The sequence below is a fragment of the Aeromonas sp. QDB34 genome (assembly GCF_027705405.1).
Lineage (GTDB): Bacteria > Pseudomonadota > Gammaproteobacteria > Enterobacterales > Aeromonadaceae > Aeromonas > Aeromonas hydrophila.
Genome location: NZ_JAPDBT010000001.1, coordinates 113590 through 170651, shown reverse-complemented (window position 1 = coordinate 170651; position 57062 = coordinate 113590). Strand labels below are relative to the sequence as shown.

Here is a 57062-nt window from a genome sequence, read left to right as displayed (position 1 = left end):
CTGCGCCCAGGCGGGCGCAGTGACAAAGCAAAACAAGCTGGATACTATCAGGATAATGGCCTTCATCTATGAACCTCGTTACCTTATGTCTCGCTATCTTACCCAATTGGATGATGAGCTGTGCTGGTTTCCCGACCCCGAGCATGCCCTGGAGGAACCCAACGGCCTGCTGGCGATCGGCGGGGATCTCTCCGCTGCCCGTCTGCTGGCAGCTTACCACAAGGGGATCTTCCCGTGGAATGAACCCCACCAGCCGCTGCTGTGGTGGTCACCAGATCCCAGAGGCGTCATCCGGCCTGAACAGCTGCACATCGGTCGCACCCTCCGTAAATTTATCCGTGGTACCTCATTCGATATTTCCATCGATCGCGCCTTTAATGAGGTTATAGCAGCCTGCGCCGCGCCCCGTCGCAGTGCCAGTGGAACCTGGATTAGCACACCCATGATCGACGCCTATCGACAATTGCACCGCCTTGGCCATGCCCACTCCATCGAGATCTGGCAGGGGGGCCAGTTGCAAGCCGGCCTCTATGGCCTCTCCCTCGGCCGGGTGTTCTGCGGCGAGTCCATGTTCAGTCGTATCGACAACGGCGCCAAACTGGCCATGGTGGCCCTCTGCCGACACTTCGCCCGCCATGATGGCGCCTTGATCGATTGCCAGATGCAGAACGATTTTTTGGCCACCCTGGGAATAGAAGAGTGGCCAAGACGCCAATTTTTGACGACGCTGGCACAACTGAGCCGACAACCGCTGGCGGCCAATTGCTGGCAAACGGGGAGCATTCTGTTATGACCGAAGAAGTGATCCTCAAGGTAGGGCTGACCCCGAAGCACCAATGCAGCTATCTGGGTCATGAGCAGGAGCAATTGCTGGTGTTGATGGATCACAGCCTGCTCAATGCCAGCGGCTACGAACGCCTGCTGACGGCCGGCTTTCGGCGCAGCGGCAACGACATCTATCGTCCCCACTGCCCGGCCTGCAATGCCTGCCAGTCCCTGCGCATCCACAGCGAGCGCTTCGTGCCGAGCCGCAGCCAGAAGCGGATCCGCCAGCTCAATCAGGATATCGAACTGGTACTCAGCTACGACGACAAGCCAGAGTACTACCAGCTCTATGAACGCTACATTCGCGAACGCCATCATGACGGCAGCATGTATCCCCCCAGCCGTACCCAGTACAAGGGCTTCCTGCACTGCGACTGGATGCCGCCTCTCTATCTGGAAATGCGCAAGGATAACCGGCTGATCGGGGTCGCAACCACGGATCTGCTGCCCCATTCCCTCAGCGCCATGTACACCTTTTTCGACCCGGCCCATGCGGATCGTTCCCTCGGTACCTTCGCCATTCTGAGTCAGTTGGAACTGGCCAGAAGAACCGGTCGCAGCTGGCTATATCTGGGCTATCTGGTGGAGGAGTGCCGCAAGATGAATTACAAGCGCCAGTATCTGCCCCATGAACGATTGATACAGGGGGAATGGAAAAATATCGACAGCAAGCCCGAGTAAACTTTACACATAGCCTTAAATCCGGCATGATCCAGCGGATTTTTTGTTGTGGCTTATCAAGAGGATTCAATGGCTAAAGAAGACAGTATTGAGATGCAGGGCACTATTCTCGAAACCCTGCCCAATACCATGTTCCGTGTGGAACTGGAGAATGGTCACGTGGTTATCGCTCATATTTCCGGCAAGATGCGCAAAAACTACATCCGTATCCTGACTGGGGACAAAGTAACGGTAGCTCTGACTCCGTACGATCTCTCCAAGGGACGTATTGTTTTCCGCTCTCGCTAAGCCAGGAATTCAGCAAAAAACCCCAACCTTCCGGTTGGGGTTTTTTGTGGTTTTCCAACAGCGTTAAGCTTAGTGGGAAACTGCTTCAACATTGACCTGATAGTCAAAGCTGAGGCTGTCATTTATCAACTCAACCTTCACTACCCCCCCATCGACCAAGGATCCGAACAGGATCTCATTGGCAAGGGGTTTCTTGAGGTGTTCCTGGATGACCCGCCCCATGGGTCTCGCTCCCATGGCCCTGTCATATCCCTTCTCGGCCAACCAGTGGCGGACACCCTCGGACACTTCAAGAGACACGCCCTTGGCATCCAATTGTACCTGCAACTCGACGATGAACTTGTCGACCACCTGATGTATCACCGTCATATCCAGATGGTTGAACCAGATGGTATGATCGAGCCGGTTGCGAAACTCCGGGCTGAACGTCTTGTTGATCACCGCCATGGCATCATGGCTCATATCCTGCTGCTGGAAGCCGATGGATTTGCGCTGGGTCTCCTGCACGCCGGCGTTGGTGGTCATCACCAGGATCACGTTGCGAAAATCCGCCTTGCGCCCGTTGTTGTCGGTCAGGGTGCCGTTGTCCATCACCTGCAGCAGCAGGTTGAACACATCTGGGTGCGCTTTTTCGATCTCGTCCAGCAGTACCACTGAATGCGGATGCTTGAGCACCGAGTCGGTCAGGAGTCCCCCCTGCTCAAAGCCCACATAACCGGGAGGTGCCCCGATCAGGCGGGAGACGGTGTGGCGTTCCATGTACTCCGACATGTCAAAACGCAGCACCTCGACGCCGAGCGCCTTGCCCAACTGCTGAGTGACCTCGGTCTTGCCCACCCCGGTCGGGCCGGCAAACAGGAAGCAACCCACCGGGCGACGCTCATTACCCAAGCCCGAACGTGACAAACGAATGGAATCGGTCAGCACCTCAATGGCTTTGTCCTGACCAAATACCACCATCTTGAGATTGCGCTCCAGATTCTTCAGTACTTCCTTGTCGGAAGACGAGACTGATTTCTCCGGGATGCGGGCAATCTTGGCCACAATGGCTTCGATCTCCTGCACATTGATCACTTTCTTGCGCTTGCTCGCCGGCAGCAGCCGTTGCCCGGCACCGGCCTCGTCGATCACGTCGATCGCTTTGTCAGGCAGATGGCGATCATTGATGTACTTGGCAGAGAGCTCCACCGCGGCGCGGATGGCCTTGACGGTGTAGCGCACCCCATGGTGAGCCTCATAGCGGCTCTTGAGCCCCATCAGGATGCGGGTGGTATTATCCACGCTGGGCTCGACGATATCGATCTTCTGGAAACGACGCGCCAGAGCACGGTCCTTCTCAAAGATCTGGGAATATTCCTGATAGGTGGTGGAGCCGACACAACGCAGCAAACCATTGGAGAGCAGCGGCTTGATGAGGTTGGCCGCATCCAGCTGACCACCGGAGGCCGCCCCTGCCCCTATGATGGTGTGGATCTCGTCGATGAACAGGATCGCCCCTTCCTGGCGCTCGATCTGCTTGAGCAGCACCTTGAGGCGCTTCTCGAAATCACCGCGATACTTGGTCCCCGCCAGCAGCGAGCCCATGTCCAGAGAATAAATAGTGCTGCCCGCAATCACCTCGGGCACATCGCCCTTGACGATACGATAGGCCAGCCCTTCAGCGATGGCCGTCTTGCCAACCCCGGCTTCACCGACCAGCAAGGGGTTGTTCTTGCGACGACGGCAGAGCACCTGGATGGTGCGGTTGAGCTCCTGATCCCGTCCGATGAGCGGATCGATACGCCCTTCCAGCACCAGCTGATTGAGGTTGGTGGCAAAGCTTTCTATCTGGGCGGCAGACACATCGTCGTCGGACTCGGCATTGTTGTTGCTGTTGTCCGGCTTGCTGTCTTTGCGCACACCATGGGAGAGGAAGTTGACCACGTCCAGCCGGCTGATCTCGGCCTTTTTCAGGAAGTAAGCGGCCTGGGACTCCTGCTCGCTGAAAATGGCAACCAGCACGTTGGCACCACTGACTTCCGTGTTGCCCGATGATTGGACATGGAACACGGCGCGTTGCAGCACCCGCTGGAAGCCCAGTGTGGGCTGGGTTTCACGATCTTCATCGTCACGGGGAATTAGTGGGGTTGTTTGACTGATGAATGCGCTGATCTCTTTGCGCATCAGCTCCACGTCAGCACCACAAGAACTCAGCGCCTCATGGGCTGAGCTGTTATCCAGCAGGGCTAACAACAGGTGCTCGACAGTCATGAATTCGTGGCGCTCGTCACGGGCCAGTTTGAAAGCCTCGTTCAGCGTCTTTTCTAGATCTTTATTCAACATAGGCACCTCCCCTAGTACAGCAACAATGTGGTGTCGTCATCGCCATCAAGTCATCAGATTCAAGCCTTTTCCATGGTACACAGCAGTGGATGTTCGTTGTTACGTGCATAGGTGTTGACCTGGACCACTTTGGTTTCGGCAATCTCGGCGGTGAACGTGCCACAGACTCCCTTACCACTATAATGCACGCTCAGCATCACCTGAGTGGCCTTGTCCAAATCCATACCAAAGAACTTTTGCAGCACCTCCACCACGAACTCCATCGGTGTGTAGTCGTCGTTGTTCAGGACGACCTTGTACATGGGTGGCGGTTGCAGCTTGGTTTTCTCTGCTTCTGCAATCTCTTCATTAGCAAAGAGTTCTTTCTGCTTGCTCATAATCGCGCTTTGGTACCTCTAGATTACTACCGCCTAACACAAGATTGTCAATAGACTTGTTAACCAGATCACATCAGTTGTTAACAACTCCTTGACTCGCTCAAAAGTTAGACTAGATTGGTTACTTGCTAATCGGCGCCCGTCTGCTATGGGCTATGTTACTAGTTATAAAGGGCTGGCGCAGGTTACTCAACGACTTCAAGGTAATCAATAAAAGGATGTAGATGTATGGCAACCGGAACAGTCAAGTGGTTTAACAACGCAAAAGGATTTGGGTTTATCTGTCCGGAAGGAGGTGGTGAAGATATCTTCGCCCACTACTCCACGATACAAATGGAAGGCTACAAGACGTTGAAAGCAGGTCAAGCAGTCAACTTTGAACTGCAGCAGGGGCCGAAAGGCAATCACGCCTCTGTCATTGTGCCAAACGAAGCACAGAACATGTAAGAGTCGAACTGGATAAATAAAAAAACCGGCAAGCCGCAAGGTTGCCGGTTTTTTTATTGCTGCGATTGACAGGAGAAGTTCGTTCCCCCGAGCAGACTACAAGGAGATCATTGCGCGCTGTCGTGATAGTCCTGACAGGCGCTCAGGGTATTTTCCATCAGGCTGGCAACCGTCATGGGACCAACTCCACCCGGTACGGGCGTGATGAAGGAGGCATGATTGCGCGCGGTCTCAAACTCCACGTCACCGACCAGAGAGCCGTCTGCCAATCGATTGATGCCCACGTCGATCACCAGCGCCCCCGGTTTGACCCACTCACCCGGAATGAAGTTGGGTTTGCCAACCGCCACCACCAGCAGGTCGGCACGGCGAACCTGATCTTCCAGATCCTGAGTGAAACGATGACAGGTGGTGGTAGTACAACCTGCCAGCAGCAGCTCCAGCGTCATCGGCCGGCCGACGATGTTGGATGCCCCGACTACTACCGCATGCAGACCATGCGTTTTAACACCGGTCGCTTCAATCAGCGTCATGATGCCTTTGGGCGTACAGGGGCGCAGTGCCGGGATACGCTGTGCCAGCCGACCGACGTTGTAGGGATGGAAACCATCCACGTCCTTGTCGGGTCGAATACGCTCCAATACCTGAGTCGTATCGCAGTGAGCCGGCAAGGGGAGCTGTACCAGAATACCGTCAACGTCTGCGTCTTCATTCAGCTTATCGATCAGTGCCAGCAACTCTTCCTGGCTTGCCGTCGCATCCAGATCGTAAGAGCGGGAGATAAAGCCCACCTCTTCACAGGCGCGCCGCTTGCTGCCGACATAGACCTGCGAGGCAGGATCTACCCCGACCAGGATGACCGCCAAGCCCGGCGCCCGTTTTCCTTGTGCCAACCGCTGTTGGACTTGCGCTGCGACCCGATTGCGAATCGTTTGCGCAACCTGTTTTCCATCAATGATTTTGGCAGACATCGTTCTTCACTCACCATGTGTTCAACTGCCGCGCATTGTCGCATTTTTTTGCCACGGGTGTTAGCGGCTCTCGCATGGAGGGCAATAAGTAGGCATTTGAATTCATTGGTGGAAAAATTCGTTGACGCTGGCTTTCCCGCTTGGGTATGATGCCGGCCCGTTGCCCAGTACAGCCACTGTCGCTATGCTGGAGACGAGATTTTCGGTGATTAGCGCAGCCCGGTAGCGCATCTGGTTTGGGACCAGAGGGTCAAAGGTTCGAATCCTTTATCACCGACCAAGTTTTTCGACATGCCGCTAGGCTTGTCGAGGCAATGCGCCCTTAGCTCAGTCGGATAGAGCAACGGCCTTCTAAGCCGTGGGTCGCAGGTTCGAATCCTGCAGGGCGCGCCATTGATGATATGCATCTCCCCGATGCAAGCATTGATGGATATCTTCAGTGGTGGCTGTAGCTCAGTTGGTAGAGTCCCGGATTGTGATTCCGGTTGTCGTGGGTTCGAGCCCCATCAGCCACCCCATTATCCCTTTCAGAAAACATCCAATCTTATTATTTAAATCCAGCAGAAATACCTTCCTTTTTGCGTCCGAATCGTCGGTACGGGCGGTTTTTGTGGCGTGCATTTACTCCCCCACTTGTTATACCGCGCAAAAACCATAGTGAACAGGCGATTTAGCCCAATGGTGAGCATATTCACCTGTTCGAACACTTCCGCCGTAGTTTCAAGTGCGTCAGATAGGAAGGCACTGCATCGAGAAACTGGTAACAGTCGACACCTTCTTCATCAGCACACTCATGGGGGTTAGCAAGACCTACCTGCAATCTGTAATAGACAGCTACAACCAACACACCTGAGGACGACTCTACCGCAGCAAACCTCTGGGGACTTCGGTCCATGCACTAAATAAAAACGAACAACTGTTCTTTAAAACCCATCCGTTAGTGGAACAAAGGCTGACAAGTCTGAACAGCCATCTGAAACACTACAACAACCAATGGCCACATCAGGACAGGATGATGGAAGGACAGAAGCATATTCAAAAAGGTCTGAAATTGGTACCGAAGAAAGTGCGATCTAAAATAGAGTAAGCAAGACACCGGTTTGAGGCCGATGTCCGGTAATAACTAGATTTCTACATATTAAAGAAATACATTACTTGATAAAACTTTAGGTTTTTTAAAATATATCCAGTTTCAATTATTACCCACACCATAACCATTTTCTTTTAGATGCTCTGACTTCATCCACCCTTCAGTTGTCACACCATTTTTCCCAAAGTACATGATATAATAAAAGCCATTATATTCCATGTAAGCATCAACCTGATCTTTAAATATAATAAACTTATTTGTTTTACATTTATCATCTGGAGCTGAATAAAAATAGCTTCGCCCTTTTGTTGAAACTGTATATCCAGAATCAACATTGTTTATTCTTTCTGCTTCAACCCTACCAATATCATCTTTATTTGAACAATAATAATCCACTTTGCCATATGAAATTGAGCTATAAGAAAGCAGTAAGAAAAGAATAATTTTCTTCATTTCACCCATCCATTAGTCTTCATGATACTGATCAATTTATATGCATATTTGGGGTCTGTGGCATAACCTTTATCTTGGAGACCTTGAGCCCATAATACAGGATCGCTTGATTCAAAAAGTGAATGATATCGTTTGTTTTTTACAAAAAAATCGGCCCTACCACTTATACTATCCTCAAAAGAATCATACGCTCTAAATTTATCTAAAATTTTAACTTTAACGCCCCCCTCATATTCATGAGTGTATATCTCAACAAACTCGGGATGACCATGAGCTTTGATACCAAAAAGGTTATAACTATAAATGCCAGTATTAACATCAATTGGAACACTCTTACCATATCCAGTTTCCAAAATTGCTTGGGCAGCAGTAATCTCAGCAGGTACACGTGAGATCGCCTGACTCTCTTTAGCAGACTCATAGACAAAGGTAACAAATTCAGATCTTGTAAAATTCTTAGGTAATCTTGATGCTATCTTCTTTTCTCGGAATATTAATGGGAAAAAGTGCCATGACTCTGGATGTAACTTGAGTTTAGCAGCGCTCTGCATCCACTCCAGCTTATCGATACGCTGTTTCTCGTGATCCACCAAGATGTCAAAATCAGGCAAGCCAATCTTGGTCATCAGTTTATCTAGCCACAGATAACTGCTGGCTGATGACTTTTCATACCATTCGCTGGGATGCTTGACGATTAGTTTGTGAAGTTTTTCTGCATTGTTGCTGTTTTGCAAGGCCGCCTGTATTTCTTCACTGCTAAGCTCACCACTCTTATCAGTATCGAAACTCTTTACCAATTCGGTAAAGAAGGTGGGGGGTGCATCGGGATCCAGATAGCCATCGGAGCCTGAACCATCGACCTTTTTAAAACCAATCTTCAACCAGTCATGCTGGCTCAAAAGCTCCACTTGCTCTTTCTTGACATATTTTCCTGACGATACGCTGAGCCACTCCTGCTTGGCAGTGTCTTTTTCAAGCTTGGGTGATTCAACCAGTTCTTCCTGGCTTTTGTCAGCAGTCGCTACCCAGAGATCTTTACCATCCTGCTTTTTCTTTTCGTATAAGACGAGTTCCGCCGGGACCTTGGCATAGGTAGCACCGCCTTTTGTTCCCGCCTTGTTGGCCAGCACATCGTCAAGACGAGGATCCTGGGTGAAGACTTCAAGATGGACTTGATACTTGCTCTTTTTGCCTCCAATCAGAGAGCCTGGCGTTTCTACCAAGCCGAGATACCCAATGATCTCACCCGCCGCGATGGCCACGGGAGATGGCAACACGTAGAGTTCGCCGAGATGGGAGGGAGGAAGCGTTTTTGCTTTGATAAATTTGTCTTCCACACATACCCAGGCCATGCCACTACCACCTGCAGCCCCCTCAGTATCCGGTGTCACATAGTTGCATCTAGCCATCTTGAGTGTCTTGTCACCATCCCAATGGAATTCGAGTTGGTGTGCATCATACTGCAACTTGGTACCGGCAGGCAGAGAAACACTTTTGTCTCCCACCATCAGACGGCCTGTAGGTCCATCAACTCCAGGATCCGCACGGCCAACCATATTAGTCAGCAGTTCCGCCTCTATCTGATCGAATAGCCAGGTAGGCAAGTTGGGTTTAATCACCTCCACAGCGGTCGGACTATTGGCGATCCAGACCGAACTCCCTTGACTGACCACAACACCGGCCTTCTCAGCCTCTTTCATCTGGGTATTGGACAGCTGACTCTTTATCGTCACCTTGATGAAATCATACTCCTTGCCCCCAACGCTCCCCTTTTGAGGAGGCGTGTTACTGTCCATTTCCAGTTCGGTATCTTTAGGTAGCGTGAAGCGCGGTAAGGTGGTATCAACACGCTGCTGCTCGGCATCGGGAACGGAATTGCGCGCATTCCACCCCTTCTTCAGTACCAGCCTCTCGGTTCTTTGGTACTGATCCCAAGGCAGCAGATGCATATAGAGCGAGTAGAAGGTGAACTCGTTTTTTGCCTTGGTCTCTGCATTGATTTCACAATATTCGTGCTGTACTAGGCAGAAACAGTTGGAATAACGCAAGGACTCCCCCTGAAATTCAGAGGTCAAGTAATCCTTCATCATCCGGAATGCCACCACCTTGCCATCGGCCATGGCTCTGACAGGATACTTATCCTTGCACCAAGGAGCACTCTTGTCGCTGATATGAATGCCACCGTGCCATTTGCTATGGTTGCCAAGAAGATAGTGACCCGATTGCTCGCCATTGATCAGCGCCGTCAACGCCTTGACGTCCTTGAACTCTTCCCCTGTGGCAGTGAGGATGGGAAATGCAAACTTCATGCTGTTTCCTTATTCAGAAAAGAGGTAAAACGCGCCAGGCTTCTCTTCTTTCAAGAGCGCCTCCATCGCCTTCTCGGTGGAAATGGCCTTGATGAGTTCAACCAATTCGGGAGCCTTGACCACTTCTACCCCCTTGGGAACCACGGGGGCCTTGCCACCCCAGCCAGAGCCTGAACCTGCGCTGCCGCCAGCATTGAGTTTGATGGCGGGGCCCACCAGCTTGATGCCGCTAGGATCCACTTTCACAAAGCTGCCGCCTCCCTTGAGGGTGATCTCGGAACCCGCCTCCAGCACCAGCTTGTCGCCCACCTTGATATGCACTTCCTGCCCGGCTTCCACTAGCAGGGACTGCCCTAGCTTCTGATGCAAGCTGGCATCCACCGTCAGTGAGTAGTCAGCCTTGACCAGGTCGCGCTTCTCACCCTCCACCGTCAGGTGGTCGTTGGCCTTGATGCGGGTCACCCGCTCGTTGTCGATATCCCGATGCTCATCGTGCTTGATATGCCAGGCGGCATCGTTCTCGATAAGCACGTTCAGGTCTTTCTGACCGTGGATGTAAATCTCTTCCTGCCCCGCCTGGTCTTCAAAGCGCAGCTCGTTGAAACCTTCACCCTGGTGGGTCTCGGTGCGTAGCACGGTGCGGGTCTTGTTGGCCGGCAACTCGTACGGCGGCCGATTGGTGGCGTGGTAGGTGCGACCCGTCACGATGGGCTGGTCAGGGTCGCCTTCCAAAAAGGAGACGATGACCTCGTGGCCGATGCGCGGGATGGCCATCATGCCATACTGGCCGCCGGCCCAGCCTTGCGAGACTCGCACCCAGCAGGAGCTCTGGTCGTTGGCGCTGCCGTATCTATCCCACGGGAATTGCAGTTTGACCCGGCCGTGTTCGTCGCAGTAAATCTCCTCACCGTCGGGGCCCACCACCATGGCGATTTGCGGGCCATCCACCATCGGCTTGTGAGGGGCCTCGGGGCTGCCGATGCGTGCCCGCCAGGTGGTGCTGGCTTTCACCACCCCGAATTCGTTGTGATAGACGGTGGGGCCGCTGCCCCCCTCCTCTTCCAGTGCCTGCGGCTGCAAGCCGGTGTGCTGGATGCGCACGATTTGCCAGTCGGTATTGAGGCTGCCGTTGGGGTGTTCGGTGAGTGAGAAGGTCTGCCCCGGCTGCAAGGCCGCGCAGTTGGACTTAGCCTGGCCCGCCACCGCGTCGTTGCGAAGCGCATCCAGCCGGTGCTGGGCAAAGACCTTGCCGCTGCCGTCCTGCTTGTAGCGGCCCGGATAGTCGAAGTGCTGGTAGGTATCGCGCTGGTGTTCGAGCTCAGCGCCCTGCTTTTTGTGGGACAGACCATAAGCCGGGGTCTTGAAGCTGTAGTCCTTGAGCTCCACATCGCTCGGGCGCACCGCCTCGCGGTAGTGGAACTGGCGGACATAGGGACCTTGCTCCAGCGAGCGGTTGCCGAGGTTGAAGAAGAGCTCGGGGCCTTGAGTCAATGCTGCGGCATCGTCAGCAAACACGATGCGGTGCTTGCCCGTTTCAAACTCGTGGAAGTAGAACATCCCCTCTTCGGCGGCGAGGCGGTTCACAAAATCGAGGTCGGTTTCCCGATACTGAACGCAGTACTCCCGCTTGGCGTGCTCGTTTTTGAGCGCAAAGGCGTAGTCGGTGATGCCGTGCTCTTGCAACAGGATGGAGAGGATTTCATCGGGCTTTTGCGCCTGGAAGATGCGGGAGTTCTGGCGAAGCGACAGACGCCACAGGGCCGGCTGTACCAGCAGCTGATAGCGGGTGCGGCGAAAGCCGCTGTCACCCTGCGCGAAGTCACTGACCACCCCGCACACCCGGCGCTGCAGCTCGCCGTTGTACCACACCAGCAGCTCGCACGGCTGGTCCAGCACGGCGCCAAAGTCGATGTCGGGCTGGGCACTTGCCAGCTCCAGGCGCAGGTTGAACGGCCGGTTGAGCGCTTCCTCCAGCGCAAACTCGGCCACCACAAAGGTGCTCTCGGGCAGGGCCCCCACCTTGACGGTAAATTGTAATCCTGTGCTGTCTGCCATGAAGCGCTCCTTAACCTGCCTGTCCGCTGCCTGAGCCAATCACCACACCGCCGCAGCCGACGGCGGTACCGGTCACGGCGATGGGTTTGCCGTTGACCAGCACAGAGCCGACGCCGCCCGAGATGCTGCGCGGATGGGGTGGGTTGTTGGGTTTGTCGTGAGGGGCCAGCGGATCACCCTGGCGGGCCACCGGCTTGCCATCGAGGAACACATCCGGGCTGGCGGCAATCACGGGCGATGGGTGGAAACCATCGTGGTCGGTGCCGATGTCACCGAGCAATGCAATAGAAGGACACATCTGGATTCTCCGTGGGGCAACCATGGTGCAAGCGCAGCCTGGTGCAGAGACAGTTGGAACGGCGACCCAGCAGCCTCCATGCCATGGCAAAGTCGCCCACAATCACATTAAAAATCAGTCAATTACGATTCAGGCTCGCGGCATCAGACCAATCTGCTGCAATCCATTGCGCAAGACAGGGCAAGTTTCCCGGCAAACCTTGCCTTGCCAGTCAAACCCACCACACCTTGCGCAATTTTTTGCTCAGGGCGGCATTTTCAGCTACCAGAAACGCCCTGTTGCAGCTGATAGAGGCGGATATTGAGCGCTTTCAGATCATTTTCCAGGCTTTTGAGCTCGGCAGCCGTAATGGGCTCCTGGGAGGCTTTTCTCGCCTCCAGTTCACCGAGACGCAGACTGAACGGGATGTTCTGCATCAGGTTCTTCTGCACTTCGTAGAGCTGGGACTTGAGGTAAGAGATGGTCACCGTCTTGCGCTGGCGCTCCAGCTCCAGCAGCTGATCGAGCAGGGCATCCACCCCGGCGCGGGCATCCAGGTAGGTGGGCACGCTGATGACATCCCCCTGCTGGCCGCCAAGCTGCGTCTGCCACTGCTTGTCCAGCGCCTTGACCGCCAACGAGTCGGGATAGAGCATCGAGAGCGAGTTGCGCAGCCCCTCGCCGTAGCGATACCAGTAGAGCGGCGACGTCTGCTCAAGCCGGGTCAACTGGTTCTGGTAGCGGGCCACCAGATCGCTCTCCATGTTCTGCAGGGTCTGCTCCCCCAGCACGATGCGGGCCTGGCGAATGTCGTCATAGCTGAGTGCTCGGGGCAGCTCGGCGGCCGGTTGCACCAGACGCTGGGCCGCTACGGTTTTCTCCTGCTGATGTTGCTGCCAGCCCAGCCAGCCCATCACCGGCAGGGCGCAGCTGAGTAGGCCGCAGCCAAACCAGAACCAGGCCGGACGCTGCCGGCGGTGCTGCTCTATCTTGAGCACGGTAGGCTTGACCTGCCCCTTCTCGCGCCCCACCAGAATGCTGCCCTGGGGCAGGTGCGGGGTCGATGCCGAAACAGTGCCGCCGTGATCACTCTCCAGGTCAGACTTGAAGAACACCATGGGCGGGATCTGCAGATCCTCCTTGAGGCCCGGCTCGTCGGAGACGATGACGATCTCGGTCTCATCGAACAGGTGGGTATACCCCTCGATGAAGTGCACCAGATTCTCGACCCGGGGAATGCGGCTCAGATCCGCGTTGTGCAGCTTCTCGCTGATGAGCTGCAGCGCCCGCTCGCAGCGATAGATCAGCCGCTTGTCCTCGTGGCTGATCTGGTACTGGCGAATGACGTCGCTGATGCGGGCGATAAACCAGTCGAGCATCTCGATGCGGGCCCGCTCCTGATGGACCGGCGGCCAGAAACTCTCCCACTGGGTGACGATGAGGTTGGCGAGAAACTCGCACCCTTCGGTAAAACCGCTCAGCCCCTGCAGGCGCGAACGCGCGAGGGTGAAGTAGATGGCGGTCTGCAGATCCACCCCGTGTTTTTCGAAGATAAGGCTGGCGAGCTGATGGATCCGCTGCCAGTCCACTTCGGGGCGCGAAGCGTGGCTGAGCTTGTTGATCTCGGCCCGCAGCGCTTCGTACTCCGGCAACATTCTGGGGTCTCGCCCCACTTTCAGGGCCTGCTGACCTTGTTGATTCTGTGACATATGAACTTCCAACGCAGGAAGGGGGCACAACGTGCCCCCGACGCGATCAATAGAGGGATTCGGGCAGTCTGAACTGGCTGAACAGGCCGCCGGTGAAGGGGTTTTGCGCGCTGTCGGTGTAGACGCGATAGGTCATGGCCCCCTGATCCACCGGGAAGCGCACATCGAAGGTGGCGTCATTGACCTGGGTCAGCTCCCCCTTGTCCATCAGGCGGAACATGGCCCAGGGGCCGACGAAGCCTTCGCTGCGCGGTGAGCGCTCGCGGGCGGCCGGCACCAGGGTGATCTTGCTCTCGGCCCCGTCGCGCATGGTGTTGGGCCACACCAACGGGATCTTGGTACGACGGCCATGGGCGTATTCCAGCAGCTGGCCGTCCAGGTTCAGCACACTGCGCCGCTTGTTGGCGGTGAGCTCGATGGGCTCGAGGGCGAACTGCACCTCCAGGTTGCCCTGCTGACTGAAGAAGATCTGACGGATGCGGGCAGCACGGTCCAGTTGCTTGACCAGCTCGGCCTGGATGGGCGAGCTGAACTCCCCTTCCATCAGGCCGCTCTCCACCATGGGTTTGAGGTTCACCTGATAGAAGCTGTCCAGCGTCCCGTTAGGTGCGAAGAAGCGCTCCATCTCCGAGAGGGGCACATCCTTGTTCGAGCTCGGATCAAACGGATAACGACCGGCCAGCTGGCTGTTGAAGGGGGCCAGCACCTTGTCCTGCCACTCCTGATTGAGGGAGGACATGGCAAGGTCGATCACCAGTCGCGAGCTCTGCTCAGAGAGCTGACCCACCCAGCGATCGAGCGGGGCCGGCAGACTGCGGGCATATTGCTGCAGGGCAAACACCGGATCGGCGTACTTGTTGGTCATGCGCAGCTGCACCGCTTTCAAGGCAGACTGACCCGGCTCGGTAGCGTTGACGATGAGCTCCAGGTAGTGCTGCAGCTCCACCAGCTTCTGGTTGACCTCGGAGATGAGCGGCCCCTGCTCGCCGCGGCCGCTGAGTGCCGCATTGGTGGCCATGAAGGGACGACCGATGCGGGCGCTGATGGCCTGGGCCAGGTCCCCTTCCACGTCGGAGATCTTGCGAATGCGGGTGTTGTCATCCAGCGAGGCCAGTACCCGCTGGAACGGCTGATCGTTGCCGGTGATGGCGGCGAGCACGTCCAGCGCCTGCTCCGGGCTCTCCAGGGTCTGCACGTCCAGATTGGTCAGCAGTTTTTGCCACTGGTTGACGTAATCGGTGACGTAACGGTCGTTGACCTGACGGGTGATCTCCTTGCGATCCGCCTCGCTCAGCTGACTCAGCTTGCGCTGGCCCAGCACCCAGGCATCCATCGCGGTGAGATCGATGAGCGCCTTGTCTTGTTTCAGGAAGAAGTCGTTGAAACCGGGCCAGGTGAGCAGCCGCGGCACCTGGCCGGCGTTGTCGCTGCGCAGGGCAAACACGGTGTCGAAGGTGGGGCCCACCTCGTCGCGAACGTTGAGATCCGGCGGCAGCACGTCGCTCGCCTTCACCACCAGGTTTTGATAGACCCGCTGATACATGGGCAGCTTGCCGAGCTCGCGCTGGGCACCGTAGACCGGCTCCTTGAACGGCACGAAGGCGGTGATGGCGGCCTGATCCCGCCCAGCCCTGGCACCATACCAGTTGGTGTGATCGAGGGCATAGTCCAGATGCCCCATCAGCTGCTCCTGCACCGCGCCCTGCCCCGGGAAGGCCTTCTGCCAGCGGCTCGCCATGTACTGCGCCACCAGCTCCTTGTTGCGACCGGACGCATCATCCAGCATCCGCATCACCCGCAGGATGGCGAGCTTCTCCTCGCTGCCGGCAGGCGCCTGGTTGAGATCCGCCAGCAATCCCTGCATCTGGGCCGGCAGGAAGCGCAGGCTCAGCAGTTGCAGGTAGGAGCCTTCCACATAAGGACCGATCTCGTCCCCCTGGTAGAGGCCGAGGTCGGCCACCAACGGCATCCGCTCGCGGTAGTTGCCAAAGGAGAGGGTCGCCTCGCGAATGAGGTTCAGACGCGGCAGCTGACTCACGCCGAAGGCGTGGGCGTCGGCAACCTCGTTGGTCTCCATGAAGGCCTGAGCCTTGGTCAATACGTTGCGGCCCGCCTCCTCGTTGACCCGGTAGAAGTAGTGCCAGCCACCGATGAGGGCGGCCGAGAAGAGCGACAGACAGCTGAGGCCGATGGCCATGCGGCGCCGGCGATAGAGGGTATGCAGCCGGTTTTCGCCGGCCAGATGGGCCTCCGGGAAGATGATGGAGGAAAAGAGCTGGCGCACGAAGTAGGTGTTGGACTCCCCACGCAGGGCCGAGTGGATGGGCTCTGGCAAGTTGTAGCGACGGGAGGCCGCCTGGGCAAACGCATCGAACGGCACCCCTTGCTGATAGACGGAGCTGACATAAACCCCGCGCACCAGCAGCGGCTTGCTCTCCTCGATAGCCAGGGTCTCGGCCAACAGGCTAGTCACGTAATCCTTGAGGCCCGCCAGCTGGCGCACGAACGAGAACAGCGCGTTGCGCTGGGCGGCATCGAGCCGGCTCAGCATCAGCTCGGGCAAATTCTGGTTGAGGTTGTCCACCCACTGATCCCAGAACAGGGCCAGATCCTGCTGCCAGTCGGCGCCAAGCTTGAAGGTCACCCCCAGCACGGCCTCGCGGGCCTCCTTGTCGAGCTGCTGGTAGATCACCTCAAAGCCGCGCAGCAGATCGAGCTTGGTGAAGGTGACATAGAGTGGCAACCGGGTATTCATGGTGGCCGACACCTCCTTCAGGCGCGAGCGCATCAGCTGGGCATAGGCCTTGCGCTCGGCCACGCTGGCGTGGGAGAGCCAGGCCAGATCCACGGTCAGCACCAGGCCGTTGAGGGGCTGGCGACGGCGGTGTTCATTGAGCCAGCCAAGCAGGTGCAGCCAGAGCCGCTCATGCTTGCGGGCCTGCGGATCCAGCTCGGCTTCGCTCTGGGAGAGCAGCACCCCGGCGGGATCCAGCATCACCGCCTGTTCCCCCAACCAGCAATCCACCAGCTGATCCTGCGCCACGTCGCGCAGCTCGGTATCGAGTCTCGGGTTGAGCTTGTTGGCCGGGTTGGCGCGGTGAATGAGGCTGCTCTTGCCGCTGTCGGGCAGGCCCAGTACCAGATACCAGGGCATGGCGTAGAGCGCCCCCTTGCCCAGATGGGTATTCAACGCCTGCAGCCAGCGATCGAGGAACAGCGCCTGCCTGTCGATGAGCCCCTTGACCGGGTCCTGCTCCAGCACCACCTCGTGCTGACGCTCGGCCTTGAGCTGCTGCATCTTGCGCCACACCCGCCAGGAGACCACTCCCAACAGCAACCAGAGCCAGAGCAGGGTGAACACCACCCGCCCCCACAACGGCTCGAACGGCTTGGCACCGCGCACCTCAAGACGAGGCCCCAGCCACCACACCAGAATGAGAGCCAGCACCCAGAGCACAGCACCGAGCAGGGGCCAGGAGGGTTTCAATTTCGGCAGCTGTTGCCGCAGAAAAGTAAAAATGGTTTTGAACATAAAATGTGATCCAACTCCGACTCAATGACTCATTTCGGCATTCATTTCGACAACGGCGCCGCCAGGCTCTCCAGGCGGTTGACCAGCCCGGGCTCCCAGTGCGACAACCCAAGGCGACTGGCCTCTTGCCACAAGTGTTGATAGTGCTGGCGCGCAAGCGCCTCCATGCCTTCCTGCGCCAACAGCTCCGCCTGCACCAGCAAGGCGTGGAAGCGATCTCTTGGCTCTTTCAACTGCGCAATCCGCTCATCGAGCAGGGCGAGCGCCGCCGCGACCCCCTGCTCGCCGTGGCGCTGGGCGACCTCCTCGGCCAGCCCAGCTTCGCCACTGCCCGCACTGCCGCCCTTGGCCGGTTGCAGCCAGCGGCTGCACTCGGGGGAGAGAAACGGCGAACCGTCGCTAAAAGCGAGCTCCCGCAGGGCCGGCAGGCGCTGCAGAAAAGTCCCGAGCTCCTCGGCGATCGCCTGGGCCACCGCCCCGAAGCCGAGTTTCTGGGCCACCTCGGCCGAGAGCCTATGCCCCTCGAACCAGTAAGGCGCCAGGGTCAGGCTCTGCTCGATGCGCTGCCAGAGCCCCAGATCAGGGGCGTTCATGGCGGCGCGGTACTCGTCCACCATGTCCGCCGACATGGGCGCCAGCGGGGTTTTATTGCCCGCCCCGCTCATGGGGACCGCCGTGATCCCGGCCCAGACGGCATGACGGCGCAGTCGATAGCCAACCGCGGCATCGGGCTGACGCTCGATCAGGAGCTCCGCCACCTTCAGCTGGGTCTGGCGCCAGGCGCGATCGTTGGAACTGTCGACGTCGACGCCGGCACTGCCGCCACCGCCGCTGAGCACCATGGCGCCGGCACCGCTGGCAGTAGACGCCACCGAGACCGGGGAGCCCGCTGCCGCAGCGCCGCTGCTCTGGGGCTGCCCGGCGGCATTGGCCTCGGCCTGTGCCAGCTGCTGGCGCTGGGCCCGTTTCAGCCCCATCACCAGTGGGTCGAGCAGCTCCCCCTTGTCGGGACACTGCGCCAGCCAGACTCGCTCCAGCTGCTCGGCCTGGGCCAGCAACTGGGCCAGCTCGGCTGCCGAGGCGCTCTCGCAAATGCGCGGCAGCGCCCCGTCGAAGCGCTTGACGATCTGCACCATCAGTCGCTGTTTCTGGCTGGCATTGCCGGGCCAGGCCAGCAGCCAGTAAGCCTGGATCCAGGCCTCCAGCAGACTGATCGCCGCCCCCAGCGGGGTCGCCTTGGCCGGGTGCTGCAAACAGCGCAGCAGCTGGGCCAGCACCCGCATGTCCTTGGTGCGGCTCTCCAGCAAGCCGAGGCAGGCCTCGGCCACCGCATTGAGATCCACCTGGCTGTGAGCGAGGGATCCCAGCTTGACCAGCTCGGTCTCCACGTAGTCCCAGCGCGGCTCGTCGGTCAGCACGGCGCCTCTGATCTGTTCATCCGGCAGGCTGGTGAGCAGGCGTGCACACCAGGGGTGTTGATAGCTCATCGCCCCTCCTACCAGCGGCACTGCTGACGCAGCGGTGCCAGCGCCTCTTTCAGGCCGCTCAGGTCGACCCGCAAGAGGGCACCGTTGTCGGCCCGCACCTGCAGCTCGCGATGGCCCTGCCAGCGCTTGAGCTCCTCGATGGCGGGCAGACCGCGGCCATATTCCAGCAACAGGCCCTGATCCCGGATAAACCAGCTCTGGGAGCCGGCACTGGGCTGACCATCCAGCTCGACCTGCACTTTCTCGCCGCTCCAGGGAGAGTCCAGCCGCAGCCGGATATGGGTGATGCTGTCGACGCAGCCGATGGCCAGGGTCGCCCCGCGCAGTGCCGGGCGGGTCAGGGTTTCACTGCCACGGCCGGCATCGCTCTGCAACAAGAACGGCGCGCTCGCTGGCGTGCGGGCCTGCTCCTGGGCCCAGATGGCCTGCCAGGCCGCCGACTTGGGGGCGGCCCCTTCGGCGGCACTGGCCGCACCATTGCCGATGGCGTCGTAGCAGGCGAGCCGCACCAGCGGCGAGGGCTCCTGCCGGCAGGCCTGCCAGCGCGCCATGTCCAGCGGGACCTCGGCCGCACTGGTGGCCAGCAGCAGCGGCAACAAGCCGAGGATGCTCATCAGTTCACCTCCAGTTTCTGGCACTTATGATCCAGGGTGCGTTTGGGAATGTTGAGGCTCTCGGCCACCAGCATCCGATTGCCCTGGAAGTGGCGCAGCCGCGCCTCGATGACGGAAGCCTCATACTGCTGCATGGCCCGGCGCAGATCGCGGATGTGGTTGTAGTCGTCCATGGTGCCGGGCAACTCGACGCAGACCCGCTCGCGCAGCTCCGGCGGCAGCGCTTCCAGCCCCACCTCCTCCCCGTGACGGGTATGGGCACAGGCCACCTCCAGCAGGTTGCGCAGCTCGCGCACGTTGCCGGGGAAGTCATAGGTCTGCAGCTGTTTCAAGAACTTGCGCTGCAGCCCCACCAGGGTCTTGCCATCCTGGGCGGCAAACTGGGCCATGAAGTGCTGGCACAGCAGCGGCACGTCATCCATGTGTTCGCGCAAGGGGGCGATCAGCAGCAGGCACTGACAGAGGCGGTGATAGAGGTCGGCCCGAAACTGCCCCTCCTCCACATGGCGGGTCAGCGGCTGATGGGTGGCGGCGATGAGGCGAAAATCGGAGTGATACTCCTGCTCGGCCCCGAGCGGCCGGTAACTGCGGGTTTCCAGCACCCGCAGCAGCTTGGCCTGCATGGCGGCGGGCATATCCCCCACCTCGTCCAGAAACAGGGTACCGCCGTTGGCCTGGGCCACCAGCCCGGTCTTGTTGGCAAGGGCGCCGGAGAAGGCCCCCTTCTGGTAACCGAACAGCTCGCTCTCGATGAGGTTCTCCGGGATGGCGGCGCAGTTGATGGCCACAAAGGGCTTGTTGGCGCGATCGGAGCACTGGTGCACCAGCCTTGCCACCACCTCCTTGCCGCTGCCGGTCTCCCCCTGGATCAGCACAGTCAGCTTGTGCTGGCCGGCCTGGTTGATCTGCTCGCGCAGCCCGCGGATCACCGCAGACTGACCGACCAGCTGATCGCCGAGCAGCTTCTCGTGCTGGCGCAATCGCTCCCCCTCTCCTTTCATCTGGCGCAGGGAGTCGCGCAGTACCCCTTGATCCCGCCGACTGCGACCGAGATCGCGAATGAGGGTGAGCTGGTTGCAAAAGACCTGGGAGAGCTGGGCCAGCTCGGGGCCATCGGCCCAGGCCTGCAGCACCTCCCCTTCATCCATCAGGGCCAGCACGGCAAACGGCTTGCCGTTGCCATCCAGCAGCGGATACGCGTGCAGCCCGCACTGCTGGCCAAGGTTGGCCAGCAGTGCACGAAAGCCAGCGTGCTCGATGCGGGCACCGCCGTAGAGGGAGTCCCAGGTGCGGGACTGGGCCTTGTGCAGCACATAGGCAAGGGGGTGGGAAAAATCGTCCACCGCCAGCCCCAGCGCCACCTCCTTCCCCCTGACCCAGCCTTGGCACTCCAGCTGACGGCCGCTCACATCCAGCATGCCGAGCAGCAGCCCCTTGGGCTGGAAGCTGGCATGGACGGTCGAGCTCCACCAGTGGCACAGGTGCGGCTCATCGCGCTGGGCGGTGAGGGCCAGGGCAAATGCGAGGGCTTGCTCCATACTCAAGCCCCCACCTCGGCCACGAACTGGTGATCGGCCACGGAAAAGTGGACGCGCTTGATGGGTTCACCGGCAGAGAGGCGCTGCAGCAGTTGCAGGGAGACCGGCGGCAGCAGGGCGCCGTCGATGACGGATTCGAGCATGCGGGCACCGTTCTCGCTGCGATTGGCTCGCAGCAGGATCTCTTCTGCCACCTCGTCGTCCAGCACCACCTCGGCGCCAAAGCGCTCCTTGAGCAGCTTGACCAGCCGGTTGAGCTTGCCGCCCACGATCTGCACCAAGGTGTCGTGACCCAGCGGCAGATAAGGGATCACCTCCATGCGCGCCAGCAGCGCCGGCTTGAAGAAGGCGGCGAGCTCCGGATAGAGGGCATCGAGCAGCACGTCGGGCTGCTCGGCATGGTCGACGATGGTCTGGAAACCGAGGTTGGAGGTGAGGAAGAAGACCACGTTCTTGCAGTCGATGATGCGCCCTTCCCCGTCCGCCAGCTCGCCCTTGTCGAACGCCTGATAGAAGAGGTTGAGCACATCCGGGTGAGCTTTTTCCACTTCATCCAGCAGCACCACCGAGTAGGGCTTCTGGCGAATGGCTTCTGTCAGCACGCCCCCCTCGCCGAAACCGACGTAGCCGGGTGGCGAGCCGATCAGACGGGAGACGGTGTGCTTCTCCTGATACTCGGACATGTTGATGGTGGTCAGATACTGGCGGCCACCGAACATCAGCTCGGCAATCTGCAGCACGGTTTCGGTCTTGCCGACCCCGCTCGGCCCCACCAGCAGGAAGGCGCCAAGCGGGCGGCCGGGACGGCGCAGGTCGGCGCGGGCGGTCAGCAGGTGCTTGTGCAGGTGGGCCACCGCCACATCCTGCCCCTTGATGAGCTCGCCGAGGTACTCCGGCAGGCGGGTCACCACGTCCAGCTCCCCTTGCGAGATGCGATTGAGGGGCACCCCGGTCCACTCGGCAATGACGGCGGCAATCTGGGTTTTGTCGACGTGAGCTGAGACCAGCACTTCTCCTTGCTGCAGCTCGGCCAGCTCGCGCTCGAGGGTGGCCAGCTGCTCGGCAGCGGCTTGCGGATCGAGCGGCGCATCGGCGAGATCCAGCGCCTCTCTGGTCAGCATCTCATCCTGCTGATCGGCCAGCAGGGCTGCGCGCAGCTCGACAATCTGGTGTACCAGCCCCTGCTGTTGCTGCCACCGGGCTTCCTGCTCGGCCAGCTCTTCACGGCAAGCCTGCTGAGCTGCCTGCAACTCGGCCAGGCGCTCTGCGTTGTCACCAAGACCGATCAGGCTCTGGCGCTCCAGCTGGCGGATCTCCAGCTCGCGCTGGCGCAGCGCGTTTTGCAGGTGGCTGACCGCGCGCGGCGGCGTGGTGAGGTTGATGGCCACCCGGGCACAGGCGGTATCGAGCACGTCAATAGCCTTGTCCGGCAGCTGACGGCCGGAGATGTAACGGGCGGAGAGCTGGGCGGCGGCCTGCAGCGCCTCCTCGTCGATCAGCACCCCGTGGGCCTTCTCGTAGATACTGCGCAGGCCGCGCAGGATCACGGTGGCCTCGTCGGCATCGGGCTCACCGACCTTCACCAGCTGGAAGCGGCGCGACAGGGCCGCGTCTTTTTCCACGTATTTCTTGTACTCACCCCAGGTGGTGGCGGCGATGGTGCGCAGCTCGCCCCGGGCCAGCGCCGGCTTGATGAGATTGGAAACATCCAGCCCGCCGGCCTGGTTGCCGGCCCCTATCAGGGTGTGTGCCTCATCGATGAACAGGATGACAGGTTGCACGGCGTCCTTGACCTCCTGCATCACCCCCTTGAAGCGCTTCTCGAACTCCCCCTTGACCGAGGCGCCGGCCTGCATAGCGCCGAGATCCAGGGTCATCAGCTCGACCCCGCGCAGCTTCTCGGGCACCTGACCCGCCACCATGCGCAGGGCCAGCCCTTCGATGAGGGCGCTCTTGCCGACACCGGCCTCCCCCACCACGATGGGATTGTTCTTGCGACGACGGGAGAGGATGTCGATCATCAGGTCGATTTCGTGATCCCGGCAGAGCACGGGATCCAGGCTGCCCTGGCGGGCCTGTTCGGTCACGTTGACGGTAAAGCGGGCCAGCAGGCTGGCATCGGCCGGCAGGGCTGCCTGTGCCGTCTTGCCGCCGGAGGCGGTGGTCACTTGTGTCTCGGCGGACTCCTTGACCCACTCGTCGAACTGCTGGCGCAGCAGCTCGCGATTGACCTTGGCGAGCAGGCGAGTCACCGAGCCCGGCAGGTAACGCTGGGGGGTCATCAGCAGCACCAGCAGCATGACGCCGCTGCGCAGCTGCGCATGTTGCAGCTCGGCAGAGGCGAGCAGCCAGCTGTCTTGCAGCCACTCCACCAGCATGGGCGAGAAGGAGGGGTAACCCTGGCCATAGCTGCTGTCGGCAGCGGACGGTTGCAGCAGGGTCTTGAGCTCTTCCACCTCCACCTCGGCCACCTTCAGGATCTGGCGCACGTCGCTCAGCGGGGTTTCCAGCATCTTGAGCAGCAGGTGCTCGATGCGGATCTCGGCCCCCTGGTGGTTGACGCAGAGGGCCGCAGCCTCTTCCAGCATGTGACGGCAGATGGGGTTGAGTCTTTCCACCAGTACCGGTAGCTCTATACGAATCAAGGCGTGCTCTCCTTAAGTATTTATTTTAATAATTCGCCCAGTTGACGCAGCACGTCCTGGGTCTGGTTATTGAGTTGGTGGTGATAGAGGCCAAAGATCAGCGCCAGGATCAGCGCACCACCCATGAACAGGCTGCGCAGGGATACCTGCTTGCGCAGCTGATAGCGGGAGGCCTGCTGGCCCAGATCGAGGTGAAACACGCTGGGCGCCTCGCCGCCGGACTCGGGGGCCAACTGCTTGTGCAACTGGCGCACGATGCGCTCGAACTCCCCTTGTCCCTTACTCATCACCTTGTAACGCCCCTCGAAACCGAGGCACAGACAGAGGTAGATGAACTCCAGAATGTCGCGATAACGCACCGGGTCTTCCTGCAGGCGGGCCAGCAGCACGAACACCTTCTCGCCGCCCCAGGTCTCGTTGTGAAAGCGGGTCAGCAGGGAGTGCTCGGACCATTCGCTCTGACTGCCCCAGTCACGGCCCATCACGGCCTCGTCGATGAAGGTGCAGAGGATGTAGCGAAACGACAGCACCACCCCGTTCTCGTAGCCCTGGGCCATCAGCTCCTGTTCGATGGCCTGGATCTCGGTCACCACCCGCTGGTAGAGCTCGGGCACCCGGTCGTAGCGCGACAGCAGGCGTACCCGCTGCACCAGCCCCAGCAAGGGGGTCACCGCATCGATCATCGGGTTGATGCTCTGGCCGCGCAGGCGGAACCAGTAGTCCGAATCCATGTCCAGCTGCTCGGCATGATCGAACAGCAGGTCGCTGAGTTGCTCATTCTTGATAATGTCCGTGGTCATCTCTGCTTATTCCTTGGTGCGATCACTGGCTGCGAATAGCCCAGAGCTGCATGTCGAGCTCGGGGAAGTCGCCGGCGATGTGGAAGGCGAGGGTGTTGCCCACCGCCAGCATCTGCCAGGCCGGGCTCTGCCGGTCGAGCTGGAAGTAGCTGTAACCGGCGTGATAGGGCAGCTGGCGCGGCGCCACCGGCAGCGGCAGCAGCGGAATGCCGGGCAGTTGCAGGCTGATGAGCTCGCGGATCTTGTCGCTGGAGGCCACCTTGGTCTGCTGCAGCAACTGCTTGCGTAGCTGCTCCTGCGGCATGCGGGCACGCACCGCCAGCACAAAGTCGGCGCTGGTCATCAGCTCGCTCTCGTTGACCATGGCCACCATGATGCCGTACTGGTGCTTGCGCAGCTGGATGGAGACGGCGCGCGGCGACAGCACGGTGCTGAGCGCCTGGCGCAGGGCCAGCATCACCGGCTCGAAGCTCACCTGCTGATCGTCGTGGCGGTAGGCAGGGAACTCGGGCGGCAGGCGAGACTCGTCGGTAAAGGTCATCAGCTCGCCACAGAGTTGTACCAGCGATTCGTGCAGCCGCTCGGGGTGCAGGGTACCAAGGCGCGCCAGATGGGAGAGCTGGGGCTGGGCCCGGTTGAGCAGTTGCAGCATCATGAACTCGGCCACGTCGGCCACCCCCTGCTGACCCGGCGCGGCGATGCGCTGGGAGAGGCTCCGGGCCCGCTCGGCGACCAACCCGGCCGATTCGCCGAGGAAGCGCTTGAGGGTCGGGATGGCGGAGACGCTGATGCTGCAGGGCATGAAGTTGGGATCCAGCACCAGGCCTCCGTCCGGCCGCTTGTCCAGAATGCGGGCGATGGCGAGTGACGCGTAGGCACTGCGGTCTTCCCGCTCCAGCATCAGCCGCAGACTGACCCGCCCCACTTCGAGGGAGACCACGTCCCCCCCTTCGCTGTGCAAGTCGCGCACGTCGTGGCGATGGGCCTGCAACCGGGTGGCCACCTGGCCGCCCTGATTGACCTCGTTGACGCCGCTCACCGAGAGCGGCAGCGCCAGATAGACCTTCTGGTTGGCCACCGAGGCGTCGGTGACCTCCAGCGGGGTCGGCAGCACGTCGTCATTGGGGATGTTGAACACGGTACCGTCTGGCAGGATGCCGGTGGCCCCCACCAGGGCGATGCGGCCAAAGCCCAGGTAATCCTCGTTGATGGCGAGCGACTGCAAGCCGTAGAAATAGTCGGACAGCGCACTCAGGCGAGCGTGCAGCGCGTAATCCGAATGTCTTTGTTGTTGCTGGAAGTGCTGGGGCTTGATGAACAGCCCCTCACGCCAGATAACCCGATTTCGACTCGACATGGTTATTCTTCTTCTTTTTGCAGTTCCACTTCATCCAGGCGCAGGTGCACCAGGATTTGATAAGCCGTTCCCTTGCTCTTGATCTTGATGACCTTGCGCCACTCGGCGCTGTCGGGGTCGGCGTAGCGTGCGATCACCCCGATGTAGCGGGTCTTCTCGTCGAGCTTGATGGGGGGCAGGTATTTGAACTGGCCCGGCAGCAGGGTGTAGTCCTGATGATCCAGGTAGTTCTTGCCAAGGGCCTTCTCCACATCCGCGGTCACCTGGTCGTAGTCGGTGGCGAGCAGCTTGGAATCCTCTGCCAGCAGCACCACCTGAAACTCGATGGGCGCCGCCTCCCCGCTCTCGTTGGGGTTGACGTCAGGCTCCGCCAGCAGGCTCAGCCCCAGGGTCGTCGGTTGACTGTCATTGCTGCCCACCTGGATATCCGGGTTCATGGCCACGTCGGCCATCTTGCCCATGGTGGTACAACCTGCCAGGGCCAGCAGCGCGGCGCCCAGCATCAGCGCACGTATCATCAAATCAGTCCCTGTTGCTGACGCACGGCCTGGTCATAGGCCTGGGCATACACCTGGTGGAACAGCTTGTCGAACCCCTGCTGACGGGCGGAGGTGAGCTCACGGTAGTAGTGCTGGTACATGTCCCAGGCCCAGCCTTCATCGGCCGTGCCCGGTGCACCGCTGCGGCGGTATTGCTCGAAGCGCCCCAGCAGCGCCTGCGGCGAAAACGCCTGCAAGATGCTGTCAAGCGCCGCGCCGATGGCCTGCTGATTAGCCACGTGATGAATGCGCACGTTGTGCAGGCTCTCGGCCACCGCCGCCGGCGCACTCAGGTGGACCGGGCTCTTCTGCTCGGCAAACAGCACCGCCAGGGTCTCGTCATAATCGAGGCCCAGGCGCAGCGGGTTGTCCTCGATGGGACGCAGGTGCTTGTCCGCCAGCGCCGCCTGCTCGTTTTGCAGCTGCAGCAGCCCCTCCACCATGGCCCGCACCGTCTTGCCCATCTCTTCGAGCATGTCGTGGGCCTGCTGGGTGTCCTGCAGTTGCAAGGGTTGACCCAGGCCGCGCATCAGCGGGGTCAGGGCCACGTGATCGACGCCGTCCAGCGACAGCTGATAATCGGGATGGTTCTCGATGGCGGGCATATCCAGAAATTCTTGGTTCATGGTGTTCTCGACAGCAGAAAAAGGGGCAAGAGGGGGAACGTCCACATCCGGTTGTGAACGCAGTGAAGCCTGCAGGCGACCGTCCGCCAGCGGGCCATCCATCAACGGATTGGGCGCCCTGCGCTCCTGCTGCAATGCCAGCAAGGGATCGGCCGCTAGGGTACGCGGATCGTCAGCCGGCACGACGGGCTCATCGCTGGTTAGCCACTCATCGAGCTGCTCGGTGGGGCGGTTGCCCAGCACCTGTTGCAGGCTCTGCTCGGGGGTGATGGCCCCCAGATAGGCGCGCAGCCGGAACGGGCCGATCACGAGCTCGTCCCCCTGCTCCAGATGCACCTTGCGGGCCCGCCCGATGGGCGAGGTGGCACCGTTGATATAGGTCTGGCCGCTCAGATCGCACAGGCAGAAGCGACCGTCGTTGAGCTCGATGCGGGCGTGGGCTGGCATGACGGCCCCCAGCCTGTCGCGCAGTTGCCAGTCATCCTGTTCGGAGGCCCCCAGGGTCCCCCCCATCTCGTCGAAGCGGTACTGCACCTGCTGGCTGCCGTCGAGCTGTTCGCTGTTGAGCACCACCAGGGAAAGTTGCTGGTTAAAATCGTCCACAGTTACTCCTGCACTGATTCCTGTAGTTAAATTTTCTGCGCTGCTGATGTCTGCACTTATTCCTGCACGCAGATGGTCACGAACGGATCACTCGGCGGCTGGCCGAGAAAGGTACTCCACCCCAGGCGGGCACTCTGCTCTTCCCCCAACCTCAGCCCCCTCGCCTGCTCCTGGCCGAACCCCAGACGCAGATCCCAGGCCAGCTGATCGCGCAGGATGAAGGAGACGAAGGTCACTAGGGCGTGGAAGTGCTCCCCGTTCGGCAGAAAGCCGAGAAACTGGCCAAAGCTCAGGTTGTTGATCTTCAACAAGAACTTGCCGGCACAGTCATTCACCTTGTCACCGATGACAAAATCGCTCCCCAGAGTGGCGCAGGCGCCGCCGAGGCGGTTTTGCTGATCCTGATGAATAGGCACCTTGCGCCACTGCCAGGCGCTCACCTGCACGTCGGCCAGATCGAAGCAGTGGGCCACCAGACCAGCCACCACCTCGGGGGAGCGGCTGGGGCTGGCCAGCATGCCCGCATAGGAGAGCATCTTGGCCCGGTTGACCGGCAGGCTCTGACAGACCGCCTCGTTGCCGAGCCCCACCAGGGCAAACATCAGGCGGGAGAAGCCATCCTCACCGTTGTCCTGAAACCGCACGTGATAGCGATACTTGCGCCAGATCCGGTGCAGCAGGGTCAGCAGACGGTGGTGGAAGAAGTCCAGAAACAGACCGAGCTTCTGCTCCCCCTGGGCGTACTCCCACGCCAGCGAATCGAGGTAATAGCCGGGCATCGGCGACTGACTGCCGTGCAGGCCGAGGAAGGCCACCTCCAGCTCGTGGCGCCCCTGCCCGTCCCGACCAATCTGCAGCACGTCGCTGGTGGGAAACCCCAAGGAAGCGGTCGCCTTGAAGCGGATGTTCTCGTCACCGGGGAGGTAGTCGAGCCCTCGCTCCTGATCGGCGCCATCGAGCCGGTTGAGCAGCTCAACCAGCTGAAAGAAATTGAAGCGGGGCGCCTCCCGGGCGGCGTTCACATCAGGGAGTGCTGACCGATCTGGACTGGCCATTGGTAGCGCTCCTTGTTGTCGAGATTGACCACCTCAAGCAGGTGGAAGGCGTTGACGCTGGCATAGAGCGAGAAGAAGTGGGCCAGCACGGTACTGAACAGATAAAGCTCCCCTTCGCTGCCAAAGGCGGACTGACGGATGGAGAGCACCGATTTGAGCCCCCGAACCGGCATGCCGCGCACCAGCCGATCCACCGGCTTGGTCTCTATCTCCTCGATCCCCGCCAGCCGCTTGCGCGAGGCCTGCTCGGCCTGCTTGTCGTGCAGCGCCGGAAAATCGTAGGTGCGCAACACCTGCACCAGGGCATCGCGGCGCAGCAGGGAGACATAGTTGAGCGACAGGTTGGATATCAGCGTCCAGTGCAGACTGCCGTCCAGCGCCGGGCGCAGCGGCCGGGTCGGCCGGATAAGGTTGCGGAAGGTGGCAAAGGAGGGCGAGCTGCCGGTCGGCACGCAGACGCTGCCCACCTTGAGACGGGCGGCGCGAGAGCGGTTGGTGCAGGTGAGCGTCACCGAGATGGATTCATCCAGTTCGACCGTGGTGGTTTCATCCCCGCGCACGAACGAGAGGTTGTGTTCGAAACCATCCCCGCTCACCGCCTCCTTGACTCGCACCCGGTAGTAGAGCGCCAGCCGCTGTTTGGCCCGCTCAATCTGGTGCTGGAAGCTCTCGAATGGCTGATAGATGCGCGGCGTACCGCGGGAGCGGCCGAGGTTCCCCTCGACCCAGCCCTCCACCTGATCCACCGAGAAGATCTCGAAGCTGTCGGCATGGCGATAACTTGCCTTGAGGGGATACTCCGCCTGACGACCGTTGAGGTTGACCGGCTCGCTGTCGTGCTGGAACAGGTTGATGGCCGGCACGCAGTTGAGCATGAAGGAGTCGGGACGGATCTTAAGCTCCGCCGGCAGCGGCCGGTCGAAGCAGAAGTGCACCTTGAATTCGCTCACCGGCAACGGCTGTTTGGGCCACTCGCCACCGGAGAGTTCGAAGAAGAGGAAGCTTTCCGGGAAGCAGAAGTACTCCTGCAGGATCCGGTAGCCGGAATAGACGTTGTTCGGATAGGGCAAGAGCGCGTCATCGCGCTCGAAGCCGACCGATTTGAGGGCCTTGGCCTCCTGGCGAAAGCGCTTGCCGTCGATCTCCAGCTCGATATGAGAAAGCTGGTTGGAAAGCCAGAAGTAGAGCTCATAGGCGGTGTAGCTGTCGCCACCAAGGAAAAAGCGCAGCTTGTCCAGTTGCAGCTCACTGAGCGGCAGAGGGGCATGCAGGGCGATATCCAGCGAGATGGTGGAGAGATCGTTGCCGCTCTGGGCAGCGATATGACGGATATCGGCCGGATAGACCCAAGTATCGTGACAGGTCTGGAAATGACAGGTCACCTCGTCCAGGGGCAGACTGTCGAGCTGGCAGCCTTGCCTGACCAGCGCCGGCTGGGCAATGGCGCCCGGAATGACCGAAAACTGCATGATGGTCATGCTGGGCACGGGACGCAGGTAGTTGGGCCAGAGCATGTTGAGCAGACCGTGAGTCAGCTCGGGAAACTCATCCTCAATCTTGGCGCGCAGGTTGCCCGTGAGGAAGGCGAATCCCTCCAGCAGGCGCTCCACGTCCGGATCAGTATTCTGCTCCGACAGAAAGCGGGTGAGCTCGGGATAGGCGTCGGCAAATTCGCGCCCTTGCAGGCGCAAAAACGCCAGTTCATCCCTGAAGTAATGTTCCAGCGACATTGATCAGACCATGCGGTAGTGACGGTGACTGTCCATATGGACGTTGAACGAGGTAACTTGCTCGATATGCTCCAGCCGCACGTGGGCCGTCACCTGAAACGACATCTCAAGCGGACTCGCCTGATAGTCGGGTGAACGAACATCCACATGGATGATCCGTGGTTCATAACGACGGATGCATTGCCGGATCGCTTCCCGGATCCGCCCCTTGATATCCGCACTGCCCTGAGTGGCGTCATTGAGATCAATGACCCCCAGATCGGGTGCACTGCGGCAATTGCCGGGGCGGGTGTTGAGGATCTGGTCGAGCTGCCGTTTGACAGAGTCGACCAGTTCATCAACTTCCGAACGAGGGGAAGAGCCAAGCCCCTCCCCCCGGATGCGATCAAACAGGCTGGCCGCATTTCCTCTATCCCAGGAAGAGAGATGCGGCATCGGGCCTTATTCCTTGTCCAGTCGACCTACCAGAGAGAGCTCGAAGCTCGCTCCCATGTACTTGAAGTGCGGGCGCACGGCCATGGCAACCTGGTACCAGCCCGGCTCCCCTTCCACATCCAGCACCTTGATCTGGGCGGCGCGCAGCGGACGACGGCTACGTACGTCTGCCGGCGGGTTCTCCTGATCAGCAACGTACTGCTTGATCCAGCCATTCAGCTCGCGTTCCAGATCCTGACGCTCTTTCCAGGAGCCGATCTGCTCGCGCTGCAGCACTTTGATGTAGTGCGCCAGGCGGTTGATGATGAACATGTAGGGCAGCTGGGTACCCAGCTTGTAGTTGGTTTCCGCTTCTTTGCCTTCCTTGGTGTTCGGGAACACCTTGGGTTTTTGTACCGAGTTGGCGGAGAAGAAGGCGGCGTTGTCGCTGTCCTTGCGCATGGTCAGGGTGATGAAACCCTCTTCCGACAGCTCGTATTCGCGACGGTCGGTGATCAGCACCTCGGTCGGGATCTTCGCCTGCAGCTGACCCATGGCCTCGTAGACGTGCACCGGCAGATCGTGGATGGCGCCGCCGCTTTGCGGGCCTATGATGTTCGGGCACCAGCGATACTTGGCGAAACTGTCGGTCAGGGAAGTCCCCATCAGGTAGGCGGTGTTGCCCCACAGATAGTGGTCGTGATCCGAGCTGATATCTTCCTGATAGTTGAAACCCTTGATGGGGTTTTCGGTCGGGTCGTAGGGCAGACGCGCCAGGAAGCGCGGTGCAGTCAGGCCCAGATAACGGGCATCTTCCGATTCACGCAGGGAACGCCACTTGGTGTAGGCCGGCCCTTCGAATACCGATTTCAGATCCTTGATGGAAGGCAGATCGGTAAAGCTGTCGACGCCGAAGAAGGCTGGTGCGACGGAAGAGATAAACGGCGCATGGGCCATGGCCCCCACCGCACTGACGTATTGCATCAGCTTGATGTCGGGTGCGCTGTGGGTGAAGGCGTAATCACCGATCACGGCCCCCACCGGCTGGCCACCAAACTGGCCATAACCGCTGGAATAGACATGCTTGTAGAGGCCGGACTGGGTGATTTCGGGCGAGAACTCAAAATCTTCCAGCAGCTCTTCCTTGGTGGCATGCAGCACCTGAATCTTGATGTTCTCGCGAAAATCGGTGCGATCCACCAGCAGCTTGAGGGAGCGCCAGGAGGACTCCATCTCCTGCAGATCCTTGGCGTGCAGGATCACGTCCATCTGCTTGCTGAGCTTCTTGTCGAGCTCGACAATCATGCTGTCCACCAGCGCCTTGTTGACTGGCTCGCTGGTGGTACCGCTGTCCAGAATGTTGGCGATCAGGGCTGCAACCCCCTGCTTGGCAACGCTGTAACCTTCATCCACCGGGGTAATACGAGCTTGCGCCATGATTTCGTCCAGCAAGGACGAGGAGGCGGCACTCGCCCCCGCTTGAACCTGTTCTTCGACCAAAGACATGTTTATTCCTTTCTCGTTCAGTCAATCCAACCCGGCGATCACTCGGCAGGCTTAATCAAATCCAGCTCCTTGAGCAGCTGCTCACGAGCGTCATCACTGGACAGCAGATCTTGCAAACGATTGCGGAAGGCAGGGATATTGCCCAGTGGCCCCTTCAGGGCAACCAAGGCCTCACGCAGTTCCAGCAGCTTGCGCAGCTCGGGCACTTGCTGTGCCACGCTGTCAGGGGTGAAGTCTTCCAGAGACTGGATCTTGATCGAAACCGGCAGCTCATCCTGGCTATTCTCTTCCAGACGATTGGGAACGGAAAACTTCAGTTCCAGCGCGGATTCTTTCATGACAGACGAGAAGTTATTCTTGTCGATAGAGACGGTCTGACGCTCCTCGATCGGAGTGTCTTCAGTACGGCCCTTCATATTGCCGACCACCATCATGGTCAACGGAAGCTCTATTTCCGCCTGCTGACCACCGGTTGCCGGTACATATTTGATGTTGATACGTTCTTTGGGCGCAACAGTGCCGCCGTCAATTCCTTTTCCCATGCTCTAAATACCAAGTTAAGGGTCAACCAAGACCCTAAAGCTTATAGCCAACGCCCTTACCAACAACTGTCAAAAATGACAGTTGACTGAAACACCGATGGATTCAGTGAGAAGTTCATCAGCTGACGATGCGTCTCCGATATACCAAAGCAAAAGCTCTAATAACCAAAAACGCAGTATGCATCTTGTTATCTATACAATCCGATTTTGCCTCTAATCTTTGTTAGAGGTCATATTGGCCTAAGAGCCATTTGCGCCGCATGGTATATGTGTGTAGCACCGGTAGTCAATTTATTATTTATCAAAGAAGAGACCTTTAAATACAAAAGCAAAGCAAAAACAGATAGTTACAATCAAATTGAGACGGTTTCACTTGATTATTGAAAATAGGCCTCGCTCTCAGAAAAATAGATTCCAGAGTCAATAAATTTGAATGTTAGTGATTCATGCATCTCACCATGAGGCAGTGCGACAAAGATGGTCGCGACCAGACAAAAATATGTAACAAAAAATGACAATTCAAGAACAAAAAATCCCTTCACCATGCAAAACAATGAAGGGACTGAAGGACATAATATGCACGACGATATCACCAGAATAAGGCGGCTTATATCAAGCGCTCTGGGTCATCGACCGTTCAGGTAGATTGTAAACTCATCCTTGTTGACAAAAAATAGACTAACTGTTCAATTTCTTCCCTTGGGAAAGCGCTACAAACCAATGCTGAGCAAGTTTTTGCCCTGCGCTCTTCTCTTTTTCAGTCATACCTTTTTCAAGCTCGTCACGTGCTTCAGAAACCTCACTATTTCCATCCGTGGCAGCAAGCAGATACCACGCATAAGCATGCAGTCTATTGCGTGGAGCTCCCAACCCCTGCTCCCGCATCATGCCCATGCGGTATTGGGCTGATCGGTGTAGGGCATTGGCGGCCAGTCGATACTGTTTAAGCGCCTGCGGGTAGTCTTCCTTGCCGCCCAATCCCAGCCGTAGCATCTCGCCATAGGCATAGTGAGCATCGACGTTGCCCTGTGCTGCTGCCAAAGCAAAATACTGGCGCGCGGTGACGAGATCCCCTTGCTCTTGCTGCCATTGCGCCAATGCCAGCTGAGCTTCGCTGAATCCCCCTTCTGCGGCACATGTCAACCAATGTTCTCGCGCGGCGCTATCGCTCTGTTGCAGGCTCAATTGATATTCGGCCTCATGGGAACCACTGCCTGCAGCCAGCTCCAGCCAATAACGGCCAAGCGCAAGATCCTGGGCAACCAGATCACCGACCAGATAGGCTTGTCCCAACCACAACTGGGCCGATACAGCCCCCGCATTGGCAGCTCGCTGATAGAGGCCGAATGCTTCTTCAGATGGAGCCTTGCGCGCCAGTACCAACAAGGCATCCGGCTGTTGCTGAGCGGCGGCTTTCTCATACCAGCGCAGGGCAAGATCGGGGCGCTTGCCCACCCCTTTCCCTTGTTCATAACGAGTGCCAAGCTGGAATTGGGCATCCCGATTCCCTTGTTCGGCGGCTTTCTCCAGCCATTTGACGGCATCTTCATCAGCCCCCGCCTGACCTGCATACCACTGCCCCAGAGCCAACTGGGCATTCACATGATCGCGCTTGGCCGCCTGTTCGAACCAATCAAGGCACTCACTGGCCAGCTTGCCCTTGTACCGTTGCCGGCAGTCCTGACCCAGTTGATAGCTGGCCTCCGAATTGCCCAACTTGGCGGAGCGCTGCCACCACTGCTTGGCCAGTACAGGATTTTTAGGTTCTCCCAATCCCGCCTGATACCAACTTCCCACCTGTAGCGCAGCCTTGCCCCTAATATCGGCATCCGCCGCCAGCGGACCCACTTGATCGGCAGCCTGCTTCATCCAGCGCATTGCCTCAGGATAATCCGGTTTGGCCGCCAGACGGTTGGCCAGCTCATATTGCGCCTTGCCTTGGCCCTGCTGAGCGGCTTGAAAGAGGTCGGATTCAGTCTGAGGTGTCGTAGTGGAACAAGCGGCGAGCCAATGGCTCGCCAGTACCAAACATAATGTGCGGTATGTCATCGTTTGTATCTGCAAATAATGAAGATGGAAGGGTGGCTGTGTACATAATGCTTGCTTACAACCAGATAGACTTTCTATTGCTTATCAACTTTTAAATAGACCTTATTCTGAACATTCCCATGTCGCCCAATAATCTTATTGCTCGTTCACATGATCCAGCTTGACCATAGCCAAACCCAGCTTGCGCCCCTCGTTTAACAGTTTATCGAGAACATCCGTTCGACAAATAAGTCCTGTATAGTGATCTGCATCGATATCCCAAAGCACGACTTCATATCCTCGCGCTTGCAGCCATAAGTCATAAAGCACCAACATGTGCCAAACCGATGTATCCTCACCCGGTTCGGAGCAAATAAAATGTTCCTTGACACCGTGAATATCCGCCAATGCGTTCCCCTGCAGCTCAACTTCCTCGACGTCTCGCCAGTCAATATTGAGACACACCCAATGTTCATTAGAGTTGAATTCAACAAGTGCTGACACAATGCCGCCCTGTAACTCATCGGCACGGGTATTCATCAGCGCGTTCAATCTACCGACTCTGATCTCTTCAGGCAGAGGGGATAGTAAAGTTGATAGAAACCATTTCTTTCTTCGTCTTTCGATATAGACCATGGGAATCAACAGGGGCGACAAGATAATGACGGAGAGGAGCAGGAATAGTTTTTTTATCGCCTTCACCTTTCTTTCTCGATTTTTTCATACAGAGCCAAAGGGGCCAAGCAATACCACGGCAGCACCAAAACGATGCTCGGTTCGCGATGTATCGATCACGCAGACAATGCATGATCGATACACTGCGGACTACTCCTGCACCCAGAACAACATGCCATCCTTGTTGACATGGGTTTGGGAAGGTAAGCGCTGCCCTTTGCGAAGCTGCCACTGCTCATCGGTCAGGTTGCAGCGCCAGTTGCCATCCTGCTCCACCACTGAACCCGGCATGGCAATAGGATGTTGGGCTACTCGCAATGCCTGCCATTTCTCTGCAATACCATTGGCTCTGGCATAATCCACCAGATCCTTGGGGTAATAGCGCATGTCTCGATAGCTGCTGTCATCCAGCTCATAAAGCAAGGTGACCAGCGCCGCTTCAAAAGCCCAATACCCAAAGTAGATGGCATGCTTTGCCTTGTGCCTGTCGTGCCAATAGCACTCTTTACACCCCTTGTACCATCCTTTGAGATATTGTTTGATGCTCGCCTGACGCTCAACCTTGGTGGGATTCACACCATCTCCCTTGATGGCATCAAATAACGGGCGATACACCTCGGGAATATAGGATTCTGGACCTCGAGGGAAGCCAGGATAACCCAGGCGGGCCAACAGTACGCTCCACAGCGGGTCGTCGTCCCCTTCCGGATTCTTACTGATATAACGCACTAACTCGGGCAACATCTCATCCTGGCCATAGAGGATGCTTAATGAGAACATCCAGAGCAGATATTGATAGGCATCTTGCTCCCAGTAATAAAACTGTTCATCTGGAAACTCTTTTTTATGGCGCAGCAGTTCTTTTTTTACTATCGAGAGGCATGCATTGATCTCTTCGTGGGATACGCCACCAGAATAAAGAAGAATTGCATGTTCCAAGTTGTCCATGAACATACTTTCGCTGGCCATGGAGCGGGTAGGACGTCGATGTGGATCACTCCAACGTTCATGTAAGGGATCGTTTATTTTAGCCCACCAACTTTGGTCAAAATATGATGACTCTTTATAATCCTCTATCTGCTCTAAAAAAAACGGCTCAGATAATAGTGGATCTCGACGCTGCTCAATAAACGAACTCATTCACTGCTCCTACTTGATCGAAATCGTACCTACGGCATTGGCTGACTTATCCAGCTTGGTTATCTGTATCACTTTACCAGATTCATCGACAATCATTAGCCAAGCCTCATAACCTTCATTTTTAAGATCTTTTAATATTTTCTTGTCCGTGATCTCATCGGGCAATCGCTTGTCTATCCACTGGCCGCTCATCTGCTTGCCCGACCCCTTGGTCATCGACAACAACTGGGTGCTCTTGGTGCCATCCCCGTCGATATACTCCCCCCCTGCCGTCCGAAACTTGGTCTCGGTCACCACGTAGGGAGGCGGAGGATTGGTATTCTTGTAGATACCATCGATGCCCCGCCCTCTGGGCTTGTCATTCAGGCTACGTACCCGGCGATGTTCTGGCAACAGGTTCTCGAACTTGTGATTTGCCATCCAGTTGTCGCTGATGATCTCACCATAAATCCCTTTCTTCGAGCGGCTCAGGATCTTGAGATCCACTTTGACCACATCGTCCGGCAGCGGGTGGATAACGGTACCACCGGGCACGGCCTTGTAACCAGGGGCATGCTTGACCGCCTCTTTCTCCAATCCCGCGGCTATCTCATCGAGGGATTTGAGCACGGGCCCCATGGCGACAGGCAACATCTGACCGGCCTGTGACTGCATCTGCAACACCAGACGCTGGGATTGCTCAAGCCAGATCCTGACTGAAGCAGGAGCCAATCCCTTGATCTTGCCAATCAAACTGGTCAGTGACTTGACTGCATCATTCAGATAACCCAGCAGCACGCTGACGGCAATCTGTCCTCTCAGCCCACGGATCTGGCCGGCAAATCCTTTCAGCACCTTGTCGAGGCGCGAGATACCCAGCACTTTCTTGACCTTGGGATCACTGAGAAACGTCAGCACGGGCGCCATTGCGGGTCTGATCGCCTTGGTGGCATCCCCACCCGCCTTGCGGACAAACAGGAAGATGATCTTCAACACCCCCTTGAGGGCTGAGCCCAGCGACGGGATCAGGCCAATCAGGGTAAAGCTCAGAAAAACCCACTTCTCCGGCTGCTTGGGATCACGGGAAATATCCCGGGCATTGGCAATCAGATCGCGGCAATCCAGCACCTGATCGACCACGGGAATAAGACCCAGCACCGCATTGGCGGCAATCTGCCCCGCGCTCTGGTTGGGATTGAAGTCACCCTGCAGGGCCTCCCAAATCCACTGCAGGCTGGAAGCAACCCCCTTTTTTACCGCCTCTGCACTTTGTTTGACATAGGCCGCGCCACCAGACACCGCTTGATCCAGGTGGTCATAGAGCTGTTCAAACAGATCGTTACCGAACATATCAGCCCTCGTCGCTCAGACTGTCGAGATGGCCGGTGAGGGCCGAGATGGATTCACGGGGCAGATCGACAAAATTGTCCTGCAGGTCATAGGTCACTGAAGCGGTGCCAGCAGGCACATCCTCGAGCAGCGCCATGCCCTCACCATCCAGCGTGCCCTCCCGCACCGAACCATCGCTCAATACGGCCTTGTATGGGGTGCCCGCCAGCGGCATCAGCTCGGAGTCGAGGTGATAAAACTTCATCCAGCGTGTGTGAGGGCTGTCCAGCATACCCTCGATGCTCTTGGGTACCTTGCCAGCCCAACCAGATCCAGAGCCTGCATTGCCACCCGAATTCATCTTGATGGTGGGGCCGACCAGGGTGACACCGCCGCCATCAACCTTGATAAAGCAGCCACCGACCTTGACGGTAATTTCAGAACCCGCTTCCAGCACCACCTTGGCACCGGCTTTGACGTGCACTTCCTGCCCCGCCTGGGTGAGCCAGCTCTGACCGAGTTTTTGATGCATGGAGGTATCCACGGTCAGCGAGTAGTCAGCCTTGATATGGTCCCGCTTCTCTCCTTCAACGGTCAGATGATCGTTGCCAAGACTGGGTGGGGCCCCTTCCTCACCCGGCACCTTCCTGACACGGGTCACCCGCTCATTGTCGATATCCCGATGCTCGTCATGCTTGATGTGCCACGCCGCATCGTTCTCGATAAGCACGTTCAGGTCTTTCTGACCGTGGATATAAATCTCTTCCTTGCCAGCCTGGTCTTCAAAGCGAAGCTCGTTGAAGCCCTCACCCTGGTGGGTTTCGGTCCGCAGCACGGTGCGGGTCTTGTTGGCCGGCAACTCATAGGGCGGCCGGTTGGTGGCGTGGTAGGTGCGGCCGGTCACGATGGGCTGGTCGGGGTCCCCTTCCAGAAAGCTCACGATGACCTCGTGGCCGATGCGCGGGATGGCCATCATGCCGTATTGGCCGCCGGCCCAGCCCTGGGAGACCCGCACCCAGCAGGAGCTTTGGTCGTTGGAGCTGCCGTAGCGGTCCCACGGGAATTGCAGCTTCACCCGGCCGTGCTCGTCGCAGTAAATCTCCTCCCCGTCGGGGCCCACCACCATGGCAATTTGCGGGCCATCCACCATCGGCTTGTGAGGGGCTTCCGGGCTGCCAATGCGTGCCCGCCAGGTGGTGCTGGCTTTCACTACGCCAAATTCGTTGTGGTAAACGGTGGGGCCGCTGCCCCCCTCCTCTTCCAGCGCCTGCGGCTGCAAGCCGGTGTGCTGGATACGCACGATTTGCCAGTCAGTGTTGAGGCTGCCGTTGGGATGTTCGGTCAGTGAGAAGCTCTTCCCCGGCTGTAAAGCCGCGCAGTTGGACTTAGCCTGGCCCGCCACTGCATCATTGCGCAGGGCATCCAGCCGATGTTGGGCAAACGCCTTGCCGCTCGGGTCCTGCTTGTAGCGGCCCGGGAAATCGAAGTGCTGGTAGGTATCCCGTTGATGCTCGAGCTCTGCGCCCTGCTTTTTGTGAGAGAGGCCATAAGCCGGGGTCTTGAAGCTGTAGTCCTTGAGCTCCACATCCGAGGGGCGCACTGCCTCCCGATAGTGGAACTGCCCGACATAGGGGCCTTGCTCGAGGGAATGGTTGCCGAGGTTGAAGAAGAGCTCGGGGCCAGCGGTCAGGGCTGCCGCGTCATCGGCAAACACGATGCGGTGCTTGCCCGCTTCAAACTCGTGGAAGTAGAACATCCCCTCTTCGGCGGCGAGGCGGTTGACGAAATCGAGGTCGGTTTCCCGGTACTGAACACAGTATTCCCGCTTGGCGTGCTCGTTTTTCAGGGCAAACGCATAGTCGGTAATGCCGTGCTCTTGCAACAAGATTGAGAGGATTTCATCGGGCTTTTGCGCCTGGAAGATGCGGGAGTTGTAGCGAAGCGACAACCGCCACAGCGCCGGCTGCACCAGCAGCTGATAGCGGGTGCGGCGAAAGCCGCTGTCCCCTTGCGCGAAGTCACTGACCACCCCGCACACCCGACGCTGCAGCTCGCCGTTGTACCACACCAGCAGCTCGCACGGCTGGTCCAGCACGGCGCCAAAGTCGATGTCGGGCTGGGCACTTGCCAGCTCTAGGCGCAGGTTGAACGGCCGGTTGAGCGCCTCATCCAGCGCAAACTCGGCCACCACGAAGGTGCTCTCGGGCAGGGCCCCCACCTTGACGGTAAATTGTAATCCTGTGCTGTCTGCCATCGCTGAGCGCCTCTGAGATGTCGTGTAGCCCCATCAGGCGGGGCACTGCAAGCCGGGTGAGAGATCCGCCATCGCCCCGGTTTTTCTGACACCATGGCTACCGCACGCCCTTGACGGCGTGCGGCAAGACGTAAACCCGGATTTTTTCTTGTACCCGCTCACACCAGGCAAACGGACATAAGAAAAATAAGGGGGAAACTAGCTGACTCGGTTGAAAGCAACGGGCTATGCGTTAAGAAAACAAGGGGCACCGCAAGCAGTGCCCCTGATGGGCAAGTTACGCCTCGATCGGCGCACGCCAGTCGTCCGCACCGGAAGTGCCGGCAACGGTGTGTTCCCAATCGATTTTGCGGTAGGCCAGAGAGACCTGGATCAGCTGGGTGAAGTCAGACTTCGCCGGATCCTGGCAGTGCGGCATCTGGCAGTCGATGTCAACGATGGTGGCATCGGTCAGCACGGTAGAGAAGAAGTGCTCCTGCTTGCCCTCGACGGAGGTGCGGTACCACTTCAGGGTCACTTTCGGCAGCATTTCGCCGGAAGCCAGCGAGTTGTACATCAGCGGCACGGCTTTGTTCAGCGCAACGGTGAACTTGAACGGCTTGTGGACACGCTGACCAGCAGGCTGACCGGATTGCGGGTCAGTCGGCACGGTCACGACGTGCTGGAACTCTTGCACCAGCATCTCGTCTTCGTGGCCTTGCACGAAGATGTTGCCGACGGAATCGGAGGTGAAGGCACCAGCGGTAATGTTGCCCTGAGTTTTACCTTCGATGCTGATATAACATGGCGTTGGCATGGGTATGCTCCTGATTGGTTGAACGGTAATGACACTCGACCGAATCCGTTAGCAGTGACCATGCCAAACAGTTTTTTCGTTAAAAAACAAATAATTAAAACAACCCCTCACTTGCATCATCGCCATACGGCGCAACAAATTGCGTAGTTGGCACATAAAACCACCGCCTCTTGCACAACCAGCACCAATCACTGAATAAATGGCAATCCATTGCGCAGAGCAGAACTTATCTCTACCTATCACCTATTACCCAGCGATCACTTACTGAAGAGAGGCAACGTAGTGATCGCGCTGCTTGGCAAGCTTCCCCAGCATCGGCATCGGCATCGGCATCGGCATCGGCATCGGCAGATAATCACCGGCCAGAAACGCAAAAGCCCGACCAGCAGGTCGAGCCTGGGTCAGAACCCGGCCGCCGTCAGCGGATAAAGTAAAAGGGCCTATCTTGCGATAGGCCCTTTTACGTTGTTTGGCGATGAGGAAAGGATCATTCGCCACTGCGTGGCTCACTCCTTCGGGGCGGCCTGCGGCCGTTCATCACTGCAAGCTGCTCTGCTCGAACCCGGTGAGGGTTCTCATCCTCTCTCTTCGACATGAACGGATAATTCTTCCCCAAAGCAAAAAACCGACTATCAGGTCGGTTTTTCAATCTGTACGCTGGGTCGGGATTGACTCGCGCCATCCATGGCGCTCGCCCTGCGGGCGGCCTCTGGCCGTCCAGGCGGACTATCCTGCCCGCCTGTCGAACCAGGGCCCGAACCGCGCCGCCCGTCACCGGATAAAACAAAAGGGCCTGTCACAAGACAGGCCCTTTTGTTTTATTTGGCGGTGAGGGAGGGATTCGAACCCTCGATACGTTGCCGTATACACACTTTCCAGGCGTGCTCCTTCAGCCACTCGGACACCTCACCAAATTTTGGTCTGTTGTTTAACGTGCTCAGCCAGCACGGTGTTCGCTGCGCCGTTGCGCTGGAACGGGGCGTAATTTAGGGTAAAGCCCCGCCGGCGTCAACGGCTTTTTGCATCAGGCGAACCGTTCGCACATTTAACGCACAAATCAGTGCACAGACTCCGGTGCAACCTGGATTTCCGGCAGATTCAGGAAGCCCAACCGCTCGCATTCGGAGACCACTTCATGCGTAGTAGCGATGGTGCTTTCAACGAACAGCAGGAACTGCTCGACCGACAGACCGGCCTTGGTGAAGACGGTGTGGCCCACCACCAGTCGCGGCAGGTTGTCATCGATGATGTCGAGGAACACCTTGAGCGACGGGTACTGCATGTTGAGACGACCCAGTTCGGCCACCAGCGGCAGCAAGGCGGAGGGACGCACCTCCAGCTCGGATGAAAACAGCAGCCCTTCCTCTTCGACGAAGATCCGGCTCTCCTGAATGCCTTCGACGGACTGCAGAGAGACAATGTGGATACCGTGGCACTGATCACAGACGTAGTGCTCGATACGAGCCTGCTGCAACCAACGCATTATCATTTCGGAGCTGGGGATATTCATCATTTCCACGACACAATTGGGATCAAGGGGCGCAGTCTAAACCAATTTTCCGGCAACCAAAAGCGCACTGGCCGGATAAGCACCTGCCTCGCTTCTTTTTGGCAAGCCGCCTGCATATACTCACCCCATTCCAGCGCCACACTCGCCCCACAGGGGGCTAAATGACCATCCAAGAAAAGTACCGCCTGCATCTGAAATCCCTCTCGGATGAACTCTTGATCCTGCAAAAGCCCATCCGCATTCTGGATGCCATCAAGTGGCCCCGTCACCTGCAGGCCGACTTTCTGGCCAGTGGAGGACGTACGCTGCCGGCCGTCGACAAAGCCTTCTATGATGGCCTGCCCCTCGGCTTCGATCCCCGCAACAAGTATCTGGAGCTCAAGGAGCTGCGGGACCGGATCCGCCGCCGGCTCGGCCCCCAGGACGAGCTTGGCCGCATCCTGCAGGAGACGGTGGATCAATACATGGTGGTCATCGAGATGCTGCGCCAGCGCGGCCAACCGGACTTCCTGCGCTACAGCCAGCTGCTGTACGGTTCGGCTGGCGATCACCTGCGCGGCGATCGCAAGACCCTCAAGGAGCTGGGCGCGAGGCTGTGCGACATCTTCTCCCTGCCCGGCGCCCGCCACTTGGTCCGCCCCTACCCCAAAGAATACGAGGGGGAAGCGGCGGTGGCCAAATTGCAGGGCAAGCTGTCGAGCTATTTCAGTGACGGCACCGTGCAGGTCAAGCTGAGCGATGGCATCGTCTCGGACGCGGCGGCCGGCGGCGATTACATCAAGCTCAACTCCCACGCCCGCTTCTCCGAGCTGGATCTGCAAGTGCTGGAGGTCCACGAGGGCTGGGTGCACGTGGGCACCACCCTCAACGGGCGCCAGCAACCCTATGCCACCTGGCTCAGTGCCGGTTCGCCGCGCATCACCGCCTGTCAGGAGGGGTTGGCGGTGCTGATAGAAACCCTCACCTTCAGCTCGTTCCCGGACCGGGCCAAGCGTATCTCGGATCGGGTGATGGCCATCGACATGGCGGAGCGCGGCGCCGACTTCATCGAAGTGTTCCAGCACTTCGTCGGCCAGGGCACCAGCGAACACGACGCCTACAAGATCACCCAGCGGGTGTTTCGCGGCGGCATGGTCGAGGGGGGCGCCTGCTTCACCAAGGATCTCTCCTATGTGAAGGGCTATGTGGAGACGGTCAACTTCATCCGCAGCGCCGTGCTGGAGGGGGTGCCCGAGATCCTGCCCATGCTGTTTGTCGGCAAGGTGACCCTGGACGACATCCCGGTGCTCTATCAGCACTATCTGGAGGGGCTGATCAGTGCGCCCCGTTATCTGCCCCCCATGTTTCGCGATCTCACCGGCCTCTACGTCTGGTTCGGCTTCGCCTCCGGCATGTCGCTGGTGGATATCGGCCGGGTGCAGCAGCACTTTCGCCAGCTGTTCCACCGCCTGCCGGTGGCCGATCCCATCATAGCCCCCGTCGACATCGAGATTGACTGAACCGCCAGCAACAAAAAAGGCGCCAGATTGGCGCCTTTTTCTATCAACTCATCGCGATGAAGAGCGGGTTATTTGAAGGCCCGCCCTTCCAGATAGTGTTTGCGGCACAGAGAGACATAACGATCATTGCCACCGATCTCCACCTGTTCGCCATCGCGCATCACCTGGCCGGCTTCATTGACCCGGGAGTTCATGTGTGCCTTGTTGCCGCACCAGCAGATGCTTTTCAGCTCCTCGAACTTGTCGGCCAGGCAGAGCAGGTGGTAGGAGCCGGGAAACAGCTCGCCACGAAAATCGGTCTTGAGGCCGTAGGCGATCACCGGAATGTCCTGCTCATCGACGATGCGGGCCAGCTGATAGACCTGCTCCTTGGTCAGGAACTGGGCTTCATCGACGATGAACACGTCGATGTGCCGCTCGGCATGGCGGGCTTTTACCATCTCGAACAGATCGCAGCTATCGCTGAATACCTCGACTCTCAGCTCCAACCCCACCCGGGCACTGATCACCCCGACCCCGAAGCGGTCGTCGATGGCGGGTGTCATGGCCAAGGGATGCATGCCCCGCTCCAGATAATTGAAGTGCGCCTGAATGAGCTGGGTCGATTTGCCTGAATTCATGGTGGCAAACTTGTAGTGCAGTGAAGCCATGGTACTGTTCCGAAACTGAATTTATGGGGCGCATGCTAACCAAAGCCCCCAACAAAACCAAGGGGCCTTGCGGCCCCTTGTTCTTTTTATGCGATGGCCAGGTCCGCTTGGGACCTTGCCTTGCGCAAATGGTAGCTGGAGAAGATGACGAACCAGAGCGCACTGACACTGAAGCCTGCCAGCACCGAGTGCATCAGCCCCATCACCAGATAACCGAGGGCGGCGCCGAAGGCGATGGCCAGGGCATAGGGCAGCTGGGTCATCACGTGGTCGATGTGGTGGCAGCCGGCACCGGTGGCAGACAGGATACTGGTGCTGGAGATGGGCGAGCTGTGATCGCCGAACACGGAACCGGCCAGCACGGCGGCCAGCATCGGCAGCATCAGCGTGATGTCACTGGCCGCCGCCATGTCGCCGGCCAGCGGCAGCATGATGCCGAAGGTGCCCCAGCTGGTACCGGTGGCAAACGCCATGGCACAGGAGAGGATAAAGACCACGGCAGGCAGCACTTCGATGGGCAGGTTGCCGTTGGCAAGCGATGCCAGGTACTTGCCGGTCTCGACGTCACGCACCACGGCGCCGATGGTCCAGGCAAACAGCAGGATGTTGATGGCCGGCAACATGGCCATGACCCCTTGCGGCGCAGCCTTGATCCAGTTCTTGGCGCCGAGCTTGAGACGCATGGCCAGACCGATGGAGACCACCAGGCTGCACAGGGCGCCATACACCAGGGACGAGCCGACGTTGGTATTCTCGAACGAGCCGAGCACGCTGAACGGCTCGCCATTGGCGGCCAGCACGGCGGCGCCGGAGTCAATCATGAAATAAACAGTGGCCGCAGTCAGGGTCAGGATCGGCAGTACCATGTCGATCATGCCGCCGTTGCTCTCCTCCGGGCTCTCCATGTCCAGGCCGATGGGGCGGCCCTTGGACTCATCCCACAGCTTGCCTTCCAGCGCCCACTGCTCGTGCTGACGCATCGGGCCGATGTCGAGCTGGAACGCGATCACCACCAACACCATGATCAGGGTGAACACCGCATAGAGGTTCATCGGGATCATCTCGACGAAGGCGGAGATGGGGCTCTGCCCGGTGATGCCGTGAGCCGCCATAATCCCGCCTACCAGGGCGATGATATACGCCCCCCAGGAGGAGATGGGCATCAGCACGCAGACCGGGGCGGCGGTGGAGTCCAGCAAGTAGGCCAGCTTGGCGCGGGAGATCTGGAAGCGGTCGGTCACCGGACGGCAGATGGCCCCCACCGACAGGCTGTGGAAGAAGTCATCGATGAAGAAGGCAAAGACCATCATGCCGGTCAGCGTCTTGGCCCCCTTGCGGGTCTTGGCGCGCTTGGCGGCCCACTCGGCGAAGGCCCGGGTCGCACCGGAAACGCTCATCAGGCTGATGAGGCCGCCCAGCAGCAGCATGAACAGCAACATGTTGATGTTGTCACGGTTGAGTGCCCCGTCGACCCAGAAGATCTTGAGCACGGTGTTCAACATGTAATGCAGGGAATCGAGGGGAGAAAACTGGTTCAGCAGCAGGCTGCCAGTAACTATACCCACCCCCAGCGACAGCAGGACGCGGCGGGTCAGAATTGCCAGGGCAACGGCCAGCAGGGGTGGAATGATTGACCAACCGGAGTCGGCGTAGTGAATGATGTCCATGATCTCTTTGCACCTAAAGACAGCAGGTGGAGATCTACCGAGAGGATAAAGAAACAAAACCCATGGGGAGGTAATACTCCTCAGCCCCTTCAGGTAGCGCTCCATAGTGGATGACTATGGCAGTCCTGCACCTATTAGATGCAGAACCAGCAGCCCGGTATGATGGCCTGGCCACTTCGGCGCTGACTCCTTTCCTCGTGCATCACAGGCATCACCCTCCGCACAAGTAGTCATAGGCAGCGCGCCTCTACTTAAAGGTATTCGAGGCACATTTTATCGTGCCGGCACGTTATAGCAAGTTTTTTGATTAAATCACCAAATGGCGTGGCTTAAAATGGCATGGTGGTAGTCAAATGGTGCAAACATTATGATTTTGTCGCTATTTTCATCTATCAAGAACTCAGTCGAGTATGTACATTGCCAATATTGCTGAATCGGGGCTGAATCCAAAATAGATCACTTAATTTCCACTATGAATTTATTAATTCAGCTGACTTGACTTGATCATAAATGGCCGTATAAATTAGCCAAAATTACTATATCTATTTAATTCACTCTTTTGCTCGCGTGGTGAACACTATGAACGAATTTTTGAAAGTCCTGCTGAATGTCCGTAGCCTGCGTGCCGCTTGCCGTGAGCTGACGCTGGAACAATTGGAAGAAGGTCTGGAAAAGCTCTCCGCTATTGTCAGCGAGCGCCAGCAGGATGAAGCCGCCGAGCGTCAGGCTCGCGAAGAACATCTGCGTAAAATTAACGAATATGCCGAAATGCTGAAAGCCGCCGGTATCGATCCGGCCGAATTGGTTGGCACCGTGGCCGTTGAACCCGCCAAGGCCAGCAAGGGCAAACGTGCTCCCCGCCCGGCCAAATACCGTTATATGGACAACGGCGTGGAAAAAACCTGGACCGGCCAGGGCCGCATGCCTTCCGTGATTGCCAAGGCCGTTGCCGAAGGTAAATCTGTCGAAGAATTTGCCATCTGATAAAGCCGTATCGGCGCAATAAAAAACCTCGCATCGCGAGGTTTTTTATTGCCTGTAGCCTGACTATCAGCCCCGCTCTGCCGCCTTGACCCAGAGCACTTCGGGGGTCGCCGTACAGGCCAGCAGATAGCGGGCAATGGTGAAGAACCAGTCACTCAGCCGGTTCATGTAGGGCAGAATGGCCGGATTGAGCTGCTCGCTGCGGCTCAGGGTCAGCAGCAGACGCTCGCAGCGCCGGGTGAGGGTTCGCACCACATGGGCTTGTGCCGCTGCACGGGAACCACTGGGCAAAATAAAGTTGCGCAGCACAGGTAAATTGGCGCTGTAGGCATCAATTTGTTGCTCCAGCCGCACGGTCCACTCATTATTCACCTGCCAGATGGCAGCTTCCTGAGCGGCGCTGGAAAATGCCAGTTCCCCGCCCAGATCGAACAATTCCTGTTGCAATAATAACAAGTCAGCCAATAATCCGGTTTCGGCCGCAGGCACCTCGGCAATAAGAAGACCTATATGAGAATTTAATTCATCAATATAACCATAGGTTTCTACCCGCATATCGTCTTTGGCCAGTTGCAGCCCATCGGCCAGGCGAGTCATGCCCTTGTCGCCCTGCCTCGTATATATCCTCATACCGACATCCTGTTAATAATGGGAACAATCATGGATTCAAGCCCGTTGAGCTTGATTTCATAGGCCAGCGCCAGCGTTTGACCAAGTGAACCTGCGGGAAAACCGGTGCGGGCCAGCCACACCAGATAAGGCTCCGGAATATCGATGATGCGACGCCCCCGATATTTTCCGTAAGGCATCTTGTTGGCCAGGGACAACAATACCCGCTCGTCGGACAACCACTCCATCTCAATCGATATCCAGATATTTATGGGTCTGGATGGAGAGCCGCCAATTGCGGGCAATGCAGGTTGCCATCGCCAATTGAGTTGCCCTGGGTTTCTGGCTGATGGGTTGCAGCGCGATCACCACGTTTTCACGCAAGCTGGCGGTGGCCAGCAGCGCATCCAGCTCCTCCACATGGCGCTCGGTGGCCACCGGATGCTTGATCTCGTTGGCCCGATCGAGGGCAGAGACCAGCACCGGCAGCCCTCCCTTCATATTGATCTTGGGGGATACGGTGACCCAGGTCTGCTCATGGGTCTGGATCTCGCTGGTACCGCTGGTTTCGATCTGCACCTGATAACCCGCCTCAATCAGGGCGGCAGAGAGACCCTGCAGATCATAGAGGCAGGGTTCCCCACCCGTGATCACCACGTGGCGCGCCTGATAACCGAGCTGCTGGAAGCTGGCCAGGATCTGCTCCGTGCTCATCTTGCTCCAGCCATCGGATTCGTTGGAGCAGTCGAGTACCGCCTGTACCCCCACTTCACGAGCAGGATCGACCACCCAGGTATGACGGGTATCGCACCAGGGGCACCCCACCGGGCAGCCCTGCAGGCGAACGAAGATGGCGGGCAGGCCGGTAAAGACCCCCTCCCCCTGGATGGTCTGGAATATCTCGTTGATTGGGTAATGCATCTTGGTCACGGCTGGTTGCAAAAGTCGCGGATTATACCCCAAGCATGGCCGAGACGCAGGTTCAGCATCCGCTTTTCTCGCCCAGCCCGGTTTTTTGGTGCAAGCGTGCCGCCACGCCCGCCTTGTCGGCCAGGTACTGCTGCAGGCCGCGGCTGCGCAGATCGCAGGCAGGACAGGCACCGCAACCGTCGCCGGCAATGCCGTTGTAGCAGGTGAGCGTCTGCTGGCGCACGGTGTCGAGGTGGCCGTAGTGATCCGCCAGTGCCCAGGTCTCGGCCTTGTCGAGCCACATCAGCGGGGTCTCGAAGCGAATGGCGCGATCCAGCCCCAGCGAGACGGCCTGATTGAGCGCCTTGACGAACTCGTCGCGGCAATCCGGGTAACCGGAGAAATCGGTCTCGCACACCCCGGTGATCACCGCCTCGGCCCCCACCTGGTAGGCGTAGATGGCGGCCAGGGTGAGGAACAGGATGTTGCGGCCCGGTACGAAGGTATTGGGCAGGCCGTTGTCCTGCAGCTCGAAGCTCACCGGGATCTCGTCCCGGGTCAGGGCCGAGATGGCCAGCTCGCCCAGCATGGTCACGTCCATCACCTTGTGGGCAGCGATGCCGAGCCCACTGGCCAGACGGCGTGCCGTCTCGATCTCTTCCCGATGGCGCTGGCCATAATCGAAGGTGATGGCGTGCACCTCGTCATAACGGGACAAGGCCTGGACCAGGCAGGTGGTGCTGTCTTGACCACCACTGAATACCACGACGGCTTTTTTCACGAATAACTCTCCTCTGGGCAGTTCAACTGCGCCGGCCCTGGGCAAAATCGTGCCACTGCCGGTTCAAATGGGTAAAAAGGGTCATCAGCGGGGCGAAGCGATCGGGCGCCCTCTCCCACTGGGACAACAGATGGTAGCCCGCTTCCAGGGTCGACAGCGCCTCTGCAAACGGCTTCTTGCGAATGGAATATTGCCCCGCGACGGCGTCCAGCTTTATCCGCGGCAGCTGCTGCAACTCAGGGTTGCTGTGCAGCATCCGGTAGGCCTTGCGCCAGGTTCCATCGAGCAGCAAAAAACAGACCCGGCGAGCCGGCTCGACCGCCTCCCTCTCCCGTACCCTGGCAAGCGAGATGGCTTTCTCATCCGGCCACAGCAGATAACACTGCAGCGCGGGATCGGCCAGCAAGGCCGCCAGCTCGGGGACGTCGGCCACCTGTTCGCCCACATGCAGGCGGGCCTGCGCCAGCGAGGCGGCCAGCAGGATGGCGGTTCCCTTGGGATGCCCGACTTCGCTCGGATGCTGCAAAATATGGAGAGGGGCGAGATGCGGCACCTGCCGAATATAATCACACAGACAGGCTTTGAGGGCTCTGGTGCAACGTGTACAGTAGCGGCTCTTGTTGTCGTCGGACTGTTTCATGTTGTCAGAAAAATCAGGATTGCTCTGGGTCATCACGCTTTCACTCGCCAGTTTGCTGCTCTTTTTCATCGTGCCGAATCACCAGCTCTCCTTCGATCGCACCCTGATAGCCCAGGGTGAAGGGTGGCGCATCATAACAGGCAATGTGGCCCACACCAATCTGTGGCACCTGCTGCTCAATCTGAGCGGGTTGTGGGTACTTTACAGCCTGTTTCGCGAATACCTGACCGGTTTTAGGCTGCCGCTGCTGCTGTTGCTGCTCGGCGCCGCCGTCGGGCTCGGTATCTGGTGGTGGTGTCCCCAGACCCAGTGGTACATGGGATTGTCGGGTGCGCTGCACGGCCTGTTCGTCTGGGGGGCGCTGCAGGATATCCGCTATCGCCGCTACTCCGGCTGGCTGATGCTGGCAGGGGTGGCGATCAAGCTCGGAGTGGACTTCTACAGTGCGGGAGAGAGCCCGGTGTCCGCCCTCATCGGCGCCAGGGTACACATTGAATCACATCTGATTGGCTCGGGCGCAGGCCTGCTGCTCGGCCTGCTCCCGATCACCCTGCGCGAGCCCGCTCCCAAGGAGTGAGCCGCCCCTGATGCAATGCCGGCCCCATCGGGCCGGCATCCTGTCCATTATCGATTTGCCAGCTCTGCGTTGATGTCTGCCAGCATGGCGGCAGGATCGGCCGCCTGGGTGATGGGGCGGCCAATCACCAGATAGTCGGCCCCCGCCTCCACCGCCGCCAGCGGTGTCATGACCCGGCGTTGATCCCCGGCAGCCGAGCCAGTGGGACGGATCCCCGGCGTCACCAGCTTGAAGTCGGCACCGAGCAGCGCCTTCAATTCACGTGCCTCTTCGGCAGAGCAGACAACTCCATCGAGCCCCGCCTCCTTGGTCAATTTGGCCAGCCGGATCACCTGCTCGGCCGGGCCGACAGTGAGCCCCAGCGGCGCCATATCGGCCTGCTCCATGCTGGTCAGCACGGTCACCCCGATAAGCAGCGGCGCCTTGTCGCCATAAGGCAGCAGCGCCTCCTTGGCGGCCCGCATCATCCGCTCGCCACCGCTGGCGTGCACGTTCACCATCCAGACGCCGAGCTCGGCACTGGCGGCTACCGCCTTGGCAACGGTGTTGGGAATGTCGTGAAACTTCAGATCCAGAAAGACATCAAATCCCTTGGCAACCAGCTGACGCACGAACTGGGGGCCAAACAGGGTAAACATCTCCTTGCCTACCTTGAGACGGCACTGGGCCGGGGAGATACGTTCAATGAAGGCGAAGGCATCGGCCTCGTGCTGATAATCCAGCGCAACCAGTACTTTGGGATCTAGCATCTCACTTCCTATCGATGGTTATTCGCCGCCCGGAGCTTGGCCCCGGCTCGACCTGAAAACACCAGGCCGCAGGGGCCTGGCTCATGATCTTGTGGTGGCTCTTACTCCCCGTCCAGGCCGCGGATCGGCTTGATGGACCCCCACTGGCGGCAGGAGGGACACTGCCAGAACAGGGAGTGGGTGGCAAAACCGCACTGCCGGCACTTGTGGGTGGATTTGATCTTGATCTGCTCGCCGACCAGCTGCTGCAAGAGCTCAAGGCTCTCCTTGGCAGGGCCCTCCTCAGCGCTTGCCAGCTGGAAGCCCACCAGCTGATAGAAGCCCTTCATGGAGGGATGACGGCGCAATTGGCGCAGCACCAGCGCACGGGCCTGACTCAGACCATCGCGCTCTTCTACCAGCTTGGCCAGTGCCAGGGTCACGCTGACGCCGGCATGATCCTCCACCGCCTGCTCCAGCAGAGGAATGAGATCGTGGGCACGACCAAGGCGCTGATAGCACTCATTGAGGGAGGGAATGGCTTCGGAGGCAAAGTCGATATCCTGCTCGAACACCCGCAAGAGATCCTTGCTGGCCTGCTCGTACTCCCCTGCTGCCATGGCCAGTTCCGCCAGACGCAGGCTGGCACGGGCACAGGCGGGGTTGACGCTGAGCGCCCGCTTGAACTTGGCAAGCCCGGTGGGTTTGTCCCCTTCACGCAAGGCGCTCTCTGCCTGCTCGCAGTAAAAATGGGAGATCGGCTCGGCCAGCTTCTTGCCCTGAAACTTCTGCAGCCGTACCGCCACGTCGATAGCCTTGTCCCAATCCCGCAGTTGCTGATGAATGATCAACAGCTGGGCCAGCGCCGTCTCTTCATAGTCGCTGTCATCGCACAGCTCGTTCCACAGCGCCTCGGCCCTGTCCAGTAGACCGGCAGCAAGAAAATCGCGTGCCAGCTCCTGCAACGCCAGCTGGCGCTGTTCCCGGGTCAGCTGGCGGGTGACCAGGTTCTGGTGGATCTTGATGGCGCGGTCCACCTCGCCACGCTGGCGAAACAGGTTGCCGAGGGAGAGGTGAGTTTCGATGGTTTCGCTGTCCACTTCCAGCAGCTGGATAAAGAGATCCACCGCCTTGTCTGACTCATCGGACAACAAATAATTGAGGCCCGCCACGTACTGGCGGGAAAACTGGTTACTCTGTTTCTGGGTGTCCTGGCGAACACTCCTGCGCCCCATGTACCAGCCGTAGCCGGCAGCAATGGGCAACAGCAGGAAAAGCAGTTCAAGCATCGAGGGACATTATTCCTTGGCAGCCGACCGAGCCAGCTCCAACTCGCGGGATTGACGGCGCATGGTGCGATTGAGGGTGCGATTCTGCATCTTCAGACGCAGGAACAAGAGACCGAATACCAGCCAGCCCAGCAGGAAGCCACCACCAAAAAAGAATCCCAGCAACATGGAAAGTGAAAACTCACCCTGGGCAATCAGATAGTTGAACTGCACCAGCTGGCCATTTTGCGAACCGACGGCCAGGGTCAGAATAAACACCAGCACCAGTGGAATGAGGGCCAAGATACGCTTCATAGGAGCTCCCTGTCAGTATCTAATGAAAGGCTGATTATCCTTAAAATCACCGGCAGACTCTAGAGCGAATGGGAAAAGACTTGGAGAAACCGGACAATGGCCACAAGGCAAACCATAAAAACAAAAAAGGCATACCCAAGTATGCCATTTTCTGCATTATTCAGCGATGTTCACACGCTCGCGTAACTCTTTGCCAGGTTTGAAATGGGGAACATATTTCCCGGTCAATTCAACCTTGTCCCCGGTTTTGGGGTTGCGGCCCACGCGGGGGGCACGATAGTGCAGTGAAAAACTTCCAAATCCACGGATTTCAATCCGGTCGCCGTTTTGCAAAGTCGATGCCATCTGCTCAAGGATCTCCTTGATGGCAGCTTCGACATCCTTGGCCGGCATATGCATGCGGCTGGCAGCCAATTGTTCGATGAGATCTGATTTGGTCATAACGTTAAATCTCCTTCCCCGATCACATGCAATATTCATTACGCCAATGATAAAAAAGGGCGGCGTGACACGCCGCCCTTTTCTTGCATCAAGGATTATTCACCCTTGGCGGCTTTGAACGCTTCAGCCATGGCATTGCTGAACACAACTTCTTCTTGTTGGTTCAGGCTGTCGATAGCAACACGCTCATCAGCCTCGTCCTTAGCGCGGACAGACAGGCTTACAGTGCGGTTCTTGCGATCAACGCCCATGAACTTGGCTTCAACTTCGTCACCAACAGACAGCACCAGAGTGGCGTCTTCTACGCGGTCACGAGCAGCGTCGGAGGCACGCAGGTAGCCTTCTACGCCGTCAGCCAGTTCGATCACGGCACCCTTGGCATCAACCTCGGTAACCTTACCCTTCACAATAGCACCTTTCTTGTTGTCAGACAGGTACTTATTGAACGGGTCTTCTTCGATCTGCTTGACGCCCAGGGAGATGCGCTCGCGCTCCGGGTCCACTTGCAGAACAACGGCTTCGATCTCGTCGCCCTTCTTGAATTCACGCACGGCTTCTTCGCCCTGGTTGTTCCAGGAGATGTCAGACAGGTGAACCAGGCCGTCGATGCCGCCATCCAGACCGATGAAGATACCGAAGTCAGTGATGGACTTGATCTTGCCGGAAACACGGTCGCCCTTGGCGTGAGTTTCGGCAAACAGCTGCCACGGGTTGGATTTGCACTGCTTCAGACCCAGGGAGATACGACGACGCTCTTCGTCGATGTCCAGAACCATCACGTCAACCACGTCGCCAACGTTAACAACCTTGGACGGGTGGATGTTCTTGTTGGTCCAATCCATCTCGGATACGTGTACCAGGCCTTCCACGCCTTCTTCGATTTCAACGAAGCAGCCATAGTCGGTCAGGTTGGTCACGCGGCCAGACAGACGGGTGGTCTCCGGGTAACGCTTGGCGATAGCAACCCAGGGATCTTCGCCCAGCTGCTTCAGACCCAGGGATACACGGGTACGCTCGCGGTCGAACTTCAGAACCTTGACTGCGATCTCGTCGCCAACGTTGACGATTTCGGAAGGATGCTTAACGCGCTTCCACGCCATGTCGGTGATGTGCAGCAGGCCGTCAACACCGCCCAGATCTACGAATGCACCGTAGTCAGTCAGGTTCTTGACGATACCCTTAACTTCTTGACCTTCTTGCAGGTTAGCCAGCAGGCTTTCACGCTCGGAGGTGTTCTCGGTCTCGATCACGGCACGACGGGAAACAACAACGTTGTTGCGCTTCTGGTCCAGCTTGATGACTTTGAACTCGAGTTCTTTGTTTTCCAGGTGAGCGGTGTCACGGATCGGACGCACGTCAACCAGAGAACCCGGCAGGAAGGCACGGATGCCGTTCAGTTCAACGGTGAAACCACCCTTGACCTTGCCGTTGATGATACCGATAACGGTAGCTTGCTCTTCGTAAGCTTTTTCAAGCTGCAGCCAGGCTTCGTGGCGCTTGGCTTTTTCGCGGGACAGCTTGGTTTCGCCGAAACCATCTTCGATAGAGTCCAGAGCCACGTCAACGGAGTCGCCTACGTTGATTTCCAGCTCGCCCATGGCGTTCTTGAATTCTTCAGCCGGGATAGCGGACTCGGATTTCAGACCGGCGTCAACCAGTACGAAACCATTTTCGATAGCAACGACAGTACCCTTGACGATGGAACCTTGACGGGTTTCAACGGCGTTCAGGGACTCTTCAAAGAGTTGAGCAAAAGATTCGATCATTGTTTATGTCACAAATGAAACATCCACTTGCAATCCGGCACAAGCGGGGTTGTTTTAAATTATCTGCGCCATCCATGGTGCAGACGACTGACATCAGTTTGTACTGACATCACCAAGTTTTTGCTCTGCATAGGCAAGCACCGTTACCAGCACTTCGTCTATGGACATGGCGGTTGAATCCACCACGAGAGCATCTTCTGCCGGTTTAAGGGGGGCAACGGCGCGATTTCTGTCGCGATCGTCACGTTCCCGAATCTCGGTTAAAAGACGCTCAAAGTTAACATCAAAGCCCTTATCTTGCAACTGCTTATAGCGGCGGGCAGCCCGTTCTTCGGCGCTGGCGTCGAGGAAAATCTTCACCTCGGCTTCCGGGAACACCACGGTGCCCATGTCACGGCCGTCGGCGATGAGGCCGGGGGCTTGGCGAAATGCTCGCTGACGACGCAGCAGGGCTTCGCGCACCCGCGGGAAGGCGGCGATTTTACTGGCGGCATTGCCCACTTCCTCGGTACGGATGGTACGGGAGACATCCTCCCCTTCCAGCACAACCTTCACCTGCTCGGCATCGACCTGGAACTGCACGTCCAGATTGGCAGCCAGGGGAACCAGCGCAGCTTCGGCATCGAGCTCTACATCGTGATGCAGGGCGGCCAGGGCCAGCACCCGATAGATGGCGCCGGAATCGAGCAGGTGCCAACCCAGTTTTTCAGCCAGCAACTGACACAGGGTGCCCTTGCCTGCACCACTCGGGCCATCAATTGTCATCACGGGGGCCATCTGCGGCATAACGTCTCTCCTGCACACTTGTTGCACACATCCCGGGAGGGATGGGGTAATGGGCGCCGATTATACCCAAATGTGCCGAGCCTGGCAGTCGTCGTGGCACACATTTGCGCAAAACCAGTCGCAACTGTCCTCTTTGTGTACCGCCAGGCAAACCATTAAGTTGTGCAAGGTTTTGTTCTTATGGTTGTTCCGCACAAGGCGCGCTAAACTGGCCGCCCTTTTTAAGCAGCTGTAGTAAGGAGCAACCTATGAGCAGCGTTACCCTCGTGGCTAAATCCAAGTTGCCGACCCCCTGGGGCACTTTCACGCTGGTAGGCTTTCAGGAAACCGGCACCGGCAAGGATCACGCCGCACTGGTGATGGGCGATATCACGGGCGATGAGCCGGTGCTGGGTCGCATTCACTCCGAGTGCCTGACCGGCGATGCCCTGTTCAGTCTGCGTTGCGACTGTGGCTTCCAGCTGCAGGCTGCATTGGAAAACATCGCCAAGGCCGGCCGCGGCGTCTTGTTGTACGTCCGCCAAGAAGGCCGTGGCATCGGCCTGCTCAACAAGATCCGGGCCTATCATCTGCAGGATCAAGGCGCCGACACCGTCGAGGCCAACGTGGCGCTCGGCTTTGCCGCCGACATGCGCGATTACACCATCTGCGCCGACATGCTCAAGCAGCTGGAGGTGAAATCCCTCAAGTTGATGACCAACAACCCGCGCAAGATGAAGGCGATGGAATCCTTCGGTATTCCGGTAGCGGAGCGGGTACCCCTGCAGGAAGGGCGCAATCCCCACAACGAGTTCTACCTCTCGACCAAGGCCAACAAGCTGGATCACATGTTCAAGAAGTGATCCCACCTCGCCGCTCGTCGCCATGAAAAACGCCTCCCATCGGGAGGCGTTTTTTGTTGCTCTCATATCGCCGCGGCGCTAGCGGATGGGCAGCTCG

Annotated in this window: 52 protein-coding genes, 4 tRNA genes, 1 other RNA gene, 1 pseudogene and 1 riboswitch (2 of these 59 only partly in view); of the genes and pseudogenes, 12 read left to right on the top strand and 46 right to left on the bottom strand. The window is 58.5% G+C overall.

The features are described from left to right. A protein-coding gene (locus OKC29_RS00835) for a glycine zipper 2TM domain-containing protein (protein ID WP_016350454.1) crosses the window boundary here: on the bottom strand, positions 1-66 show its beginning. It extends 405 nt beyond the left edge of the window; the window shows 66 of its 471 coding nt (coding positions 1-66); the start codon lies at positions 64-66; its stop codon lies off the left edge, out of view. 19 nt (positions 67-85) lie between these two features. Here OKC29_RS00835 and aat point away from each other — a divergent pair, with 19 nt between their 5' ends. The 3 genes from aat (at position 86) to infA (ending at position 1794) form a co-directional block, all read left to right on the top strand. Continuing rightward, a complete protein-coding gene (gene aat / locus OKC29_RS00830) occupies positions 86-793 on the top strand; it encodes a leucyl/phenylalanyl-tRNA--protein transferase (RefSeq protein ID WP_073352415.1) in 708 nt (235 codons plus the stop codon). Then, positions 790-1506 carry an arginyltransferase gene (locus OKC29_RS00825; RefSeq protein WP_011705735.1) on the top strand — a complete coding sequence of 239 codons (717 nt, stop codon included), beginning with the start codon at positions 790-792 and terminating at the stop codon, positions 1504-1506. The genes aat and OKC29_RS00825 overlap by 4 nt, the downstream gene beginning before the upstream one ends. A 69-nt stretch (positions 1507-1575) precedes the next feature. Further along, positions 1576-1794: a translation initiation factor IF-1 gene (gene infA, locus OKC29_RS00820; RefSeq protein WP_005300033.1), complete on the top strand. Its 219-nt coding sequence runs from the start codon at positions 1576-1578 to the stop codon at positions 1792-1794. Between the two features lie 69 nt (positions 1795-1863). Here infA and clpA read toward each other — a convergent pair whose 3' ends face one another. Together clpA and clpS are read right to left on the bottom strand one after the other, a co-directional pair. Then, the gene (clpA, locus tag OKC29_RS00815; protein WP_270668755.1) at positions 1864-4116 is read right to left on the bottom strand and encodes an ATP-dependent Clp protease ATP-binding subunit ClpA; all 2253 of its coding nucleotides are present in this window, start codon (positions 4114-4116) and stop codon (positions 1864-1866) included. Between the two features lie 59 nt (positions 4117-4175). After that, positions 4176-4493: an ATP-dependent Clp protease adapter ClpS gene (clpS, locus tag OKC29_RS00810; protein ID WP_005300028.1), complete on the bottom strand. Its 318-nt coding sequence runs from the start codon at positions 4491-4493 to the stop codon at positions 4176-4178. 228 nt (positions 4494-4721) lie between these two features. On the opposite strand from clpS, the gene cspD reads away from it, so the two are divergent. Next, complete coding sequence (gene cspD / locus OKC29_RS00805; protein ID WP_005300025.1) at positions 4722-4940, top strand: cold shock-like protein CspD; 219 nt, start codon at positions 4722-4724, stop codon at positions 4938-4940. Positions 4941-5047: 107 nt separating this feature from the next. On the opposite strand, the gene folD is transcribed toward cspD, so the two are convergent. Next, positions 5048-5911 carry a bifunctional methylenetetrahydrofolate dehydrogenase/methenyltetrahydrofolate cyclohydrolase FolD gene (folD, locus tag OKC29_RS00800; protein WP_073349886.1) on the bottom strand — a complete coding sequence of 288 codons (864 nt, stop codon included), beginning with the start codon at positions 5909-5911 and terminating at the stop codon, positions 5048-5050. Between the two features lie 203 nt (positions 5912-6114). On the opposite strand from folD, the gene OKC29_RS00795 reads away from it, so the two are divergent. The 4 genes and pseudogenes from OKC29_RS00795 to OKC29_RS23020 all read left to right on the top strand — a co-directional run. Then, positions 6115-6191, top strand: a tRNA-Pro gene (locus tag OKC29_RS00795). Positions 6192-6227: 36 nt separating this feature from the next. Next, positions 6228-6304: transfer RNA gene (locus OKC29_RS00790), tRNA-Arg, on the top strand. A gap of 49 nt (positions 6305-6353) precedes the next feature. Continuing rightward, positions 6354-6429 (top strand) — tRNA-His (locus OKC29_RS00785). 422 nt (positions 6430-6851) lie between these two features. Then, positions 6852-6998 (top strand): annotated as a pseudogene (locus OKC29_RS23020) (IS481 family transposase); the annotation flags it as partial. Between the two features lie 105 nt (positions 6999-7103). Here OKC29_RS23020 and OKC29_RS00780 read toward each other — a convergent pair. The 28 genes from OKC29_RS00780 to OKC29_RS00645 all read right to left on the bottom strand — a co-directional run bounded on the left by OKC29_RS00780 (position 7104) and on the right by OKC29_RS00645 (position 42506). Continuing rightward, on the bottom strand, positions 7104-7454 hold the full coding sequence (locus OKC29_RS00780) for a hypothetical protein (protein ID WP_123785013.1): 351 nt from the start codon (positions 7452-7454) through the stop codon (positions 7104-7106). Further along, complete coding sequence (locus OKC29_RS00775) at positions 7451-9763, bottom strand: glycoside hydrolase family 73 protein (protein ID WP_073349885.1); 2313 nt, start codon at positions 9761-9763, stop codon at positions 7451-7453. Before OKC29_RS00775 ends, OKC29_RS00780 begins: the two co-directional genes overlap by 4 nt. A 9-nt stretch (positions 9764-9772) precedes the next feature. Then, the gene (tssI, locus tag OKC29_RS00770; protein ID WP_073349883.1) at positions 9773-11818 is read right to left on the bottom strand and encodes a type VI secretion system Vgr family protein; all 2046 of its coding nucleotides are present in this window, start codon (positions 11816-11818) and stop codon (positions 9773-9775) included. Positions 11819-11828: 10 nt separating this feature from the next. Further along, entirely contained in the window at positions 11829-12116 is a 288-nt protein-coding gene (locus tag OKC29_RS00765) for a type VI secretion system PAAR protein (RefSeq protein ID WP_017411057.1), read from the bottom strand. Between the two features lie 257 nt (positions 12117-12373). Next, positions 12374-13804: a VasL domain-containing protein gene (locus OKC29_RS00760; RefSeq protein WP_073349881.1), complete on the bottom strand. Its 1431-nt coding sequence runs from the start codon at positions 13802-13804 to the stop codon at positions 12374-12376. Between the two features lie 46 nt (positions 13805-13850). Further along, positions 13851-17336: a type VI secretion system membrane subunit TssM gene (gene tssM / locus OKC29_RS00755; RefSeq protein WP_073349879.1), complete on the bottom strand. Its 3486-nt coding sequence runs from the start codon at positions 17334-17336 to the stop codon at positions 13851-13853. 41 nt (positions 17337-17377) lie between these two features. After that, entirely contained in the window at positions 17378-18823 is a 1446-nt protein-coding gene (gene tssA, locus OKC29_RS00750; protein ID WP_073349877.1) for a type VI secretion system protein TssA, read from the bottom strand. A gap of 8 nt (positions 18824-18831) precedes the next feature. Next, the gene (vasI, locus tag OKC29_RS00745; RefSeq protein ID WP_049048597.1) at positions 18832-19437 is read right to left on the bottom strand and encodes a type VI secretion system-associated protein VasI; all 606 of its coding nucleotides are present in this window, start codon (positions 19435-19437) and stop codon (positions 18832-18834) included. Then, complete coding sequence (gene vasH / locus OKC29_RS00740; protein WP_073349875.1) at positions 19437-20975, bottom strand: sigma-54-dependent transcriptional regulator VasH; 1539 nt, start codon at positions 20973-20975, stop codon at positions 19437-19439. The genes vasI and vasH overlap by 1 nt, the downstream gene beginning before the upstream one ends. A 2-nt stretch (positions 20976-20977) precedes the next feature. Next, complete coding sequence (gene tssH / locus OKC29_RS00735) at positions 20978-23620, bottom strand: type VI secretion system ATPase TssH (protein WP_073349873.1); 2643 nt, start codon at positions 23618-23620, stop codon at positions 20978-20980. 20 nt (positions 23621-23640) lie between these two features. Continuing rightward, a complete protein-coding gene (icmH, locus tag OKC29_RS00730) occupies positions 23641-24420 on the bottom strand; it encodes a type IVB secretion system protein IcmH/DotU (protein ID WP_162275666.1) in 780 nt (259 codons plus the stop codon). A 22-nt stretch (positions 24421-24442) separates the two neighbouring features. Beyond that, positions 24443-25777, bottom strand: coding sequence for a type VI secretion system baseplate subunit TssK (gene tssK, locus OKC29_RS00725; RefSeq protein WP_017411064.1), 1335 nt, complete (start codon positions 25775-25777; stop codon positions 24443-24445). Between the two features lie 2 nt (positions 25778-25779). Then, positions 25780-26295, bottom strand: a complete 516-nt coding sequence (tssJ, locus tag OKC29_RS00720) for a type VI secretion system lipoprotein TssJ (RefSeq protein ID WP_011705718.1) — start codon at positions 26293-26295, stop codon at positions 25780-25782. Continuing rightward, positions 26295-27545 (bottom strand): type VI secretion system-associated FHA domain protein TagH, encoded by a 1251-nt coding sequence (tagH, locus tag OKC29_RS00715; protein WP_049048591.1) that lies wholly within the window; start codon positions 27543-27545, stop codon positions 26295-26297. Before tagH ends, tssJ begins: the two co-directional genes overlap by 1 nt. Positions 27546-27601: 56 nt before the next feature. Beyond that, a complete protein-coding gene (gene tssG, locus OKC29_RS00710; RefSeq protein ID WP_029303268.1) occupies positions 27602-28600 on the bottom strand; it encodes a type VI secretion system baseplate subunit TssG in 999 nt (332 codons plus the stop codon). Continuing rightward, positions 28564-30330: a type VI secretion system baseplate subunit TssF gene (gene tssF / locus OKC29_RS00705; protein ID WP_073349870.1), complete on the bottom strand. Its 1767-nt coding sequence runs from the start codon at positions 30328-30330 to the stop codon at positions 28564-28566. Before tssF ends, tssG begins: the two co-directional genes overlap by 37 nt. 3 nt (positions 30331-30333) lie before the next feature. Continuing rightward, entirely contained in the window at positions 30334-30765 is a 432-nt protein-coding gene (gene tssE, locus OKC29_RS00700) for a type VI secretion system baseplate subunit TssE (protein WP_005299981.1), read from the bottom strand. Positions 30766-30771: 6 nt separating this feature from the next. Further along, positions 30772-32250, bottom strand: a complete 1479-nt coding sequence (gene tssC / locus OKC29_RS00695; RefSeq protein WP_073349868.1) for a type VI secretion system contractile sheath large subunit — start codon at positions 32248-32250, stop codon at positions 30772-30774. 38 nt (positions 32251-32288) lie between these two features. After that, entirely contained in the window at positions 32289-32792 is a 504-nt protein-coding gene (tssB, locus tag OKC29_RS00690) for a type VI secretion system contractile sheath small subunit (protein WP_005299975.1), read from the bottom strand. Between the two features lie 678 nt (positions 32793-33470). Then, complete coding sequence (locus OKC29_RS00685) at positions 33471-34841, bottom strand: tetratricopeptide repeat protein (RefSeq protein ID WP_162275665.1); 1371 nt, start codon at positions 34839-34841, stop codon at positions 33471-33473. 135 nt (positions 34842-34976) lie between these two features. Further along, positions 34977-35522 (bottom strand): DUF6630 family protein, encoded by a 546-nt coding sequence (locus tag OKC29_RS00680; RefSeq protein ID WP_073349864.1) that lies wholly within the window; start codon positions 35520-35522, stop codon positions 34977-34979. Between the two features lie 123 nt (positions 35523-35645). After that, entirely contained in the window at positions 35646-36635 is a 990-nt protein-coding gene (locus OKC29_RS00675) for a type VI secretion system immunity protein (protein WP_073349862.1), read from the bottom strand. 9 nt (positions 36636-36644) lie between these two features. Continuing rightward, positions 36645-37964, bottom strand: coding sequence for a type VI secretion system polymorphic nuclease effector (locus tag OKC29_RS00670; protein WP_073349860.1), 1320 nt, complete (start codon positions 37962-37964; stop codon positions 36645-36647). A gap of 1 nt (position 37965) precedes the next feature. Next, positions 37966-40197 (bottom strand): type VI secretion system effector VgrG, encoded by a 2232-nt coding sequence (vgrG, locus tag OKC29_RS00665; RefSeq protein WP_073349858.1) that lies wholly within the window; start codon positions 40195-40197, stop codon positions 37966-37968. Between the two features lie 277 nt (positions 40198-40474). Continuing rightward, a complete protein-coding gene (hcp1, locus tag OKC29_RS00660) occupies positions 40475-40993 on the bottom strand; it encodes a type VI secretion system effector Hcp1 (protein ID WP_010634822.1) in 519 nt (172 codons plus the stop codon). Between the two features lie 470 nt (positions 40994-41463). Then, positions 41464-41593: non-coding RNA, RtT sRNA (locus OKC29_RS00655), on the bottom strand. 223 nt (positions 41594-41816) lie between these two features. Continuing rightward, positions 41817-41904 (bottom strand) — tRNA-Ser (locus OKC29_RS00650). Positions 41905-42050: 146 nt separating this feature from the next. Then, a complete protein-coding gene (locus OKC29_RS00645) occupies positions 42051-42506 on the bottom strand; it encodes a YbjN domain-containing protein (protein ID WP_029301206.1) in 456 nt (151 codons plus the stop codon). Between the two features lie 158 nt (positions 42507-42664). On the opposite strand from OKC29_RS00645, the gene OKC29_RS00640 reads away from it, so the two are divergent. Beyond that, on the top strand, positions 42665-44002 hold the full coding sequence (locus tag OKC29_RS00640; RefSeq protein ID WP_073349856.1) for a flavohemoglobin expression-modulating QEGLA motif protein: 1338 nt from the start codon (positions 42665-42667) through the stop codon (positions 44000-44002). A gap of 68 nt (positions 44003-44070) precedes the next feature. Here the strand turns inward: OKC29_RS00640 and OKC29_RS00635 are convergent, their stop codons facing one another. After that, positions 44071-44652 carry a thymidine kinase gene (locus tag OKC29_RS00635; RefSeq protein ID WP_011705703.1) on the bottom strand — a complete coding sequence of 194 codons (582 nt, stop codon included), beginning with the start codon at positions 44650-44652 and terminating at the stop codon, positions 44071-44073. 86 nt (positions 44653-44738) lie between these two features. After that, positions 44739-46319: a Na+/H+ antiporter NhaC family protein gene (locus OKC29_RS00630; protein WP_011705702.1), complete on the bottom strand. Its 1581-nt coding sequence runs from the start codon at positions 46317-46319 to the stop codon at positions 44739-44741. Positions 46320-46405: 86 nt separating this feature from the next. Continuing rightward, a riboswitch (Lysine riboswitch) is annotated at positions 46406-46577 on the bottom strand. Positions 46578-46898: 321 nt separating this feature from the next. Here OKC29_RS00630 and OKC29_RS00625 point away from each other — a divergent pair. Further along, on the top strand, positions 46899-47303 hold the full coding sequence (locus tag OKC29_RS00625) for an H-NS family histone-like protein (RefSeq protein WP_011705701.1): 405 nt from the start codon (positions 46899-46901) through the stop codon (positions 47301-47303). Positions 47304-47369: 66 nt separating this feature from the next. On the opposite strand, the gene OKC29_RS00620 is transcribed toward OKC29_RS00625, so the two are convergent. The 5 genes from OKC29_RS00620 to OKC29_RS00600 form a co-directional block, all read right to left on the bottom strand. Further along, positions 47370-47933, bottom strand: coding sequence for a cob(I)yrinic acid a,c-diamide adenosyltransferase (locus tag OKC29_RS00620; RefSeq protein ID WP_024944049.1), 564 nt, complete (start codon positions 47931-47933; stop codon positions 47370-47372). After that, entirely contained in the window at positions 47930-48160 is a 231-nt protein-coding gene (locus OKC29_RS00615; RefSeq protein WP_005299948.1) for a DUF3820 family protein, read from the bottom strand. The genes OKC29_RS00620 and OKC29_RS00615 overlap by 4 nt, the downstream gene beginning before the upstream one ends. A 1-nt stretch (position 48161) precedes the next feature. Then, the gene (queE, locus tag OKC29_RS00610) at positions 48162-48833 is read right to left on the bottom strand and encodes a 7-carboxy-7-deazaguanine synthase QueE (RefSeq protein WP_162275664.1); all 672 of its coding nucleotides are present in this window, start codon (positions 48831-48833) and stop codon (positions 48162-48164) included. 61 nt (positions 48834-48894) lie between these two features. Further along, positions 48895-49602, bottom strand: a complete 708-nt coding sequence (queC, locus tag OKC29_RS00605) for a 7-cyano-7-deazaguanine synthase QueC (protein WP_073349852.1) — start codon at positions 49600-49602, stop codon at positions 48895-48897. 22 nt (positions 49603-49624) lie between these two features. Next, a complete protein-coding gene (locus OKC29_RS00600; RefSeq protein ID WP_073352411.1) occupies positions 49625-50311 on the bottom strand; it encodes a tRNA-uridine aminocarboxypropyltransferase in 687 nt (228 codons plus the stop codon). Between OKC29_RS00600 and rrtA the strand changes: the two genes are divergently transcribed. Further along, positions 50241-50819, top strand: coding sequence for a rhombosortase (gene rrtA, locus OKC29_RS00595; RefSeq protein WP_224480301.1), 579 nt, complete (start codon positions 50241-50243; stop codon positions 50817-50819). The two genes, OKC29_RS00600 and rrtA, sit on opposite strands and share 71 nt — an antisense overlap. Before the next feature lie 47 nt (positions 50820-50866). Here rrtA and pyrF read toward each other — a convergent pair whose 3' ends face one another. The 6 genes from pyrF to cmk all read right to left on the bottom strand — a co-directional run bounded on the left by pyrF (position 50867) and on the right by cmk (position 56123). After that, positions 50867-51568 carry an orotidine-5'-phosphate decarboxylase gene (gene pyrF, locus OKC29_RS00590; protein WP_043122241.1) on the bottom strand — a complete coding sequence of 234 codons (702 nt, stop codon included), beginning with the start codon at positions 51566-51568 and terminating at the stop codon, positions 50867-50869. A 101-nt stretch (positions 51569-51669) separates the two neighbouring features. After that, complete coding sequence (gene lapB, locus OKC29_RS00585) at positions 51670-52836, bottom strand: lipopolysaccharide assembly protein LapB (protein ID WP_073349848.1); 1167 nt, start codon at positions 52834-52836, stop codon at positions 51670-51672. A 9-nt stretch (positions 52837-52845) separates the two neighbouring features. Further along, positions 52846-53130, bottom strand: coding sequence for a LapA family protein (locus tag OKC29_RS00580; RefSeq protein WP_011705692.1), 285 nt, complete (start codon positions 53128-53130; stop codon positions 52846-52848). 156 nt (positions 53131-53286) lie between these two features. After that, complete coding sequence (gene ihfB / locus OKC29_RS00575; protein ID WP_011705691.1) at positions 53287-53571, bottom strand: integration host factor subunit beta; 285 nt, start codon at positions 53569-53571, stop codon at positions 53287-53289. Positions 53572-53666: 95 nt separating this feature from the next. After that, complete coding sequence (gene rpsA / locus OKC29_RS00570) at positions 53667-55337, bottom strand: 30S ribosomal protein S1 (RefSeq protein WP_011705690.1); 1671 nt, start codon at positions 55335-55337, stop codon at positions 53667-53669. Positions 55338-55430: 93 nt separating this feature from the next. Continuing rightward, complete coding sequence (cmk, locus tag OKC29_RS00565) at positions 55431-56123, bottom strand: (d)CMP kinase (RefSeq protein ID WP_045790090.1); 693 nt, start codon at positions 56121-56123, stop codon at positions 55431-55433. 248 nt (positions 56124-56371) lie between these two features. On the opposite strand from cmk, the gene ribA reads away from it, so the two are divergent. Continuing rightward, a complete protein-coding gene (gene ribA / locus OKC29_RS00560) occupies positions 56372-56965 on the top strand; it encodes a GTP cyclohydrolase II (protein ID WP_010634253.1) in 594 nt (197 codons plus the stop codon). 78 nt (positions 56966-57043) lie between these two features. Here the strand turns inward: ribA and cysB are convergent, their stop codons facing one another. Then, on the bottom strand, positions 57044-57062 hold the 3' portion of the coding sequence (cysB, locus tag OKC29_RS00555) for an HTH-type transcriptional regulator CysB (protein WP_010634254.1). It continues 956 nt past the right edge of the window; only the last 19 of its 975 coding nucleotides appear in the window; the start codon falls outside the window, past its right edge; its stop codon occupies positions 57044-57046.

Coding starts and splice junctions, on each gene's coding strand:
- aat (WP_073352415.1), top strand. CDS start 86: ATGTCTCGCTATCTTACCCAATTGGATGATGAGCTGTGCTGGTTTCCC.
- OKC29_RS00825 (WP_011705735.1), top strand. CDS start 790: ATGACCGAAGAAGTGATCCTCAAGGTAGGGCTGACCCCGAAGCACCAA.
- infA (WP_005300033.1), top strand. CDS start 1,576: ATGGCTAAAGAAGACAGTATTGAGATGCAGGGCACTATTCTCGAAACC.
- clpA (WP_270668755.1), bottom strand. CDS start 4,116: ATGTTGAATAAAGATCTAGAAAAGACGCTGAACGAGGCTTTCAAACTG.
- clpS (WP_005300028.1), bottom strand. CDS start 4,493: ATGAGCAAGCAGAAAGAACTCTTTGCTAATGAAGAGATTGCAGAAGCA.
- cspD (WP_005300025.1), top strand. CDS start 4,722: ATGGCAACCGGAACAGTCAAGTGGTTTAACAACGCAAAAGGATTTGGG.
- folD (WP_073349886.1), bottom strand. CDS start 5,911: ATGTCTGCCAAAATCATTGATGGAAAACAGGTTGCGCAAACGATTCGC.
- OKC29_RS00780 (WP_123785013.1), bottom strand. CDS start 7,454: ATGAAGAAAATTATTCTTTTCTTACTGCTTTCTTATAGCTCAATTTCA.
- OKC29_RS00775 (WP_073349885.1), bottom strand. CDS start 9,763: ATGAAGTTTGCATTTCCCATCCTCACTGCCACAGGGGAAGAGTTCAAG.
- tssI (WP_073349883.1), bottom strand. CDS start 11,818: ATGGCAGACAGCACAGGATTACAATTTACCGTCAAGGTGGGGGCCCTG.
- OKC29_RS00765 (WP_017411057.1), bottom strand. CDS start 12,116: ATGTGTCCTTCTATTGCATTGCTCGGTGACATCGGCACCGACCACGAT.
- OKC29_RS00760 (WP_073349881.1), bottom strand. CDS start 13,804: ATGTCACAGAATCAACAAGGTCAGCAGGCCCTGAAAGTGGGGCGAGAC.
- tssM (WP_073349879.1), bottom strand. CDS start 17,336: ATGTTCAAAACCATTTTTACTTTTCTGCGGCAACAGCTGCCGAAATTG.
- tssA (WP_073349877.1), bottom strand. CDS start 18,823: ATGAGCTATCAACACCCCTGGTGTGCACGCCTGCTCACCAGCCTGCCG.
- vasI (WP_049048597.1), bottom strand. CDS start 19,437: ATGAGCATCCTCGGCTTGTTGCCGCTGCTGCTGGCCACCAGTGCGGCC.
- vasH (WP_073349875.1), bottom strand. CDS start 20,975: ATGGAGCAAGCCCTCGCATTTGCCCTGGCCCTCACCGCCCAGCGCGAT.
- icmH (WP_162275666.1), bottom strand. CDS start 24,420: ATGACCACGGACATTATCAAGAATGAGCAACTCAGCGACCTGCTGTTC.
- tssK (WP_017411064.1), bottom strand. CDS start 25,777: ATGTCGAGTCGAAATCGGGTTATCTGGCGTGAGGGGCTGTTCATCAAG.
- tssJ (WP_011705718.1), bottom strand. CDS start 26,295: ATGATACGTGCGCTGATGCTGGGCGCCGCGCTGCTGGCCCTGGCAGGT.
- tssG (WP_029303268.1), bottom strand. CDS start 28,600: ATGGCCAGTCCAGATCGGTCAGCACTCCCTGATGTGAACGCCGCCCGG.
- tssF (WP_073349870.1), bottom strand. CDS start 30,330: ATGTCGCTGGAACATTACTTCAGGGATGAACTGGCGTTTTTGCGCCTG.
- tssE (WP_005299981.1), bottom strand. CDS start 30,765: ATGCCGCATCTCTCTTCCTGGGATAGAGGAAATGCGGCCAGCCTGTTT.
- tssC (WP_073349868.1), bottom strand. CDS start 32,250: ATGTCTTTGGTCGAAGAACAGGTTCAAGCGGGGGCGAGTGCCGCCTCC.
- tssB (WP_005299975.1), bottom strand. CDS start 32,792: ATGGGAAAAGGAATTGACGGCGGCACTGTTGCGCCCAAAGAACGTATC.
- OKC29_RS00685 (WP_162275665.1), bottom strand. CDS start 34,841: ATGACATACCGCACATTATGTTTGGTACTGGCGAGCCATTGGCTCGCC.
- OKC29_RS00675 (WP_073349862.1), bottom strand. CDS start 36,635: ATGAGTTCGTTTATTGAGCAGCGTCGAGATCCACTATTATCTGAGCCG.
- OKC29_RS00670 (WP_073349860.1), bottom strand. CDS start 37,964: ATGTTCGGTAACGATCTGTTTGAACAGCTCTATGACCACCTGGATCAA.
- vgrG (WP_073349858.1), bottom strand. CDS start 40,197: ATGGCAGACAGCACAGGATTACAATTTACCGTCAAGGTGGGGGCCCTG.
- hcp1 (WP_010634822.1), bottom strand. CDS start 40,993: ATGCCAACGCCATGTTATATCAGCATCGAAGGTAAAACTCAGGGCAAC.
- OKC29_RS00645 (WP_029301206.1), bottom strand. CDS start 42,506: ATGATGAATATCCCCAGCTCCGAAATGATAATGCGTTGGTTGCAGCAG.
- OKC29_RS00640 (WP_073349856.1), top strand. CDS start 42,665: ATGACCATCCAAGAAAAGTACCGCCTGCATCTGAAATCCCTCTCGGAT.
- OKC29_RS00635 (WP_011705703.1), bottom strand. CDS start 44,652: ATGGCTTCACTGCACTACAAGTTTGCCACCATGAATTCAGGCAAATCG.
- OKC29_RS00630 (WP_011705702.1), bottom strand. CDS start 46,319: ATGGACATCATTCACTACGCCGACTCCGGTTGGTCAATCATTCCACCC.
- OKC29_RS00625 (WP_011705701.1), top strand. CDS start 46,899: ATGAACGAATTTTTGAAAGTCCTGCTGAATGTCCGTAGCCTGCGTGCC.
- OKC29_RS00620 (WP_024944049.1), bottom strand. CDS start 47,933: ATGAGGATATATACGAGGCAGGGCGACAAGGGCATGACTCGCCTGGCC.
- OKC29_RS00615 (WP_005299948.1), bottom strand. CDS start 48,160: ATGGAGTGGTTGTCCGACGAGCGGGTATTGTTGTCCCTGGCCAACAAG.
- queE (WP_162275664.1), bottom strand. CDS start 48,833: ATGCATTACCCAATCAACGAGATATTCCAGACCATCCAGGGGGAGGGG.
- rrtA (WP_224480301.1), top strand. CDS start 50,241: ATGTTGTCAGAAAAATCAGGATTGCTCTGGGTCATCACGCTTTCACTC.
- OKC29_RS00600 (WP_073352411.1), bottom strand. CDS start 50,311: ATGAAAAAGAGCAGCAAACTGGCGAGTGAAAGCGTGATGACCCAGAGC.
- pyrF (WP_043122241.1), bottom strand. CDS start 51,568: ATGCTAGATCCCAAAGTACTGGTTGCGCTGGATTATCAGCACGAGGCC.
- lapB (WP_073349848.1), bottom strand. CDS start 52,836: ATGCTTGAACTGCTTTTCCTGCTGTTGCCCATTGCTGCCGGCTACGGC.
- OKC29_RS00580 (WP_011705692.1), bottom strand. CDS start 53,130: ATGAAGCGTATCTTGGCCCTCATTCCACTGGTGCTGGTGTTTATTCTG.
- ihfB (WP_011705691.1), bottom strand. CDS start 53,571: ATGACCAAATCAGATCTCATCGAACAATTGGCTGCCAGCCGCATGCAT.
- rpsA (WP_011705690.1), bottom strand. CDS start 55,337: ATGATCGAATCTTTTGCTCAACTCTTTGAAGAGTCCCTGAACGCCGTT.
- cmk (WP_045790090.1), bottom strand. CDS start 56,123: ATGCCGCAGATGGCCCCCGTGATGACAATTGATGGCCCGAGTGGTGCA.
- ribA (WP_010634253.1), top strand. CDS start 56,372: ATGAGCAGCGTTACCCTCGTGGCTAAATCCAAGTTGCCGACCCCCTGG.